The sequence below is a fragment of the Desulfofundulus thermobenzoicus genome, from assembly GCF_009428905.1.
Lineage (GTDB): Bacteria > Bacillota > Desulfotomaculia > Desulfotomaculales > Desulfovirgulaceae > Desulfofundulus_A > Desulfofundulus_A thermobenzoicus.
The window spans coordinates 57672-115342 of sequence record NZ_WHYR01000001.1 but is presented as its reverse complement, the minus strand read 5'-3'; the positions used below and the strand labels follow the sequence as shown (position 1 = coordinate 115342).

Genomic DNA, 57671 nt, shown 5'->3' with positions numbered 1-57671 from the left:
GCCACCAGCGACCCACCACCAAATGCCGTTCAATTCGCTCAAGGCAAACTATCCGCGTAAGATGTCATCTCATCAGAATTTCAACCCGCTCAGCGCATCCCTGTGCGCACTAGTAAGCCGGATTTTTGATCGGCCGCCTTACGACCGGTATTTCCCTCCCCTGCAGGCCGGCCAGAACCTTTTCCGGCGTGGCCGGGAGCTGGGTGATGCGCACGCCGCAGGCGTTGTAAATGGCATTGCAGATGGCGGCATGCGGCGAAGTCAGCGGCAGTTCGCCCACGCCGGCGGCACCGAAGGGGCCGTGCTTGCGCTTGTTGTTCACGTAGATGATCTCCAGGTCGTCCGGGATATCCTTGATGTAAGGAATACCGCAGGCGGCCATGCTGGTGTGTTTCTTCAGGTCCTCGAAATCCTCGGAAAGCGCCAGCCCGATGCCCTGGGCCAGGCCCCCGTAGATCTGCCCGTCGAGGACTGTCCTGTTGACCACTTCGCCGACGTCGGCGGCCAGCGTCATCTTTACCACCCGGACCTTGCCGGTCGTGGTATCCACTTCCACTTCCGCCAGGAAAACACCGTACATGTATACGGCAAAGGGGCTGCCCTGGCCTTTCTCGTCACAGGCGGTGCAGTTGGCCACCGCAGTGCTCCACTTGCCGGTATACTTGAGCGGGATACCTTTGGCCAAAGCCTCGTCATAAGTCATGTAGGTCCCGTCGGCCTTTCTCAGGGCGTTCAGCAATTGCTCGCATGCGTTCACCACGGCGTTGCCGACGACCACCTGGGAGCGGCTCCCGCCGGCCGGCCCGCCCGCCGGGGCCAGGTTCATATCGTTCATGACCAGCTTGATCTGCTCCGGCCTGATGCCCATTTTCCGCAAGACCTCATGGGAGGTGGCCAGCAGGCCCATATCCGCGCCCTGGCCGTGATCCTGCCAGTTGGTGCTCACCTGCACCCTGCCGTCGGGCAGCAGTTCCGCCCATACTTCGGCGCCGTCCACACCGTCAAGCCCGCAGCCGTAAATTCCAATGGAAACGCCGACACCGCGCTTTTTCTCAGGTGTGGAGAGTTTCCTGGCCTTTTCCAGGGCGGCCCTGTACCTGGGGCGGATGGCGTCGATCAGCTGGGGCAGCGAGTACACCTCGGGTTCCTGGCCGGTGGGGGTGGTATCGCCGGGGCGATAGACGTTGATGTAACGCAGCTCCAGCGGGTCGATGCCCAATTTCTCGGCCAGGACGTCCATCAGCGTCTCACTGGCAAAGAAGCTCTGGGGCGAACCGTAAGCCCGGAAGGCGGAACCCCAGGCGTGGTTGGTGCAAACCGTATAGCCGGCGCCGCGGATGTTCGGAATGCCGTAGCCCGCGCCGATGAACTGGGCTCCCCGCAGGGTGAGGAGGTCGCCGAACTCGGAGTAGGGGCCGTGGTCCACAGCCCAGTTGGATTCCATGGCGATGATCTTGCCGTCCTTCCTGGCCCCGAACTTCAGGTCGATAAAGAACGGAGACCGCTTGCCGGTGTAGATGATCTGCTGGTAGTAGTCGAATTTCAGGAAAACGGGCCTGCCGGTGGCCATGCAGGCGGCGCCCACCAGGGCCTCAATGGTGGGGCTGAACTTGTAGCCGAAGGTGCCGCCCACCCCCGGGAACTGGGACAGGAAAAGGTTTTTGCCGGCCTCGAGGCCGAGGCCTTCGGCGATCATGAGGGCGTGCAGATCCAGACCGATACTCTTGGACAAAATCTGCAGGTTGCCGTTTTCGTCATAATAAGCCGCGGCAACGTCCGGTTCCACGGGCAGGTGGGGCTGACGGCCGACGTACAGGTCCTCCATGGATACCACAACGTCCGCCTTTTCCATCAACGGCCCGGTATCCTCGCCTTTTTCCAACAACTGCCTGTAGTACACATTGGGGGTGCCGGGGTGGATTTCCATGGCGTCGGGCTCCATGGCGGCGGGAGCGCTCATGTACGCCGGAAGCACTTCCAGTTCGACCTTCACTTTTTCCACCGCAGCCTGGGCGTGTGCCTCCGTGTCGGCACAGACGATGGCAATGGCGTCGCCGAACTGGAAGACCTTTTCGTCACACAGGATCGGCCGGTCGTAGCTGTCCCCCTTGTTGCTCGGGAAATTCAGGCCGTTGATGCGGTTTCTGCCTTTGATATCCTTATGGGTCACGACTTTGTAGACACCGGGCATTTTCTCCGCCTCGGATGTGTCGATGGAAAGGATCCTGGCGTGGGAAACCTGCGCCTGGACCAGCTTGAGCTGCAAGGTGCCGGGCGGCATCTTGAGGCCCAGGTCGGCGCCGTAGTCAATGGTGCCGGTGACTTTGCCTATAGCCGAAGGACGCGGGTAGTCGGTGCCCAGTATTTTCCCGTCACCCGGCATCTCGAAGCCCAGGTCCCGCACGGATATTTCGCCGCGCATCAGGCGGGCGGCGTCCATCACGGCATCCACGATGGGTTTGTATCCCGTACAGCGGCAAACATTTTTGTGCTTTTGGAACCAGTCGCGAACCTCTTCCCTGGTGGGGTTGGGATTCTCATCCAGGAGGACCCTGGCGGAAACGATAAAACCAGGCGCGCAAAAACCGCACTGGGCGGCACCGTGTTTGACCCAGGCCAGTTGCAGGGCGTGCAGGTTGTTGGGTGTGCCAATCCCTTCAATGGTGGTAATGAGTGCCTCATCGGGAACTCTCTTCATTTTGGTGGCACAGGAAAAGATAACCTTGCCGTTCATGATCACCGAGCAGGCGCCGCACTGGGCCTTGCCGCAACCAATCTTGGTTCCGGTTAGATGCAGCTGCCCGCGAATGACCTCTGCCAGAGTGGCTTCCGGATCGACAAGCAAAGTCATACTGGCCCCGTTAATGTTGACCTTTTTCTTGATCAAGCCGTTTCACCCCTTAATTATTCAATATGTTCCGCAAGTTTTTGCTCTTCAACCTGGTCCAATCAACTGGAAAAACTATGAGCCGGTCTTTTTCATCTTTTTTTGATAATTCCGGTTAATGACCCGTTTTTGTTTAATCCTTTTGTCGATCCCTCCTTTTCGAATAACTTCCCGCGGGCGAACGCCCTGCCGCATAAATACTTTGAACACAGCATGCAGGGGCAAATATTAACGCAGCATTTAAAAGAGCGGGCTATTTTCAACCGATAGACCGAAGTGCCGACATCCTTTTCCTGTTGCAACACAATAACCAATCAGGAAATGACACCAGCCGGCTTTGTCGTCAAATCAAATAACACGCAAATTTTATGCCACTAACAAAGACAAGTCAAAATCTCTCTCTAATTGCCGGGTTTTTAACAAACCATACAAGGAACAGGACGTATTTCTGTTTTGGCACAAAACAGTGAAGCACCAATATAGTGCAGGATTGTTCCAATAATGAACAGACACACCCCCCCTCCCGGTACCGGGAGTAAACGATAAACGGGATTGCTCCAATAATGAACAGGGACACCCTGGTTTAAAAACATTCCTTCTAAAGGCATAAAAAGCGAACAAGTTGTTTAGCCTTTTAAGTTAAAACATACAGGCCCGGTTCTGAAATCAGTCTAAACCTTCTACCTTGATGTTATATTTCTTTATTTTACGAGCGAGAGTATTCCGGCCAATCCCTAAAGACCGTGCGGCTTTGATGATAACACCCTGATGATAATCAAGCGCTTCGGTAATTGCGTGGATTTCGGCTTCTTCCAGGGATAACAGCGGAGCAAGGTCTGAACCTCTGGCCCTCATTACATGCAGGATTTTTTTCTCCTGCCGCCGCACGTGTATCAGAAGATCTGCCAGTTTTTCGCAGCTCATTCCCTCCAGAGCGATCTGATTGGGAAAATCAAGAAATGCATGAAAAACCTTTCCTGGAGGTGCGGTACCGGGACAGCCATCCCCCGTGCCGCCTGTACAACCGGTATCTTCCGCGGTTTTCCCGCTGCACGATCTGCCCCAGGTTTTCCTGCCAGCAGGATCTCCGCTCACAATCCTGGCACCTAAATGCTCGGGCAGGATAATGTTACCTTCGCAAAGGGCCACAGCATTCTGGATGATGTTTGACAGCTCACGAATATTTCCGGGCCAGGAGTAATTACATAAAAGCCTCATGGCTTCCGGGGAAATCAGCAAGGCGGGGTTGATCTTGCGGGCGAAAAACTCCGCCAGGACAGGGATGTCCTCTACCCTTTCACGCAAAGGAGGTATTTCCAGGCGGACCCCTTCCAGGCGGTAAAAGAGGTCCTCCCGAAAGGTCCCGTTGCGCAAAGCCAGTCTCAGGTCCACGTTGGTGGCGGCGATTACCCGTACATCGATTTTAACGGGCTTTTCACCGCCCACACGTAAAAATTCACCGGTTTCCAGAACACGTAAAAGCTTGACCTGAATCGCCGGGCTGGCTTCCCCTATTTCATCCAAAAAGATGGTTCCGCGATGGGCCATTTCGAACAGGCCCCGGCGCATCTTCACAGCACCGGTAAACGCACCTCTTTCATGGCCGAACAGTTCGGTTTCCATGACGCCTTTGGGCAGAGCACCGCAGTTTAGCGGAACAAAAACCTGCCGGGAGCGATGGGAAGCCGCGTGGATAAACCTTGCCAGGATTTCCTTGCCGGTGCCCGTTTCGCCCTGGATCAGCACATTGATATTTTTTTTGGCGATTTTGTAGGCCGTTTCCACCAGGCGGCGCATCGCCGGGGACTTCCCCACTTGAAAGCCCATTTTCTTTGCAAGGGGCTCCCACCCGGCACCTGCCGGTGGCTCCAGTAACGCTTTTTTGCCCGAAGTGGCAGTTTTCTGGGGACGCCCATCAATTTCCTCGATGACCCCAATCGGCTTTTCCATTACATGCGGCAAAGCTTATCACCACCGCTGGACAAGTGAACAGGTAACTTTATCCCTGAATGGCACCGGTGACACCCTGACAGGCAACACCGCATTCAAAAAGTATTGCAGTAGAAGCTTTAGCGGCATGACCGGGGTTTATTGAAAGTGAAAAAAATTTTCCCCGTACAGCCGGCCGAAAACAGTACCAAAAAAAGGCCAGGCATGCACGGAAAGGCACGCCCGGCCACTGAGATCACATCATGGCAACCATCTCCTTTCCGCACCGGGAGGCGCACGGGTTTCCCCGTACACCCTGTCGGCCCTGGCCCCATGGCTTTTTCGCTTTAGGTAACCGGGCTCGGAGACTGCACCTATTCGATTCGTTGTACAGTTCGACTTCAGGCCGGTTAATTCCTCCTTGTTCAACCAGTTTTTTAGAATTATGCAAACTGTTAAAAGCCCGCAATTATTATTTCCCGGCCGCCGGTGATGCTGTTGTTGTTCCAGGGCATTTTGCCTTTGTTCTCCGGTCACGGAGAAAGGTTAACATTCTCCTTGAGCCGAATAAACAGGCGAACAAGGCGGATTTGTCCTTCCCGTCTTCCCGGCGGGAAGGCCCGTCCACAATCATCCTGTGGTCAAATCGTGCGGTATGTTTTCCGCGATGATCAGCAACCCGGCCAGGGTCGCCCATTTTTTTCAGGATACGTTGCAGGAAAAACCGTCCGGACAGAGAACTGTAACTGACATAAGATTATAAGTTAAATACATCTCCGAGCCCGGTTCCCTAAAGCGAAAAAGCCATGGGGCCAGGGCCGACAGGGTGTACGGGGAAACCCGTGCGCCTCCCGGTGCGGAAAGGAGATGGTTACAATGACGTGACCTCAGTCAGGGGCCAGGTGTGCCTTTCCGTGCGCATGCCTGGCTTTTTTGGTCCGGCAGCGCGGACGGAGCGGGTAGGGGGCCGCCGGACATGGAAGAGGGAAAGTTTCCACGGCTTTCCCCCTATTTTAAGCAGGCCTTATTCATGCCAAAAGGGGAAAAGATGGTCTGCTCCCGCCGGGGTATAGCCGAATGTGAAAAGGGTGACTGGTAAATGCCAGCAAACAACCATCTGGAAAGGAGCCGGTAACGATGAAAAAGTGGTTGCTGGGAGTGCTGTTCATATTCATGGTGGGGGTGGTTGCCGGCGGCTGCGGCAAGCAGGTTGAGCAGGCCGGCCAGAATACCGGGTCGCAAAAGGAAATTACCGTTTCGGCAGCCATCAGTTTGAAGGACGCCCTGGCAAAAATCAAGGAGGACTATGCGAAAGAACACCCGGAGGTAAAGATTACATACAACCTGGGGGCCTCCGGTTCGCTGCAGAAGCAGATCGAACAGGGAGCCCCGGTGGACCTGTTCATTTCCGCCGGGGTCGGCCAGATGGATCAGCTGGAAGAAAAAGGCCTGCTCGAACCGGACAGCCGGACCAATCTCTTGAGCAATGAACTGGTTGTGGTGGTGCCCAAGAACGCCGCCCCCTTGAAGGATTTCAACGACCTGGCCGGATCCGGGGTAAAAAGAATCGCCCTGGGGATGCCGGACACCGTGCCGGCCGGGCAGTACACCCGGGAAAGCCTGACCAACCTGAAGCTGTGGGATAAGCTGCAGCCCAGGCTGGTCATGGCCAACGACGTGCGCCAGGTGCTCACCTACGTGGAAACGGGCAATGCCGACGCCGGCTTTGTTTACCGATCCGATGCCCTGATGGGCAAGAATGTGCGGGTGGACCTGACGGTGCCCGATAACCTGCACAAGCCCATTGTCTATCCGGCGGCGGTGTTGAAAAACGCCCCGCAAAAGGAGGCCGCCCGGGAATTTTTGCGCTACCTGGCTTCCCCCGCCGGGATGAAGGTGTTTGCGGAGTTCGGCCTGAAACCCGGACAGAAACAGGGGGTGTAGGCAATGCCAAATATGATTGTCTTTAGCCGGGGGGAAAGGCACGTTTTTGCGATCGTCCTGACCTTGATCATCACCATGGCCCTGGCCGGCTGCGCCGGCAAAAACCAGGAGCAAACACAGGGGCAGGCGGGACAGCAATCGCCCGCCCGGGAAGGTACGCAGCAGGAGACCCTGCTGGTTTACAGCGGCGCCGGCCTGCGCAAGGCCATGGATGAAATCGGCCGCGTTTTCCAGGAGCAGACGGGTATTCACGTTTCCTTCTCTTACGCCGGATCGGCCCAGAACAACAACCAGATTCTCCTTTCCCGGAAGGGAGATGTTTGCATTCCCGGTGACGTTACGGAACTGGAACCCCTGCGCAAAGAAAAGCTGGTCACCTGGGAAAAGAAGGTGGTCTATCATATTCCGGCCCTGGCCGTGCCCAAGGGCAACCCGGCGGGCATAAAACAGCTGGCCGACCTGGCCAAACCCGGCGTCAAAGTGGTCCTGGGGGATCCAAAGGCCAACCCCATGGGCAAAGTATCCGACGCCGTACTGCAAAAGGCCGGTCTTCTGGAAAAGGTGAACAAAAATGTTGTGGCCCGCACCCCTACGATTAACGAACTACTGGTCTATGTGAGCATGAAGCAGGCCGATGCGGCCATCATCGGAGTGGAAAACTACCCCGAATTCAAGGACAGGGTGGACATCGTCCCGCTGCCGGAACTGCAGGAAGTAAACATGGTGGTGCCGGTGTCCGTGCTGGCCTGTTCGGCACAGCCCGACAGGGCCAGGCTGTTTGCCAAATTTGTGGCTTCGGATCAGGCGCGGGCCATCTGGGAGAAAAACGGGTTCAAACCCTACCGGGAGTAAGTCGTCTTGTGAAAGGGCCATGGATGGACACTTTTCGAAAAACCATTTTTTAAGACCCTCCAGCCCGTCACCACCGGTTGAGTTGGCGGGTGTTTGAAAATTATTATTCCGGGAACTGGTGTATTTTTATGAAGGAATTGACTGGCAAGCCGATGGCCAATTCACTGTTTCAAGGTTTCAACATAGTGATCACCGTGCTCATCCTGGTTTTCCTGGGCCTGACGCTGGTCCTGGTTCCAATACGGGGGGTGCCTCACCTCTGGTCGGCCCTGGATACGGCGGAAATTCGCTTCGCCCTGGCCCTGAGCCTGAAAACGTCCCTGATTTCCACTGTTCTGTGCACTCTGGTGGCTGTACCGGTGGCCTACTGTCTCTCCCGCTATCCACTGCCCGGCCGACCCATACTCAATGTGCTGGTTAATATACCCCTGGCCCTGCCGCCCATTGTATCGGGTGTCTGCCTTCTCATGGTTTTCGGGACCACACCCGTGGGTCACTTCCTGACCGGACTGGGCCTGGAGCTGATCTTTACCGTGCAGGGAATCATCGCCGCCCAGTTTTTTGTCAACCTTCCCTATATGATTACGGTGATGAAAGCAACCATGGAAGGGGTGGACCGACGGCTGGAGTTTGTGGCCCGCACCCTGGGCTGCAACCAGTGGCAGGCTTTCTTCCGGGTGACCCTGCCCATGATCCGCAACGGCCTTGTGGCAGCCCTGGTTATCACCTGGGCCAGGGCCCTGGGGGAATTCGGCGCCGTGTTGATGCTGGCCGGTGCCACCAGGATGCGCACGGAAACTCTGCCCATTTCCCTTTATCTTAATTTGACCATTGGTGATCTGGATGCGGTCATGGCCGTGGCCACCGTTCTCATGATCATTACGACGGTGTCGCTTCTGGTTTTTGAAAGGCTGGGGGGTAGAAGGGTTGGACGCTATACCGGTTTATGATGTGTTGCGGGAAAAAATGGCCGGCCTGGCCCGCCAGCATGGGCTGCAGGAGGAAGAGGTGCTGGTATATACGGAGGTGCTGACACCGGAGCAGGCCATTGGCCGACCGGAACGCAGGGATTTTCCCCTGCTCAAAGGCAAGGAGAAGATGGTAGAAGCCCGCCTGCGGAAGGCCAGGGGGCAGGCCTATACTGGCTGTCCCGGTTTTTTCCGGGGCAGCCTGGCCAGGGTGCTGGAGCTGGACTTGCAGGATGACTTTGAGCGGGCGGTATTTATCGCCACCCTCAATGCCCTGGCCCGCCATGCCGGCCTGGTGCATAATACACTGCACTGTCGCGACCTTGGACCCGGGGACTGCGGGAGGCAGGTGGCGGGTTTTCTGTCCAGCCACTACGGCCGGCCCCGCCTGGGAATCGTGGGGCTCCAGCCGGCGCTGGTGGCGGCCTGTGCTCCGGTTTTCCCTTTGCGGGTGATTGACCTGGACCCTGATAACATCGGCCGGGAACGGGAGGGGGTGCTTATTGAAGATGGTGAGCAGGCGGCGGCGGATCTGGTGGAGTGGGCCCAGGTGCTCCTGGTTACCGGCAGCACGCTGATCAACGGTACCATCCAGTTCTGGCTGGCAGCACAAAAACCGGTGATTTTCTACGGCAATTCCATAGCAGGTGCCGCGGTCCTGCTCGGCCTGCAAAGATACTGTCCCTGCTCCACCTGACCGCAGAACTGCGACGCCCGGGCCGGCGGCGGATTACCCGATACGCCCCCGGCGGAAAGTAGGGAGTGGAAACGTTGTTGAAACTGGTGGGGGTAAACAAAAGGCTGGGGGAGTTTCATCTGCGGGACATCGATCTGGCAGTCCTTCCGGGGGAATATTTTGTCATTCTTGGTCCTACAGGGAGCGGCAAAACCGTTTTGCTGGAAACCATCGCCGGCATGTACCCCCCGGACGCAGGCCGCATATTCTTCGCCGGAAAGGAGATTACCTGCCTGCCGCCGGAGGAAAGGCGTATTGGTTTTGTTTACCAGGACTATGCCCTCTTCCCCCATTTGGATGTACGGCAAAACATCCTGTTCGGTCTTAAGAGCAGGAAAATCCCGGCAGCAGCCAGGGAGGGAAAACTGGGGGAGGTAGTTCAACTTCTGGGAATCGGTCATCTGCTGGCCCGTAACCCCTCCACACTGAGCGGAGGTGAACAACAGCGGGTGGCCCTGGCCCGGGCACTGGTCACGGAACCGCAGATTTTCCTCCTGGACGAACCTTTAAGCGCCCTGGACCCGCGTACCAGGGAAGGGTTTCAGCGGGAACTGCAGCGCATTCACCGGGCCACCGGCACCCTGACCGTTCATGTAACCCACGACTTTGCAGAGGCGGCCTTTTTGGCCGACCGCATTGCCGTCATGCAACGGGGGCGACTGGTACAGGTAGGTTCTCCGGAAGAGATTTTCTACCGGCCCTCTTCCCTGTTTACCGCCCGTTTTGTGGGGTTGCGGAATGTATTTGCCGGGGAAGTGCTGGAGGCGAAAGGGCACCGGCTTTTCCGGGCGGGGCGCCTGGAGTTGGCGGTGGAAACGGGCTTTACCGGCCCGGTGGGCTGCGTTCTCCACCCGGAACACCTGCAACTTTCCCCCACCCCCACTGGTGGGACCACCTGCCTGCCGGGCCGGGTGACAGCCGTATACCGCCGGCGCTTTTACCTGGAGGTGATGGTGGATGCGGGGGAAGAGCTGGTGCTCTGGATCCCCCCGGCTGGCCATGAACACGGCTTTCACCGGCCACCGCAGGTGGGCGAGAAGGTCTGGTGTGTCATTCCCCCCGCCGCCGTTCATCTTTTCCCGCGGTCGGAGGATTAAGGGAATAATCCCCGGAGGGATGACTGTGAGGTTGGAACTGAAAAATTTCGCTTTCGGCTACGATCCCTTCCCGACCGGGAGCTGGAAGAATTGCTGGCTTATTCCAGGAACAGGTAACTTTCCTGGCGGGCGAATGGAAGGATTGGTTCAGGCCATAATCAAAGAGGGGGAACTTTATGTGGCAGATTTATAACCGGCTGATTGAATTCATCCCATCCCGCCTGAAGGTGGAAGATTGCCTGGTGGGATTGCACTGGTGTTTAGTCCGCTCCCAGGGTACAGGCGTGGCCATGACACCGCGGGAGGGCAGGCGGCATGTGGAACTGGCCGGGAAGATCCGGGGGATGCCCGTGCGGGAGCTGGCGGAATACATCAAAAGCTGGAACAATTTCGAGGCAGCCCTGGGCCTGGCGGCGATCAATTCGGTGTTCAACGCTCCGGAACGGGTAGAAAAATTAGATGCAGAGTCCCTTTGCGGACCGCCCGTAAACGCCTTTGAAGCCCTGCTGGAAAAGGTGCGGGGTAAAAAAGTGGCCGTTGTCGGTCACTTCCCCGGCCTGGAAACCCTGGCCGCCAACTGCCGTCTGTCCGTACTGGAACGCCAGCCCCAGCCGGGTGATTTTCCCGACCCGGCTTGCGAATATCTTTTACCGGTGCAGGATTTCGTATTTATAACGGCCACCGCCCTGATCAACAAGACCCTTCCCCGCCTCCTGGAGTTGAGCCGGCAGGCGGTGGTGATCCTGGTCGGTCCCAGCACCCCCCTCACACCCGTGTTGTTTGGATTGGGGGTGGATGTACTGGCCGGTATGGTAGTGCTGGAACCTGGGACGGTTTGGCGGCTGGTGCAGGAGGGAGGTGCCCGGGTAATCTTCCAGAAGGGTACCCGCATGGTACAGATATACCGGGAAAGGGCGGGGCAAACGGATGAGACGTGCCTCTCACCCGAGCCGTAGGGTTTCTGCTATCTCATGCCTGTTGGGGTGGAGAAATATCGTCATTGCCGTAGGAAAGTCTCCGGCTTGAAAAATACTCAACCGTACAACGGGTGCCATAACTGGCTTGACCGGGCGGCACGGGAGGGGCGGGTTTCAAATAAGTATTTATCCCACGAAACGGGCTTTGTCTCCGACAAAACAGGTTGATAAGAGATGGGGATAGTTATGTGTATGCACTTTGCGAATCTACAGGAAGTGGTTATCCGGCGGGGTGAGCGGCATTGCTCGATCCGGAAGTGATGATACCGGTGCTGCTATCCCTGCGCGTGGCCGGGCTGGCCGTAATGTTCGTTTTTCTCACCGGCGTGCCGGTGGCCCGACTCATGGCCGGACGGGACTTCCCGGGCAAGGATGCGGTGGAGGCACTCCTCACCCTGCCCCTGGTCCTGCCACCCACGGTGGTTGGCTTCGGCCTCCTGTTACTTTTCGGAAAGCACGGGCCACTGGGCCGGCTGCTGGAAAACGTGTGGGGCATTTCGGTAATCTTCAACTGGTGGGGGGCGGTCATCGCTTCCACGGTAGTGGCCTTCCCCCTGCTCTACCAGACGGTGCGGGCCTCCTTTCAGGCGGTGGACAGAAACATCGAGAATGCCGCCCGCACCCTGGGGGCCGGCGAATGGCGGGTTTTCCGGACGATCAGCCTGCCCCTGGCCTGGCCCGGCCTGGTGGCCGGCATCGTCATGTCCTTCGCCCGGGCCCTGGGAGAATTCGGCGCCACCCTGATGGTGGCCGGCAACATTCCCGGCCGCACCCAAACGGCACCCCTGGCCATCTACGCCGCCACCGAATCCGGGAACAACAGGGCCGCCCTGGTGCTGGTTGCCCTGATGACCCTGTTGAGCTTTATGGTAATCTTCTGGGTAAACCGCTGGAGCAAGCACCGGCTGAAAAGGTGGGCAGTGGACGATGAGATGTTCAATCGGTGGTGACATCCACTTACAATGAAATCATGATGAACATTTGCGGTATTCACCGGATGAGAAGTGCGAAAGGAATGCGCCATGCCATTTGCACATTCACAAGGACACAGGCAAGTCAGGAGCCACCAGCCGGCCCCGGATATTGGCGATCGGTGCTCAAATAACCAAAAAGAGAAAGGCGGGGATCGACCAGATGAACTGTTCCGACCATAATAAAGACAAATCAACGCCGGACAACGGTCTGTTAACCGTGAACATTATAAAGGAACTGCCGGCCTTTTCCCTGCAAATTGAAATTTCCGTAAAAAACGAGGTGCTGGTAGTGCTGGGACCTTCCGGAGCCGGGAAAACCACCCTGTTGCAGTGCCTGTCCGGCCTGCAAAAACCCCGCAGGGGTGAGATTGTTTTAAACGGGCGGGTGCTTTTTTCCAGCACCGCCCGGGTGAACCTGCCTCCCCGGTACAGGAGGGTGGGTTATGTGTTCCAGGACTATGCCCTCTTTCCCCATATGACCGTGGAGCAAAATGCCGCTTACGGCATGAAGGGAAACCGGCAGGAGGGCCTTAAGCTCCAGGAAGTGCTGGAAATGCTGCAGATAGCCCACCTGGCCCGTCGTTATCCGGGGCAAATTTCCGGTGGCGAGCGACAACGCACCGCCCTGGCCCGGGCGCTGCTGGCAGACCCGGAACTGTTGCTTTTGGATGAACCCCTTTCCGCCCTGGATTACGAAACCCGGCATAAAGTGCGGGGAGAGCTGAAGTCCCTGCAACGGCACTGGAGGATCCCCTTTATTCTGGTCACCCACGACCTGGAAGAGGCGGCCTTTCTGGGGGACCGGGTGGTACGCCTGGAAAAGGGGCGGGTGGCCGGGTGGGGCGTACCGGAAAAGCGTGAAGTATCCGCAGGATAGAAGTCCGGAAGATAAGACCGGGACTTTGAACGGTCAAAAATTCAACACGACAATTATAATGGACTCTCAAGCCTATAGAGTTTTTCCGCTTTATTTAAAAAATCTTCAAAAAGGGCGGGGGCCCTGTTGACAAGACCGGGCTCCAGCATGATCAACCCGGCAGCTTCAGCGCTGTAAATTGTCTTTAACTTCTCCCACCTGTGCTTTATGGCGGCCACCCTCAGGGTAATGAAGGATAAGCATTCCAGCAGGCGCCCTTTCCTTCTCTCGTAGGCCGCGGCTACATCCACCACATCCCTCGTCTTTAGTGTTTCAGCCCGGTAAAAAAGTTTTTTCAGTATAATCTCCTCGGGGCTTTCCACCCTTACCTCCCGGCCCGCCACCCGCTTCAATTCATAGTATTTTTCCGTCAGATGGGGAGCGATAATAAAATCCACTTCCCCTTCTGCAAATTTTAGTTTTAAAAAATGGGACCCCTCCACGTAATCACCGGTCAGGTTACCTACCGCGTTGTTCAGTCGGGGAGTAAGATAAGTCAGGTATTGGGCATCCCGCAAAAATATATCCACATCTTTGCTTTCCCGGTGTTGAAAATAAACGGTTAGGGCCGTGCCGCCGCCAAAGGTCCATTCGTCACCCGGCACCCTGGAGGCATCAAGGGCTTTCAGTGCTTTGATAAAAAGATCCTGCCACATCGACCAGCATCTCCTCAAGCTCGCGATGAGCATAAAATTCCCTGACGTACGTTTCGTAGTATGCCTTCAACGTAACCTCCGGTATCTCGTATTGCACTATAAACCTGGCCAGATCCTGCAGGGGTACGTCCGTAAAAAAGTTAAAGATCTGAAGGGTGTAGCGGGTATCAAACTGCATATCTTTTAACATCCGGGCCAGTTTTTTTTCATCGAGGTAACTGGCGGCCTGGGCATTTATGGTGGTTTCAATCATTTATCCACCCCCCTCAGAAATTTTACCGGGAAATTGATGCGACGCTCTTACTTTTTTATTATAAATAATGGAGTTCGGGCAGTACAGGGCCTTGCCCAGAAAAATTTAACGGATAACCATAATAAGGAAAACACCTTCATGCATACCGGATATCCGTTTTTCCGGCCGGCAGAGGAAATGGGGCATAATCTTTTCTATGCGAAGTTTGCCTACCCATGGGAGGATTTTTGTATTATCCCTCGAATAAAACCATAAGCCAAAACAAACTAAAATGTTCTCCGAGCCCGATTACCTGTGGTCGGTTGCTATGGTTTTCGGGCCGATAGGGTATACCGGGAAACCGGTATGCCTCCCGGTGCGGAAAGGAGAACACTGCCATACTTGTAGTGGCCTGTGTTCTGTTGTCCGCAGAACACAGTTTTTTTTGCCAGTAAAGTAACTAACTTTGCCGGCAATGGCTGTGTTTTGTCTTCCGTCAGGACAGGGCCTTTTTGCTGGCGGTGATTTCTTTAAAAGCAGGCAGAGGAGGTGGTAATGAACCGACGTCAAAAGGGCCATCATGCAGCCTGATAAAGCAACCGTCCCGTCACAGGCCGCCGCCCGTTTTACCGTACTTAACCGGCCGGCAGGAAAGTAACCCCTTACTGATTGTCTGTGTGTTTTCAAAAGAAAGACGTGTGATAAAAAATGCTCAAGAGGTGAAAACAATGTTTAAGCGCATTCTTGTTCCCATCATCTCCCTTCTTTTTGTGCTTGCCCTTCTGGCAGGCTGCGGTTCTCCAAAAGGGCAGGATCAGGCCCAACAAACACCGCCGGCAGGGGAGCAGCCGAAAAATAAGGACGTAATCCTGGCCACCACCACCAGCACCCAGGACAGCGGCCTCCTGGATGTACTTATTCCCGCATTTGAAAAGAAAACCGGCTATAAGGTAAAACCCATCGCCGTAGGTACGGGACAGGCCCTGGCTATGGGTGAAAAGGGTGAAGCAGATGTGCTGCTGGTCCACGCCCCCGAATCGGAAAAGAAACTGGTGGACAGCGGCGTGGGCATCAACTACCAGCTGGTAATGCACAACGACTTTATTGTGGTCGGCCCGGAAAATGACCCGGCCGGAATCAAGTCGGCCAAAAACACTGTGGAAGCCTTTAAGAAAATCGCCCAAACCCAGAGCACCTTTGTTTCCAGGGGTGATGATTCCGGCACCCACAAGAAAGAAAAAGACATCTGGAAGGAGGCCGGCATTACCCCCGGCGGTAAGTGGTATCAGGAGGCAGGCACGGGCATGGGCAATACTTTAAACATTGCCAATGAAAAGGCCGGCTACACCTTGAGCGACAGGGCCACCTACCTGGCCAACCAGAAAAACCTGAAGTTGAAGATCCTTTATGAAGGGGACAGAACCCTGCTCAATATCTACCACGTCATGCAGGTGAACCCGCAAAAATTCAGCAAGGTTAATGCCGACGGGGCCAAAGCCTTTGTGGACTTCATGGTCTCCCCGGAAACCCAGCAGATCATCGGCAAGTTCGGTGTGGACAAGTACGGCCAGCCGTTGTTCTTTCCGGATGCCGGCAAGAAAATGGAGGACCTGGGCAAAAAGTAAATTAAGCAAACCGACCCGTCCTGTTATAAAACTTTTGCTACAGGACGGGTCAATCATCATAATATGGGTGATAGCATAATGCACAACATTATTCTGGAAGTAAGCAATTTGCAATTCATGCGTGGAAAACAACAAGTCCTGGACATCAAAAATTTCGGTCTGCACGAACGGGAAATCATTGCCTTAATAGGCCCTAACGGGGCGGGCAAAAGTACCCTCCTGCAGATAATGGCCCTGCTTTTAAAGCCCACCAGGGGAATTTTAACGTATAGAGGAATAGCAGTTGATTCCCGCAATGCCCTGGCCATTCGCCGGCGCATGGCCGTGGTGTTCCAGGAACCGCTTCTTTTAAATGCCACGGTCTATGAGAATGTAGCCACAGGACTGAAGCTGCGGGGGGTTCCCCGGGAGGAAATGAAAAAGAGGGTGGACCGCTGGCTTGAAATGCTGGGCATCGCCCACCTGGCCGGACGCCGTTCCCACCAGCTCTCGGGGGGAGAAGCCCAGAGGGTCAGCCTGGCCAGAGCCTTTGTCCTGGAACCGGATGTTTTGTTCCTGGACGAACCCTTTTCCGCCCTGGACTTCCCCACCCGCCTGTCGTTGCTGAAAGAGCTGGACAAGCTTTTAAAAGACACGGGGATTGCTGCTATTTTTGTAACCCATGATTTTTCGGAGGTACCCTATCTCACCGACCGGGTGGCCGTACTCAAAAACGGCCGCGTGATCAAAACAGGCTCCTTCGAGGAAATATTTAAAGTCAAGCCCCGGCGGGAAAACTACCTTACCTCCCTTTACCGGGTTTTTGAAAGCGACGCAGCGGGGTAAAGCAAAACACAAGCCGGCCCGGACCATTCACCGGCAACTTTGGCCCCCGGGCGGCGGCCAAACACATTAAACAGTTGTTAAACAGACATACGTCTAAGAAATTCTCTTAACTGCCCGAAGGTATCACTGGACAAAGAGAAGTATCCTGCCAGGGCCGCTTCACCCAAACGTTTCCCAACCTCGGGACGGGAAGCTAAAAAAACCTGCAGCATTGCTTTCGAAATCTGCCGTGGCAAAGAAAGGCTCATATTCTGCAGACATTCAAAATATTGTTTTACGCAAAGCAAAGCAGGCTCATCTTGAACGGCAGCCAGGCATACATCTTCCAGCATCCCGGGCCTGTTATCTCCAGGCAAAACGACGGCTGTAACAGAAGGATTACTTCCGGCGGAAACCAGGGGGGCAGGGGGAACGGGCAGACCCGCGGACCCTAAAGCACTGCAAATACTTTGAAAAGCCGCCCGGGCGTCTTCATCCGCATCCCTGACAATCCCCAGGGAAATTACTTTCGTAAAACCGGGAGAGTTCACAAGCGCCTTTAAATTCCCGGGCAGCCGGGATTTTCCCCCGATAGGCAAAATCTGAATATCAGGCAGGTTTAATTCGTTTTTGCAGTTATCAATGAGCGCGGCAAAGAAAAGCTCTTCATCCTTACCCTCCACCACCAGCACATGGGATTTCTCTATCCTGACGCTCACTATCGCACCTCCAGGTCCGTCTCCATGGCCGCTTCCAGCGTTTCCTGGTCGTAGGCAATTACCCGGGTACTTTTTCCCAGGGTTTCCAGCCGGTACAGACAAAAATCATAGTGCCCGCTATCCCTAAACGCCCTGTGGGCAGCCCTAATACACTCAAGACTATGGGTGGTGGCAAAAATTTGGGTATTAAACGTCCGTATTGCTTCCCCAATGACCCGCCATACTTTATATAAAACGGAGTGGTGAAGCCCGTTCTCGATTTCATCTACAAGCACCACACCTTTTCCAGTATTGGCAATCGCCAGCACCAGACTGGCCAAACGTACCATTCCTTCCCCCATAATTGGTAGGGGGATGAGACGGCCATGGCCGAGATCACCGTAGATCATTGGTACCCCTCCGGCAACTACCACGCTCAGGCGGCGCAGCCGTGGTTCAACAGTTTTTAAGACTTTTAAGAGTACATCTTGTTTGCCAGCGATCTCCAGCCTTCCAAAACGCTCGGCATCTTCAGCAGGTGAAATCAGGCCGCGTGCAGCCAGGAAGACAGCCGGAACAGGCGGCGGAGGGGGGGGAGGAAAAGGTTGGATCTGAATTCCTTTCGGCCCCACAATTAGATAATGCTTCCCTTTTCGCTTTGGCTCATCGTATTCCAGCTCAAGCACAAGATCAGTCCCGGTGGACAACAATGGTTCACCGGGTCTCTCCTGATTAGAGTGTATAAATAAGCTAACTCCCGAACTATCCCAGGGTTCACGGAGTATCCTTATCCTGAGAGTGCGGTAACCCATAGCTTTGATTTTTCCTGTCAGTTCTATCTCCTTTGACGGGTCAAAGCTGGTAAAAAGGGAATCCCACGGCGTTTCTGCGGTTCTTCCTGATTCGATCTTAAAGAACGGCTCGATACCTCGAAACGTACTGATGCGCAGGACCAGCTCGGGATTATATGCTCCGCTGTGCAGGAATAAAGCCTCCAGAAGGGCTGTTTTGCCGACGTTATTCATCCCTGCGATCAGGTTGACGGGAGCAAAATTTTCTATAACCAGCTCATGGAAACACCGAAAGTTAAAGACTTTAAATGAAAGATACATCATAAGATCCTCCCATAGTCTTGTTTTCCTTTACTGTTGCCGTCCTGCGCCCCCGCATTCCTGGTAGTTCTGTTTGTAACAGATATGTTTCTTTTCAGAAAAGATGCTCAATCGTAAAAAAAAACCTGCTGAATGTACGATATTTTCATCATTCCGGCCCCGCAATCAGGCGGGTGATGGCGCTGGCCAGGGCGGCGGCACCAAAACCGTTATCGATATTGACCACGCCAATACCGGAAGCGCAGCTGTTCAGCATGGTGAGAAGGGCGGCCAGGCCGTGAAAACTGGCCCCGTAACCGACGCTGGTGGGCACGGCGATCACCGGCTGCTCCGCCAGCCCCGCCACCACGCTGGCCAGGGCCCCCTCCATTCCCGCGACTACAATAATCACATGCGCCCACTGAATCAGGTCCAGCTTGTCCAGTAAACGATGGATGCCGGCCACTCCCACATCGTAACACCGGCGCACGTGGCTGCCCATCACTTCGGCGGTTACGGCTGCTTCCTCGGCCACCGGGAGATCGGCGGTCCCCGCCGACATCACCAGCACATTGCCTTTTGGCTGGGGGCGCTCCCCGCGGTACACCACAATAGTGCGCACAGGTCATCTTTGGTCATCATGCCTTCCCCCCTGAAGCATATCCTCGCACAAATAAGGTACCGGCTGGTTTTCTATCTGTTGCATATGATGGTATTTGTGACCCGGCCATTTATTCCTGTTCCCACATAACCTTGCCGCAGTCCCGCAGGTCGTATCCGCCCAGGGCATGCACTTCTTTTTGAAACTCCGGACTGTTCATCACCGTCATCAGCCGCTGGATGTAGGGGGTATCCCAGTGTTCCCGGGGGATGCACAGGTCGTAACGCTCCTCGGCCAGGGGGATGAAGTCGAGCCCCAGGGCCACCGCGGCGGCACGGATGCCCAGCCCCGCGTCCACCCCCCCGGCCACGGCGGCGGCCACGGCCATGTGGGTGTACTCTTCCCGCTCGTAGCCGCTTATCCGGGATGGTTCAATACCCAGCCTTTTCAAATAATAATCCAGGAGCACCCGGGTGCCCGCCCCCCGCTGCCGGTTCACAAAGGTGACATCGGGCCGGGCCAGATCCTCCAGACCCCTGATCCCTTTGGGATTGCCTCTGGCCACAATCAGCCCCTGCTCCCGGTAGACCAGGTTGACCAGCACTACGCCCCTGTCCGGCAGCAGCCGCTGGATGTAGGAAACGTTGTACTCTCCCGTTTCCTCATCTAAAAGATGCGTGCCGGCACAGTGGGCCTCTCCCCTTTTCAGGGCGTTCAAACCGGCCAGGCTGCCCACATGGGCGCTGGACAGGCTGGCCTGGGGGTAAAGGCGGCGCAGGTAATTGGCCAGGACGTCCAGGGCAATGTCGTGGCTGCCGATGATCACGGTGGTTTCCCTGATCTCCTCCAGGGGACGCAGGAGCTCCACCGGCACCGCCCGGCCCGCACCGTAACCCTCGGAAAGCCGGGGCACCCGCACAATCCCGTCGGCCCGGATCAGGGACATAATAATGCCCGCTCCCCGGGATATGGGTGTGGCAATGATCTTGTCCCCCACCTGTCCCAGTTTGACCCGGACAAACTCCTCTACTCCCAGGGAGGAGACCAGCTTGCGGGAAACGGTGGCTTCAATTTTCCGGCGGGCCGGCGGGACGGAACCAAGTTTTCTGTATATGATCGGTTTCACAAACAGATCAGCGCACAGGTAGGCCGATACGGGGTAACCGGGCACCCCGATCACCGGCCGACCGTCCACTTCCCCCAGGATCACCGGTTTCCCCGGCCTGGTGGCCACACCGTGCACCAGCACCCGGCCCAGGCTCCTGATTACTTCCGCCGTATAATCCTCGCTGCCGGCCGATGAACCGGCATTGATCAGGACCATATCGGATTCCTGCAGGGCTTCCAGCAGGGACTGGCGCAGGGACTCAAAATCATCGGCGGTGATTTTTTTGCGGACCGGATCGCCCCCCCACTCGCTCACCAGGCCGGAGAGCATCCGGCTGTTATAGTCGATAATATCCCCGGGCCTCAGCTCCCGGCCCGGCTCCACCAGCTCAGTACCGGTAGGCAAAATGGCCACCCGCGGCCGGGGGTGGACGGAAATTTCCGTTATCCCGCCGGCCAGGAGCCCCCCGATGTCCATGGGGCGCACCCGGTGATTGGCGGGAACGATCATTTCTGTAGCGACGATATCTTCCCCTATGGGCCGCACGTGCTGCCAGGGATAAACCGGCTGGGTGATCTCCAGGACTCCGGAGGACACAAAATGCACGTCCTCCACCATGATCACCGCATCGCACCCTTCGGGAAGGGGATCACCCGTATCGACCATGATGGCCTCGCTGCCCACAGCCAGCCGTTTGGGAGCAGTTTCGGAAGCACCAAAGGTAAGGGCAGCCTTGACCGCATAGCCGTCCATGGCCGCCGCGTGGTAGTGGGGCGAAGACACCCGTGCATAAACGGGGGCCGCCGTCACCCGGCCCCGGGCTTCCTCCACCGCCACCACCTCGGGCGGGCCGGGATTGAGTGCCCCCTTTTGCTCAAGGTAAGCCATGTATTCTTCCAGGGCTTCTTCCCAGGGCCGGTCGTCCAGATAAACGTCCCGTTTGCCCGTAACTTTAGACAACGCCATCACTCCTCAAAAAAGTTTAACCTCCACCCATTCGCCCGTTTCTACCCCTTCTTTGCCCGCCGGAATGCGGGCCAGCCCGTCGGCAAGAACCATAGCAGTAATCAGGCCCGATTTGCCCAGCACGGGCTCCGCGTGCAGCTCCCCGTCCTGCAAACGCAGTTTCACCGGCACGAAATCCTCCCGCCCGGCGGCGGAACGCAAATTGCGGGTTATCCGCGCCCTCAAGGGGAATTCCCGGAAGCTTTCCCGGGGGTAACCGTAAGATCTAATCAAAGGGGCCACCAGCAGCTCAAAGACCACCAGGGCCGAAACGGGATGCCCGGGCAGCCCGAAGACCGGTTTGCCGTTCACCACCGCCCCCACGGAGGGCTTGCCGGGTTTCAGGGAAACTCCGTGAAATAAAACCCCCGGCCGCCCCAGGGAATCAATCACCCGGGCCGCCACGTCCCGGGTGCCCACCGAGCTACCCCCGGAGAGCAGCACCATATCGTTTTCCGAAAGGGCCCGGGCCAGCCGTTCCTGCAGCCGGTGAAAGTCGTCCCGGACAACGCCGAACAGGCGGGGCTCGCCGCCCCGGGCGGCCACCGCGCCGTAAAGGGTATAGGAGTTGATGTCCCGCACCTGGCCCGGGGCCGGCTTTTCTTCCGGGGAGACCACTTCATCGCCGGTGGAGATGATACCCACCCTTAAGGGGCGTCTTACTTCCACCGCCACAACCCCGGCCGCGGCCAGCATCCCCAGGTCCTGCGGCCGCAGACGGTGCCCCGCCGGCAACACCACGCTCCCGGCCCGGACATCCTCACCCCGGCGGACGACGTTTTCCCCGGGCGCCACCGGCCTGGTAACGCCAATGGTCTTTTCATCCAGCTCCTCGGTATGCTCCACCATCACCACCGCGTCGGCGCCCGCGGGCAGCATGCCGCCGGTGGCAATGCGCCAGGCCTGGCCCGGCTTTAACTCCCCTTCCGGCGCCGCCCCCATCAGGACTTCCCCAGCCACCTCCAGGTAGGCGGGCAGGCCCTCGGAGGCGCCAAAAGTATCCTTTGCCCGCACGGCAAAACCGTCCATGGTGGAACGGTCAAAGCCGGGCACATCGTCAACGGCCACCACCTCGTGCAAAAGACAACGGTCGAGGGCGGACAACAATGAAACTTTCTCCCCATCCAGGGGAAAGGATACATGCTTTAAAACTATTTCCCGCGCCTCTTTAATGGTAACTGCCTGAAATAATTCCTGCATCCACTTTTCTCTCCTTATAATACCGACAAATATTTCAGTGGGCATGGCTGCCGCGCTGCTGGGCCACGGTTAAAAAGGCGGTAATGCCGTAGGCCAGCACCAGCAGGATGATGCTCAATGCAGTAGCCAGTTCGTACTTCCCCTGCCCCACCGCCAGCACCGTGGCCGTGGTCAACACCCGGGTACTGCCGGCAATATTACCGCCCACCATCATGGACGCACCCACCTCGGAAATTACCCCGCCAAAGCCGGCCATTACCGCCGCCAGCAGGCCCAGCCGGGCCTCCCGCACCAGGAGCCGGAGCAACTGCCACCGGGAGGCCCCCAGGGCCAGGATCTGGAGGGGAATCTTCGGGTTTAAAGACTGCATGGCGGCCACGGTAAAGCCGGCCACAATGGGTGAAGCAATAACGGCCTGGGCCACCACCATGGCCACCGGTGTATAAAGCATATCCAGAAAGCCCAGAGGGCCGTACCGGGTAAAGGTAAGCCAGACGGCCAGCCCCACCACCACCGGCGGCAGACCCATACCGAAGTTGACCACACTGACCAGAAAGCGCCGCCCGGGAAAACGGGCCAGTGCTAACAGGGTACCCAGTGGAACACCAATTAAAACGCTGATCAAAGTGGCCAGACCGGAGATTTTCAAGGTACGCAAAGTGATGTCCAGAACCTGGGGGTCCCCCGTTTTAATCAGCCGGAGAGCCTCCACCAGTCCCTGCCAGAAGATTTCCATATTATACCTCCCAATTTTTACATCAAGCCCCGAATCATACGACCGGTGAACCATTGGATCGGTCCCCGGTGATCCATACAACTGAGTCAAAAGTCGAAACTTGCCTTAGAAATATTTCTCTACCAGCCGCCCGATTACCTTCTCTGAACAAACAAAAAACACCTGAAATGGTGTTTTTCATAACTAAAGTAAAGAGGATATGGTAAGAATGGTCAAGCTATTAAATACTATTTCTGATGCGGGGATTGACCTATTTCTTTTTACTGTAAAACCCCAGCATCACCCTGTGAATGGATGGTATCCCCGGCGGGACCAGAGCCACCCGGTCGCCGTCCTGCAACGGGTGGTTCAGTGGTACCACCCGCCCGTTGACAAAAACCACCTCCACCTGTTCCGCCGGTATGTCCAGCCGCTGCACCAGGCCGGCGGGCGTGTCGCCGGGAACAATTGCCACCAAATAGGGTAACGGCCATCCCCGTTGTGCAAAAAGCATCATCAGGGGTCCGAAGGCCCGCAGTTCTACTCCGGCCATCCTCCACCTCCCGCAACCACAGCTCTGGCAGGCCATTCCCGGCAGTACCGGGAAAGCTGTTCACCTACGTCCCGTAATTGTGTACCCGGTAACGGCCACAGGCCGGGCAATCGGGGTTCTGCTGAACGGATACTTCATAAAAAGTCATGGAAAGGGCATCAAAGGTGAGCAAACGACCGGTCAGCAGTTCCCCCAGTCCCAGCAGATATTTGATGGCCTCTGTGGCCTGGAGAGTACCGATGATCCCCGGCACGGCTCCCAGGACGCCCAGTTCGGCACAACCGGGAACCCCCTGCTCCGGCTCTACGGGGAAGATACAACGCAGGCACGGACCTGCACCGGGAATTATCGTCATTAGATTTCCGGCAAAGGCCAGCACACCGCCGTAGATAAAGGGTTTCCCCAGGGCAAGGCAGGTTTCGTTGAGCAGGAAGCGGGTGGCAAAATTATCGGTGCAGTCAACAACAAGGTCATACCTCTCGATCAAGGACACGGCACTGGCGGCACTCAAACGCTCAGGAAAAACCTCCACCTGCACGTCCGGGTTTAGAGCCACCAGCTTATCCCTGGCCGATTCCACCTTGGGCCGGCCGATATCGCCGGTGCGGTGCAGGATTTGCCGCTGCAGGTTGGACAAATCCACCACGTCGGCATCCACCAGACCCAAACGCCCCACTCCGGCCGCGGCCAGGTAAAAGGCGGCCGGTGAACCCAGCCCGCCGGCCCCCACCAGCAATACCCCGGACTGCAGCAATTTAACCTGACCTTCCACCCCCACACCCGGGAGCAGGATATTTCTCTGATAGCGCTTCTCCTGCTCTTGAGTTAAGCCTTTCATAACACCCATACCTCCAGCCCTTTTATCCCCCGCCCACTGCCGGAAACAGGGATACCCGGTCTCCGGGATGCAGCACGGCATCCATCCCTGCATGGCGGCCGTTGACCAGTATGGTAAAAACCAGGCTCCCGGGAATGCCCAGGGTATCCACCAGCTGACCGGCCGTACTTCCCCCGGGGCACTCCACCGGTATGCTCTGACCGAAGCGTGCCCCCGGGATGAATTTTTCCAGCCCGCCAAAAACCCGCACTTCCACCTGCAAGCCGGCATACCCCCTGTTCAGAAAAGGCGGCAAGACACCCTTTGCGGGATGTCCCACCTGGGAATGATAGCGTTACTGTTGGAGCAGGGACAGGGAGTTACCATTCTCCGCCTGTCCACGATTAAAAGTTAAAAACCTGGTCCAGTTCTTCTCCCTTTACATCAAAGACGGTGTTATGGGGCGGCAGTTCTTCCAGGCTGAAGAACTCGGGCAGCCGGTCGTCGGCACCGGTGAATCCGGCCCGGCGGTTGAATTCCCTTTCCACCTGCAGTACCTGCCTGCCCAGGTTGAGCGCGTCGCCATTTGTTAAATTCAGGTTATAGTATCAACCCACATTTGTCAAGGTCCGAACTGGAAACTTTCCTTCCGGCAAGTGGATGATTATCCAGTATAGGGTAATTATTCCACCGCTACCACAGTCTTTTTTCAAGCTAGTTTGAAAGCCCCAGCTTTTTTAAAGTGGATTCCGTCGGCACACCGGTTTCCGGATCCCAGCCGCGGATCTGGTAATACTCGTCAAGCATGGTGTCAAGCTCCTCACGACTGACGTACATCCCTGCGCTGGGACCTCCGGGGATCCCTTCCTTCAGGAAGCGTTCGGGCAGGGTGTCGTCCTTGCGGCGGACTCCTTCCCGCACGTTAAACATCCTTTCCAGAGTGTATATCCGCTCGGCCGCCAGGGTCAGCTCCTCAAGGCCGAATTCCATCCCGGTGGCCAGACTGGCCAGCTCAACATATCTTTCATTGAGGAACGCCCCGTGGAAACCCTCGGAGTGGCGGCGGCACACGATCAGGCAGTCGCCGATGGTGGTCATGTCCTGGTTTTTCTTGACCAGGGCGGCCTTGCCCTCGATGGTGGCCCGGTCAAACTTGCCGGACCTTTCGGGCCCCGGCCGGAAATCCTGGTGACTGCCCCCCCTGGAAGAAGTGGCGTACCCCAGCCCCATGCCCTTCAGGCCCCGGGCGGTGTGGCCGGGCAACTCCAGACCCTTCACGTGAATGGCAAAGTACTCGGAGCCCTTGCCTATGCGCCGGCTTATTTCACGCACGCCTTCTGCCAGCAGGTCACCGGCTCCCTCCCTGGCGGCTATTTTGGGCAGCAGGTCAAGCATAGCCCGGTAGTTGCCAAATCTCACATCCATGCCGTCCAGTTCCTGCGCACTCAAAATTCCCTTTTCCACGCACTCCATCACAAAGGCTATGACCGCACCGGTGCTAATGGTGTCCAGCCCCAATTCGTCGCTCAGCCTGTCGGCCAGGATAATCGACTCCACATTGCCGTTGCCGATCAAGGAGCCGTATGAATACAGGGTTTCATACTCGGGTCCGCGGCTTGTAGCTCCCTTGAAGGGGCCCTCGCAGGCCCGCCAGATTATGGCGGAACGGGCGATGCAGCTGGCGCAGGCCTTGTGCCCCACCCTCAGCCCCCGGTTGACCATGTCATTGCCGCTGATCTTTTCGGCGTCGGCGAATACCTCCTGCTGCCAGTTGTAAGATCCCAGTATACCCAGGGCGTTGTTCCCGGCCACCGACACAGTACTGCCAAATGTTGGTATATTCTTGGCAAAGGCTGGCTGGCGCAACATTTCGTCGTAGGTGCGCCGGGCGTACTCCAGTATTTTTTCTGTATAGGGGTGGGGAACCCCCCCGGTTCCCCGCACGGCAATTGCCTTTACCTTTTTGGATCCCAGAACCGCCCCCAGGCCGCCCCGGCCGAAGGCCCTGGTGGAATGGATAATAGTGGCGAATTTAACCAGGTTCTCCCCGGCAGGGCCGATGGCCGCCACCTGCACGCGCGGGTCGCCAAGCTCTTCCTTGATAGCCCTTTCGGTTTCCGAGGTCTTCTTCCCCCACAGGTGGGCCGCCGGGCGTATTTCCACCCGGCCGTCGTCCACGAACAAGTAGATCGGTTCTGCCGCCGCCCCCTGGAGGACCAGCGCCTCGCAGCCCGCCTCCTTCAGTTCCGTACCCCACTGCCCCCCCATATAACTGTCAATGAAAATTCCCGTCAAGGGGGACTTGGTGGCGGCGGCGGTCATAGCGGCGCCCGGAATAACCGTCCCGGTGGCCGGACCTACTGCGAAAACTACGGCGTTTTCCGGCCCCAGGGGATCCACCCCCGCCCGCAAAAGGTCATATAATATCTTAACGGCGAAGCCGTTGCCCCCGATGAATTTCCGGCGCATTTCGGGGCTGACGTCTTCCTGCCTGGTTTTCCCGGTACCCAGGTCAACGAACAGGATCATCTGCTGCGAGTTGTCTCTGGCCATTCCCTGTCCCTCCTATTCAATCCCTACGTTGCTTTCATGGACCAGGCGAAGGGCCCCGGCAACGCAGTACTTCACGCAGAGGGGATCGCCCTCGCAGAGGTCGCACTTGCTTGGAAAATCAAGGTCGGGGTGAAGTATCACGGCCCCGAAGGGGCAGGCTTCAGCGCAGTTGCCACAGCCTATGCAGCTATTCCTGCTGATCCGCACAATCCCGTCCCCGCCCCGGGAAATACTCTCCGTGGGGCAGTTTTCGGCGCAAAGGGGCCGCCTGCACTGCCTGCACAAAACCGGCCTGATATCCTCCTCCAGCTCGCCCCTGAAGAGCACCCTGATGGCCGCCATTTTACGGTTAAAGCCTTTATTATCCAAAATCCGGGTGGAACAAACGGCCTCGCATACGCGGCATCCCGTGCACTTATCGGCGTCAACCAGTATCCTATACATAAAACTTGCACCCCCAAGAAGATTAGCCCCCCAGGGCGGGGGGTAAAAATAGCACCTCGTCCCCTGTCTTTAAGATTAGTGAAAACTTTTCAACGCTGTTGAGAATTTTACCGTTTACGGCCAGGGCCATCAGGCTCCACACCTTCCCCGTGCCGGGATCAATCAACTGGTCCCGTAGATCGCCGCCATAGCGGTCGGCCAAATAGGCAATAAGGTCATTGACACTGGATCCCTGGGGAAGTTGTATTTCCACCCTGCCCTGCCCGGTAAGCAGGCGGTAATTGCCCTGGAACACCACCGATATGGTTACCATACTGTCTTTTCCTTCATTAAGCCCCATCATCCCGAGCCACCCCCCGCGCGGCATTTTACAGACCCAGCTCCTTGAGTTTCTCATCCGTGGGGGCGCCGGTCCGCGGGTCCCAGCCACGGGCTGTGTAGTACTCGTCCAGCATCTGGTCCAGGTCTTCCCTGAGTACGACCCGCCCCGCCGCGGCCCCCCCCGGAATGGGTTCCTCCAAGAAGCGTTCCGGTAGCCGGTCGTCCTTGCGGCTTAACCCTTCGCGGACGTTGAAGAGCCTCTCCAGGGTGTAAACCCTTTCCCCTACCTTTCTTAAATCCTCCAGCGAGTAGCCGGCACCGGTGACCAGGTTGGCCATTCTGACGTGATCCTCGCCCAGGAAGAAGCCGTAAATCCCCTCGGTGTAGCGGCAAATAATCAGTGAATCGCATACAGCGGTCATGTCCTGGTTGTCCTTGTTCATCTTCCCCTTGCCCTGCACCGCCTGGGGGTCGAACTGTCCCGAACGCTCCACGGTGGGCCGGGTGTCCTGGTGAGTGCCGCCCCGGGTGGAAACGGCATACCCCAGGGCCATCCCTTTTAGTCCCCGGGCCGAGTGGCCGGGCAGTTCCATGCCCTTGACATGCATGGCGTACTTTTCGCTGCCGCGCCCGATTATTTCCGCAGCCCGCTTCACACCTTCGGCCAGAGTGTCCCCCAGCCCCCTGCGGTAGGCTATATCCAGCAGGAGATTAATGGCGGCCCGGTGGTTGCCGAAATACAGGTCAATCCCCCCGGTGTCCCCGGGGGACAAAATTTCCCTTTCAAAGGCCTCCATGGCAAAGGCGATGGTCACCCCCGCGGAAATGGTGTCGATTCCCAATTCATCGCACATCCGGTCCGCGTATATGATTGAATCCAGGTCGCTGTTGCCCAGCATCGACCCAAAGGAATACAGGGTCTCGTATTCCGGCCCTTCTGTAATTACCGGTCCCCCGTCAACCCCGCAGGTGCTGGCAACCTTGCCGCAGCCGATGGGACATCCGGGACACGCCTTGCTGCGGATAAAGTATCCTTGATCCCTCAATCTTTCACCACTGATGTCCTCTGCGCCGACAAAAACCTCTTCCTGCCAGTTTCTGGCGGGGAGCATGCCAAGCCTGTTAAAGGCATTTACTCCCGCCCCCGTCCCTACCTCGGGCAATAACTTCCCGGTCCCGGGATGCTCCCGCAGCCGTCGTAAGCTGTCGCGGAAAAACCGCCACATGCCCTCCTGATCGGGCACAAAAACTGGTTTTTGCCCCCGTACGGCTATGGCCTTTAATTTTTTGGCCCCCATCACTGCCCCCATGCCGCCCCTGCCGGCGGCCCGGGTGCCGGCGATAATGGAGGCGTACCGGACCAGGTTTTCTCCCGCCGGGCCGATGGCGGCCACCGACAAACCGGGTATTTTACACTCGCCGGCAATGCGCCTCTGGGCACCGAAGACCATGCGCCCCCACAGGTGACCGGCGTCCCTGAACTCCACGCGGTCCCCGTCTATCAGCAGGTAAACCGGTGTCGGCGAGACCCCGGTCACAACCAGAGCGTCATAGCCGGCGCATTTTAACTCCTCCCCCCAGCTTCCGCCCGCGTAGCTGTCCACAAAAAGGCCCGTCAGAGGCGACTTTGACCCCACCACAAATCGTGAACTGCAGGGAATCAGAGTCCCCGCCGCCGGGCCCACGGCGAAGACCAGCGCGTTTTCCGGGTCCAGAGGATCCGCACCCGGTCTTATCAAGTCATAGGCCAGCTTCACGGCAAAACCGTTCCCGCCCAGGAACTTCCTTTTCAGATCCTCCGGCGTGTTCTCCCGCCTCACCGTGCGGGAGGGCAGATCAACGAAGAGAATGCTGCCGGCATAAGCGTCCTTGCCTGACAACGGAAAATATCCCTCCCCCCGGCCAAAAATTCAACGGCCGCTTTGATATCAACCTCAGATCATTCGGGATAGCACTTTTTGTCAAATATCCTGGGATCGTGGCCGGGCAGCACGAAATCGGCCAGGCGTCGAATCTTTTCGAATGAGCGGTAGACCTGGCGCAGGTCCACGTATATCTGGCCAGGCACCGGCGGGTCGGCCTCCCAGTTTTCCCACAACCCAACGGCGTCACTGGCTATAAAGCAGGTGCCGGAAACTGTTTCCACGGCCACGCCCTGCATGCCCGGGGTGTGTCCCGGGATATGAACGGCCCAGACTCCGGGGATGATCTCCACATCACCCTCAATTTCCTTTATATTATCCGGGGCTTTCAAATAAAGCGGCGCACCCAGATCGGTTTCGTAGTAGCGCCTATCCCTGGGCAACGGGTCGGCGGCATATGCCAGTTCCTTCCTCTGGACGTAAATCACGGCGTTCTCGAAGAGGTGGTTGTTGAAGCAGTGATCCCAGTGCAAATGGGTGTTAATAATAATTCTGATCTCCCCCGGACTGATTCCCAATAACTCCAGGGCCCTGTCAATCCTCTGTTCCTCGGTACGCACCATGGGATTGTGATATTTCCTGCTCCAATCCGGATCCCCGGCCCCGGTATCCACCAGGACTCTTTCTTTTCCACCCTCGATAAGCCAGGCCACCACCGGGATGTCAATCTTTATCCCGGCGTCCCTGACCGAAGTAAGCCCCGACTTGTCCACGGTCATCGACCCCAGATGCAGCGGTATAACCTTCAAGACAATACCTCCTTTTCGTTAAACTACATCCCCAAAGCACGCGGCAAAAACAGGGTAATCTCGGGAATATAAGTGACCAGTAATAGTATGGCAATTTCCACCAGAACAAAGGGCCAGATGGCCCGGCTTATCTTCTCCAGGGAAATTCCGGCCACGGGCGCCGCCACAAACAGGTTGATACCCACCGGAGGGGTTGCCAGCCCAACGCAGAGGTTGATTACCATAAGCACGGCAAAGTGGAGCGGGTCAACGCCCGCCTTGATAGCAATGGGTGCCAGGATGGGAGCCAGCAGCAATATAATGGCGTTGGTTTCCATCAGCATGCCCATGATCAGCAATAATACGTTGATTAAGAACAGAATTACGTATTTGTTTTGCGTTATGCCCAGCATTAACCCGGCCACCTGCTGGGGCACCTGGTTTAAGGACAACAGCCAGCCAAAAGGGCTGGCCGCCGCCACAATGAGCATAATCACGGCCGCCATCACGCCGCTGCTCAACAGCGACTCTATCAAATCCTTCGGCCGCAGTGAACGATAAACGAAAATACCGATCAGCAGCGCATATACCACAGCAACAGCACCGCCTTCGGTGGGGGTGAAAATGCCCCCCCTGATTCCGAAAAGAATAATGAACGGCATTAACAGCGCCAGGGAAGCATCCTTCAGCCCGGAGAAAAATTGAGCCCAGGAAAACGGCTCCTCACTTCTGGGATATTTATTTTTTTTGCTTATAAAGTAGGCGGTAACCATCAGTGCCAGGCCGATGACGAGACCGGGAACAATTCCGGCCATAAACATGGCGCCGATGGAAACATTCATCATAGCTCCATATACAATCATTACAATGCTGGGCGGGATAATGGGCCCCAATACCCCGGTGGCCGCGGCCAGGGCGGCGCTGTAACTGACGTCGTACCCTTCCCGTTTCATACCGGGAACCAGAACCTTGGCCAGGGCCGCCGTATCGGCCGCCCCGGATCCGCTGAGCCCGGCAAAAATGGTTCCCGAGAGAATCATTACCTGGGACAGGCCGCCGGTAACGCGACCCACAATAATTTTTATAAAGTTGATCAGTCTGGTGGTAATTCCGGTCCTATCCATCAGATCACCGGCCAGGAGGAATAGGGGGATGGCCATCAGAGGAAAGGAAGCCGACGCCTGGTACATCTGTTGCGCAAGCACATCGATGCTCACCTTATTGGTCGCCAGCAGAAAGAGCACCGTCCCCAGAGACAGACTAAATGCTATGGGCACGCCGCCGATTAAGGCAATCATAAAGGGAATTACCAGCCAGGCAATCATGCTGTTTCCTCCTTTGTTAAAATCGCCCTCAGATCCCTCATTAACAGGAAAAGAGCCTGCACAAACATCATCAATCCGCCCATCACCAGGCTAAACCGTGGCCAGAACATGGAAATTCCCAGGGCTGAAGAAGAAACGTTTAGGTTCATCTTGGCTACATTAAAGCTGTAATTTATCAGAAGGATAACGAAAAACAATATGACTATTTTGGTAAATATGCTTACAAGGCGGGATAAAAACCTGGGCAGCAGGTTGACAAATAGCTCAACGCCTATGTGGGCAGTATTCCGCAGGGCGATGCTGGATCCGATGAAGGTGATCCAAGCCATTAAGAAAACATTGAGTTCTTCCGGCCAGATAAGGGCCGCATTCAAAATATAGCGAAAAAATATCTGGGCCGCCGTGGTCAGGGTCATGGTGGCCAGAAAGGCAATGACCATGAATTTAGCCAGGGCGTTTACCGCCAGGCTGATTTTTTCCATGGCTGAATAGCAACGGTTAAACCAAACCAAAGCATCCCCCTCCCCATTAATGCTGTGGAGGAGGACCCCGAAAGGGTCCCCTCCAGCAAAGCCGACAATAAACCTGGGATACACAATGCCTGGCTATTTCTGAGCGGCAATCACCCGGTCGATAAAATCCTTGGGAACCTTGTCGTAAAACTGGGGCCAGATGGCTACACCCGCGTCCTTCCACTGTTTCGCTTCCTCGGAGGTGGGCTTGTACAGCTTGAGACCCGCCTCCTGCAGCTTCTTCAGGGCCTCCTGGCCCTTCTCGGCGTCTACCTTGGCGCAAAATTCCTGCGTTTCCTTGCCGGCATCCATGATTATCTTCTGCTCATCGGGGGTCAGGCTGTCCCAGGCCTTTTTGCTCATCAGGGCTACGTGCACGTTGGACATGGCGTCAACCACGGTCATGTACTTAAGGGCCTCATAGTGCTTGGCCTGGTAAATCCACACCGGGTGCAGGTGTTCGCCTTCAACCACTTTCTGCTCGAGGGCGGTGTAAACCTCGGGCCAGGGTATGGGAGTGGGGTTTGCCCCCCAGGCCTTCAGCAGCGCCACCTCAATGGGGGAGGCGGTGGCCCGGAGCTTCAGCCCCTTCAGGTCGGCCGGGGTTTTAACTTCCTTTTTATTGTTGGTGATTACCCTGAAGCCGCCGCCGGTATCCAGATAAAACAGCACCTTGGCGTTGATGTCTTTCTCCACTTTTTGTTTCAGCTCTTCGCCTATCGGTCCCCACCATACTTTATGGGAGCTCTCAATGCTGTCGAATATATATGGGAGGTCGGCAAACAAAAAGGCGTTGGTGAAGGGGGCCATATTGTTGCTGGCTGACGATCCGATGTCGATGGTACCCATCTTTACCCCTTCCACCGCCGTCTGGTCGCCGGCCAGGCTGCCGCCACCGTGGACTTCAATGATCAGCTTGCCGTTGGACTTGGCTTTGACCAATTCGGCAAATTTATCGTAGGCCATGGCCAGTGAGTTGTCCGGTGTGGCGGAGTGGGCAAGCACCAGTTTTTTAACAGCGCCATTCTGGTCGGCCTGCTTGGCGGTATCCTTGCCGCCGCAGCCCACCGCCGAAAAGACAACCAATGCCAGAACCAATCCGAGGCCGGTTAATTTTTTCCAATTCATGGTTTGCCCTCCCTTTGATTTTTTAAATGGCCTCATTAAACAACGCAACCAAGTCCTCATAAGTCGTACGCCTGGGGTTGGGTCCCGTGTTGGCGAGGGATAATTGAGCCAGGGTGGGGATAGCGTCACTGGTTACGCCAACGGCGGACAGGTTTTTCGGAATGCCGAGATCGGCCACCAGTTTTTCCACCGCATCCACCGCCCTGGCGGCGGCCACCAGCACCGGTTGCCCCTCAACCTTTTCACCCAGGGCCCCGGCCACTTTGGCCATTTTTTCCGGGCTGCTGATCAGGTTAAAGCGCATCACCGGCGCGAACATAATGGCACAGGCCACACCGTGGGGAACGTCAAACTGCCCGCCTACCGGCCTGGCCATACCATGCACGTTGCCGGTGCCGGTGTTGGTAATCACCATGCCGGCCAGGGCGCTGGCCAGGAGCATATTGGCGGCCGCTTCCTCGTTTTCCGGATTGGCCACGAACTTCCGTATGTTGCTTCCGATCATGCGGATGGCTTCCAAGGCCAGTACATCGCTCATCGGCGATGCCTTTTTGGACAGGTAACCTTCCACCGCGTGGATCAAAGCGTCCATACCGGTGGCCGCCGCGATGGAAGCTGGAAGCGAGGCCAACAGGGTATGATCCAGAATGGCCACCCTGGGGAAATTCAGGGGGCTGCGGCAGGACATCTTGTCCTTCTTGGTGAGGTCGGTGAAGGCTATGTTCCCGGTGACCTCGCTACCGGTACCGGCAGTGGTGGGAACGGCGATGACCGGAGCCGGTCGGTTCTGCACCTTGTTTTGCCCCGCGTATTGAGCCATGGATCCACCGTTGGTGGCCAGGACGGCAATCCCCTTGGCCGTGTCCATAGAGCTTCCTCCGCCGAAACCCACAATCACGTCAGCCCCGACCCGGCGGTAAAACTCATGGCCGCGGTCGATGGTTTCCACCCGCGGGTTCGCTTCCACCCGGTCATAAACCTCGAAGGCGAGGCCTTCTTTTTTCAGAGCCGCAGTCACCCTTTCCAGCAGGCCTGCCTTCACTATGCCCTGGTCGGTCACCACCAGCACCTTCTTGCCGCCCAGGGCCAGGGCTTCCTTCCCCAGCCCGTCCACCAGATTGGCTCCGCATTTCACCCGGGTGGTTACCTGGAACTCGAATGCTTTAAACACTGTATGTACCCTCCCTTGCTTCCCTTTTTCCTGATGTCAAATCCCCGCGGCACTTATTCCACCGCGTACCTTTTGACCACATCTTCGTTGATTTCGATGCCCAGACCCGGCTTGTCTTCGATTTCAATGTAGCCGTCCTTGAAGGACTTGATGGGCAGCCGAACCAGGTCCCAGCGCAGGGGGTTTTTCTGATCCTTGTTCCAGTCGCTTTGCATGTATTCGTAAATGAGGAAATTGGGCAGCGCAGCAGCAAGGTGCAGGGTGGCGGCCATGCAAACTGCCGACGAACTCCCGGTGTGGGGAGCGTACGGGATGTGGAAGGTGCCGCTCAACGCGGCTATCTTGCGGCACTCGGTAAACCCGCCGGTGCGGCAGACGTTGGGCTGAATGATGTCAATGGCCTGGCGGGTGAAAAACTGGCGGTAGCCAAACCTGGTGAAGTCAGCCTCACCCAGGGCGATGCGCATATCCAGAGCTTTGCATATCTGCTCGTAACCCTCGATGTTGTCCGGCGAAATGGGCTCTTCAAACCAGAAGATGTCCAGCTCTTCCAGAGCCCGGCCTACCTGGATGGCCGTCTTGACGTCATAGGCGCAGTTGGCGTCGACCATCAGAGTGATCTTGTCGCCTACGGCCCTGCGGACCTCCCGCACCACCTCGATATCCTTTTTGTAATTCCGGGGATCCTGCCCGATTTTTATCTTCATGGCGTTAAATCCCATGTCGATAAACCTCTGGGCGTCGGCAAGGATGGTTTCCATGTCCCTGAAGCGCAGGGATGAGGCGTAGGACCACATTTTCTTGTTGGTGTGACCCCCGAAAAGCTTGTAAACCGGCATGTTAAGCGCCTTGCCCATAATGTCCCACAGGGCTACGTCAATCCCGCTGATAGCCTCGATATAAAAGCCCTTGTAATGGCCCCGGTTCATCATGGCACCGTAAAGCTTGTCCCAGATCAGTTCAATGTCGAAGGGATCCGCCCCGATCAGAATGGGCTTCACATACTCTACAATTTTCTTGGTGGCCACGGGAGCAAGCCTGACCATGCACTCCCCAACGCCGGTTATGCCTTCGTCGGTGTATACCCTGACCAGTGTGGTCCTGTACTCACTGAAGACGACTTTGGCCAAATCGTCTGCATACGGGAGGCTGATGGGTGCTTTAATGGCTTTTTCCATGGGTACAACCAGCGAAACGGCTTCAACATTGGTTATTTTCAAGTTTCAGACCCCCATCTTCATCTGCTATTTTTTGGTAATACCTGAAAATTGGATCCGATTCGTTTAGTTCCCTGGCATGAAGCCTCATCAGTAAACGCCTTCCGGCCATGGTCACATGATGCCGGACCAGTTGCTCGGCCCTGGGGCTATCACCATCCACCAGGCATTTGATAATCTCGTCATGTTCCTGGAGAGATACATGAACACTGGCCTGGTTGCGCATAGAAGACAGGCGGCAGATAAAAGCCCTGTTCCTTATGGGCTCCAGCAAGGATACCAGGCTATCGCACCCACTGGCCGCAATCAGAAGATCATGAAACTCGGTGTTTTTTCTCGCCACCATGCCGGCGTCCTGATTTTGAGCGTATTGCTTGGCCTCCTCGCTTATTTGGGCCATTTTTTCGGTAAAGGACGACCGGTCCGGGCGAAGCGCCGCAAGCCCTGCGGCCAGTCCCTCCAGGCACGACCTGATCGCGTAAACTTCCGCAATATCCCTGGCATTAGGGGAAAACACGGTTACGCTGCGGTTAGGGGCACCCACCAGGAGGCCTTCTTTGACCAACTGCCTGACCGCCTCCCTTACCGGAGTGCGGCTAATGCCCAGCAATTCAGCCAATCCCTGGTCGGTAAGCTTTTCACCGGCTTGCAGCCTGCCGCTCATGATATCTTCCTTCAGGGCCACGTAAGCCTGTTCATATAAGGGAGACTTGTTCAACCTTTTTTGAACTACCATTCTTAACCCTCCCTTCCTTAAAATCAGTCCCCCAAAATCCCAGGCCAAATGTGGGAGCGAATCAGAAGACCTTATAGCATGCTACATGTTGCATATTGTCTGACTACTTAAATCTATTCTATGAATAAAGAAAATATCCTGCTAAATAATAACCCTCACAAAAAAAAATTTTTGCCCGAATGTCTTTCGGGCAAATCTGATTCGTGTTTGCCATAAGAATTGGCCATCCTCATAGCAGTAAGGACGATGTCCGCCATGAATGGGGGGAGTAAGTCATGCTCCCGGGAATGCCCAGGGTATCCACCAGCTGACCGGCCGTACTTCCCCCGGGGCACTCCACCGGTATGCTCTGACCGAAGCGGGCCCCCGGGATGAATTTTTCCAGCCCGCCAAAAACCCGCACTTCCACCTGCAAGCCGGCATACCCCCTGTTCAGAAAAGGCGGCAAGACACCCCTTTGCGGGGTGTCCCACCTGGGAATGATAGCGTTACTGTTGGAGCAGGGACAGGGAGTTACCATTCTCCGCCTGTCCACGATTAAAAGTTAAAAACCTGGTCCAGTTCTTCTCCCTCTACATCAAAGACGGTGTTATGGGGCGGCAGTTCTTCCAGGCTGAAGAACTCGGGCAGCCGGTCGTCGGCACCGGTGAATCCGGCCCGGCGGTTGAATTCCCTTTCCACCTGCAGTACCTGCCTGCCCAGGTTCAAGGCATCATCTGTAGTTAAGTTCAAGCCATACTGGGCATTGAGCATTTCCACAATGGTGGGCAATCCTTCCGGGTTGTCTAAAACGGCAAAGGCCACAAAGAGACACAGGCCGGTGCTGTCCACGGCTGCGGTGGCAATCTGCAGGTTCCGGGAAAGCTCCACCTGGCCTTCCGGTTTCAGCGGATCCACATATCCGCCCACCTTGAGAATATTGGCGGTAACGGCATACCCGGCGGTATGGTCGGCACCCATGGGTGTGGTGGCGTAGGTAACGCCGTTGCCCTTGCAGGCCCGGGGATCGTAGGCGGGAATGCCCTGCCCCTTCACCGCCGGTACCCGGGTGACACCGTAGACCCGGCCGGCGCTGGCGGAACCGCTGCCGATAACCCTGCCGAGGGGCGTACCCAGGGCCACCTCTTCCAGGGCTTTGATGGCAGCCTCGCCGTCGCCAAAGGGTATGACCCCGGCCTCCATGAGGACACCCAGGGTGCATCCTGCTTCTATGGTGTCCAGGCCGACGTCGTTGCAGATGTAGTTCAGTCTGGCAATTACATCCAGGTCGCCGATTTCCAGGTTGGGGCCGAAACACCAGGCCGTTTCATACTCGATGGGCGCACAGACCCGGCCGTCCGGCATGGGATAGACATTGGAGCAGCGCATCACACAACCGGGATGGCAGGCGTGGGTGGCCTTTCCCCCCCGGGCCACGGCCACTTCGGCCAGTTTTTCCCCGCTGACCTCGCTGGCCTTATCGAACCGGCCGGAACGGAAGTTTCTGGTGGGCAGGGTACCCGCTTCGTTGATCACGTTCATCAGTACATTGGTGCCGTAGTTGGGCAGTCCCTGTCCGGTTACGGGGTGGTTTTTTAAGATGTCGGCAAATTTTTTAGCCGCCGCCTTGAAGCGCTGGGGATCTTTGACCGGCGCATCAAAGGTGGTGGGACTGTCCACCACTATGGCCTTAATCTTCCTGGAGCCCATTACCGCCCCCAGTCCGCCCCGGCCGGCATAACGGCTGCTGTTGCCGTCACTGTCATTGTTGGTCACCCCTGCGGCCGGCATGAGCATTTCGCCGGCCGGACCAATGGTAATCACGGCAACCTTATTACCGTACCTCTCCCGGCAGATGGCCGTGACCTCGTAGGTACCCTTGCCGGCCAGATCGTTGGCGGGCAGCAACTCCGTACCATTAGGAGTTACCTTGAGCAGGTACCAATCGCCACCTGCGGGTTTACCCTCAAGAATGATGGCCTTGATGCCCAGGTTGGCCAGCTTTTGCGAGGCAATACCGCCGGCATTGGCTTCCTTAATACCGCCGGTAAGAGGGCTCTTTCCTCCTATCGACAGCCGCCCTGACGACGGTGCATTGGTGCCGGAAAGCAGCCCCGGCGCAATGACCAGCTTATTAAAGGGGCCGAGGGGATCACAGGTGGGCGGCACCTCATCAAAAACAAGCTGGGATGTCAGCGCCCTGCCCCCAAGCGCCAGGTATTTTTCCGGCACTTCTTCCAATTTAACTTCCCTGGTGGTCATGTTCACCCGCAGGAACCTGGACACTGCTTTTAACCTCCTTCAGTCTCTTTACTTTACACCTTCCGGGTCCTGCTTATTACTCGCACGTTTCATGCCACTGTTGCGAACAATAGTAATTGTGGCCTTTTACCGGGTCACATAACAGGCCTGCTCCTTTTTGGTACACATCTAACGTTCCATTCTGGAGCACCTGATTCAAAAAGAAACGTTTCCTGCCTTAATCAAATGATAGGAGAGGTTGCCTCTCCTATCATGGCCAGCACGGCATTAAGTTGCACCCTTATACTACATGGCCTGACGGTAAATGTCAATGACATCCTCCAGGGTGGCCAGCCGCGGGTTGGTGAAACTGCAGGCGTCCTTCTTGGCATTTTCCGCCATAATGGCCAGGTCTTCTTCTTTCACACCCAGGCCACGCAGGCCGGAAGGAATGGCCACATCCTGCGACAGTTTCTGAATGGCCTGGATAGCTTTTTCCGCAGCCTCCCGCACGGAAAGCCCCTCAATATTTTCGCCCAGAGCCACAGCAATGTCCGCAAACCTCTGCGGGCAGGCAATCAGATTGAAACGGCAGACATGGGGGAGCAGAATGGCATTGCAAACTCCGTGGGGAAGATTGTAAAAACCGCCCAGCTGGTGGGCCATGGCGTGCACATATCCCAGGCTGGCATTATTAAAGGCCATACCGGCCAGGAACTCGGCATAGGCCATTTTGTCCCTGGCTTCCATGTTCTGACCATTGGCCACCGCCTGGCGCAGGTTCCCCGCAATTAACTTCATGGCCATCAAAGCCGCCGAATCGGTAACAGGGGTGGCTATGGTAGAAACATACGCCTCCACGGCGTGGGTTAAAGCATCCATCCCGGTGGCAGCCGTCAGTGCCGGCGGCATGCCCACCATGAGAAGAGGATCATTGATGGCCACATTGGGAGTAACCCGCCAGTCCACGATGGCCATTTTCACCTTGCGGTCGGTATCGGTAATGATGCAGAAACGGGTCATTTCACTGGCCGTTCCGGCGGTGGTGTTCACGGCAATAAAGGGAGGCATGGGTTTGCTGGACTTGTCCACCCCTTCGTAATCCCGAATGTTGCCGCCGTTGGTGGCCACAATGCCGATACCCTTGGCACAGTCGTGGGAGCTGCCGCCGCCGAGGGAGATAATCATGTCGCAACCGCTCTCCTGGAACACTTTTAAGCCATCATGGACATTTTTATCGGTAGGGTTTGGTTCAGCCCCGGCGAAAACAAAAACTTTGGCGCCCACTCCTTCCACTTGCTCTTTAATTTGATCCGCCATGCCGCTCTTGCCCAGATAAGCATCGGTGACAATGAGCACTCTTTTGCCGCCAAGAATCTTCACCTGTTCCCCCACATGCTTTGAAGCGCCTATGCCCATCAGGCTTACCGTGGGGATGTAGTAACCAAAAACCTGCTCACCCAATGCCATACAAGCATACCTCCCATAAAATTTTTCTTCTCCATAAGAGCAAAATATAGACCAGTGCAAAAAGTCATTTATTTCTGCCAATAAGCAAAAAGCAAAATTTTCTGGTGTCCCACGATGGTACAAACAGCTGATTATTTTGGAACAAATGGTTCATTATATGGCAGGACTCGAAAAATTTGACCGCCTTTTCATGATAAAAGGCGGTCAAATCCGTAGTTTATTCCTTTTTCTTTCAACTTGCGGTAAAGGGTGTTGCGACCGATCCCCAGCGTCCGGGCGGCCAGGGCTATATTACCCCGGGAGTAAATTAGAGCATGGTTTATGGCTTCCCTTTCCAATTCCTCCAGAGGTACAGGGGGAGGACAGGAAAGGCCGCGGCCTGACAGTACCTCCAGCACCTTCTTCTCCAGCAGTTTCAAAAGGTGGAAAACACGAGGCAGTTCCTCGTCGGCCAGGCCGGGCAGAATATCCTTTGATTGAACCAGGTTATAAAGATAGGCCGAAACTGAAGAATCGCCAAATTTCAGATCAGCTATCCCCGGTTTATAATTAAATGGACCGGTGATTCGATTCGAGAGGTGCCCCGGCATAATCACCGAACCGTCACACAGGGCAGCCGCCTGGTGGATGGCATTGACCAGCTCCCGCACATTGCCGGGCCACGGATAGTCCACCATATTTTTCATTGCTTCGGGTGAAATGCGAATATTCCGGCGGTTCCCCTGGTCGCCAAGCTGGTCCAAGAAATGATTGACCAGAAACGGGATATCTTCCCTGCGGTTCCGCAAAGGGGGAACCACCAGCCTGACCACATCCAGGCGGTAAAACAGGTCCTCCCGGAAAAGCTTATCCCTCACCGCCTGTTCCAGATCCACATTGGTGGCCGCAATCACCCGCACATTGGTTTTGATGGGCTTTTCGCCCCCCACCCGCATAAACTCCCCGGTCTCCAGGACCCGCAATAGCTTTACTTGAATGGACAGGCTGGCTTCTCCTATTTCATCCAGAAACAGCGTACCCTGGTTGGCCAGTTCAAAAATGCCCCTGCGCTGACCTGTCGCACCGGTAAAGGCTCCCTTTTCGTGACCAAACAGCTCGCTTTCCAGGAGATTCTCCGGCAGTGCCCCGCAGTTAACGGGAATAAAGGGCTGTTCCTTCCGGTTGCTGGCCGCGTGAATGAAACGGGCCAGCACCTCCTTGCCCGTACCTGTCTCCCCATGAATAAGAACATTCACGTCCTTGGGGGCAATTTTATAGGCCACGGAAAGTAGATTGCGCATTACCTGACTTTTGCCCATCACCAAACCGAGACGGGAAGCGATCTCACTCCATTCGGCGGAGGAAATACTGCTTTTTCTTTCCGCCGCACCACTGGCAAAATCAAAAGCCCTGTCAATGAGGTTTTCCACCTGGGAAATATCCTCAAAGGGTTTTTCAATATAATCATAGGCTCCCAGTTGAATGGCCCTCACGGCCGTTCTGGTGGTACTGTAACCGGTCATGATGATCACTTCGCAGTCCGGCTGCACCCTTTTTATATCCTGCAGCAGAGAAAGACCGTCATAATCCGGGAGTTTCAAATCCACCACCGAAACGTGAAATTTATCATGATGGACGGCCTTCTGTGCATCCCGGACACTGTTGGCCACAGTAACCCTGTATCCTTTTCTTTCCAGCAGGCAGCGGAAAAAGGTGCCCACTTCCACTTCATCATCCACAACCAGAACGTGTGCCTGTCCAATCAAAAGCAACCCCTCCCAGCGCCATTCGTGCTGCCGGTCCGTTTGTCCCGGCTACGCTGCATTTTGTATCCGGCACCGGCAAAATGTCGTTCCTTCAGAGACGACTGCCGGCGTGCCATCACTGGCTCGCTCCAGTCCCTGTAAAGAACTTATGGCTGCTCCCTATTTAACGGCAGGACCAGCGTAAAGGTGCTCCCCCGGCCCCACTGGCTCTGTACTTCAATGGTCCCCCCGTGGGCCCGGGCAATGCCCAGGCTGACGCTCAGGCCCAGCCCGGTACCCCGGGAGGCCTCCTTGGTGGTGAAAAAGGGTTCAAATAGCCGGCCGATGTTTTCCGGCTGGATGCCCCGGCCATTATCCTCCACAGCAACCGTCACAAATCGTCGTCCATCTTCATCTTCGCGCACCGCCGTATTGATGCGAATATTCTTCTCCCCGTCCACGTCCTCCAGGGCGTCCCGGGCATTCAACAACAGGTTAATCAGCACCTGATCCAGTTGCTGTTCACAGGCGGCCACCACGGGCAGATCCGGGGTAAGGTCCGTATGAACAGTAATCCCCTTACGGTCGATCTGATACTTAATCAGGCTAAGCACCCTTTCCACCGCGGCATTCAGGTCGGTGGGCACAAAGGCCACTTGCTCCTGACGGGCAAAGGTAAGTAAATCCTGTATAATTTTTTTGCAGCGCAGCCCGCAGGTTACAATGTCTTTTAGCAATTGAGCAGATATGGGGGAAGACTCCAGTTCTCGCTGTAACATCTGGGCGTTTCCTATGATCACCGTCAGGGGACTGTTCAGTTCATGAGCCACTCCGGCCGCCATTTCCCCTATGGCGGCCATCTTGGCAGATTGGATCAGCTGAGCCTGCATTTGTACCCGAGCCGTAACATCCTTAATGTGCTGAATCATACTGGAGAGCCTGCCCTGCTCGTTAAACACGGGATAATAAAAGACATCCAGCACTTTCCCCGAAGTGGAGTGCACTCGACGATAAGACGGCTTGCCGGTCTTACGCACCTCATCCAGAAGACATGAGTCGCATTTCTTCTTTTGACCCCAGAAATAGGCAAAACATTTTTTGCTTTCCAGGTTGCTCTCCGGGCCAGCCAGCTCTGAATACCGGCCGTTATCCAGCAAGATATTAAAATCCAGATCGGTCAGGGTAAGGGGATCCCCCAGTGCCCGAAATGTTTCCTCCCACTCCCGCTTTGCCTGCGCCATTTCCTCATAAAGCCGACGGTTTTGAATGCAAATACCCAGCTGATCCGCCAGATGGTAGGCAAAATGCAGTTCGTTTTTGCTATAGTTACCGGCTTCCCGGCTGCCGATAATCAACACGCCGATAACGTTGTTTTTCACCCGCAGGGGGTTGATGATCAGGCAGCGCAGCCCCAGTTCCCGCACGGGCAGGTAGTCAAACAGTTCTCCTTCACCCGTAACGCATAAATAAATCTGCTCCTGCATGTTTTCTATATTTTCCTGCATGAGGCAGGTATGGGGTATAACCCTGTTTTCAGAGTTTAGAGGTGGTTGCGTGGTCACCAGGCGCAATTCGTTTCCTTCCACCAGCAAAAGACCCAGAAAATCACAGGAAATAACCACCGGCAGGTTCTCAAAAACCCTTTCCACAATCATTTCCAGGGACATATCAATGTTAATATCACGTACCAACTGATGAATAATTTCCAGGCGGCGGTTCTGGATAACAATTTCCCGGTTGCGTTTTTTTAACTCCACGTAATAGTTTAATTTGGAGGACCGGACTCCCGTCAAATTCTCGATCACGCTGGTTTTATCATTGATCATTTTGGATTCCTCGCTTTAAAACCCGGGAAAAAAGGTCATATAAATCTTTTTCGGTAACATCCCGCGGGTTGGTAATGACACAGGCATCTTTCAGGGCGTTCCGGGACAGCCGGTTCAGGTCTTCCCCGGACAGATCGGTCACGGAAATGCTTTCCGGAATGCCCAGATCCCTGACCAGCCTGCGTACGGCCCTGATGGCCCTGTCAGCGGCCTCCCAGGAGCTCAAACCGGTTATGTTTTCTCCCAGGGCGCCGGCTATGCGGGCAAACTTTTCCACACAGGCGATCTGGTTAAATTCCATGACATAGGGCAGAAGGACGGCGTTGGTTTCTCCGTGATGCTGATCCAGCAACGCATCCAGCTGGTGAGCCATGGCGTGGGTGGCTCCCAAAATGGCGTTGGAGAAGGCCAGGCCGGCCTGCAAGGCGGCCATGGCCATGGCCCCTTTGGCCTCCAGATCGGTCTGACAGGCTACCGATGGTCGCAAAAATCTGGCAATAAGCCGGATGGCATTGAGCGCATGCACATCGGTCAAGGGGGTGGCAGCCAGCGAAACAAAGGACTCAATGGCATGGCTCAAAGCGTCCAACCCGGTGGCAGCCGTCAGCCGGGCATCCTTTGTCTGCAGTACTGCAGGGTCAATGATAGCAATGTCGGGCACCAGGGATTTGGAAATAATGCTCATCTTCACTTTACGCCGGGTATCCACTATAATGGCAAACTGGGTCACTTCAGACCCCGAACCGGCCGTGGTGGGCACCACCAGCAACGGGGGCAGGGGACGGGTGATCTTATTTACCCCTTCATAGTCCTGGATTACTCCCCCGTTGGTGGCCAGGATGGCCACGGCCTTGGCCACGTCAATGGGACTGCCCCCTCCCACGGCCAGAATGGCATCACAGCCCATATCCAGGTAACATTTGACGGCCTCATGCACCTCATAATCCTTCGGGTTACTTGAGACGTCAAACCAGACTTCAAAAGCCAGTCCTACCTGCCGCAGCCGGTCCAGGGCCTGCTCCACCCACTTGTGGGCCACCACTCCCGGATCGCTGACCACAAATATTTTACTGGCCCCCAGGCGCAGGGCGCTTTCCCCCACCTGGCTCAAGGCACCCAGGCCATAGATGATTTCCGGCGTTACGAATTTACTGATCCTCATGGCTTCCCCCCGAACAGTATACTCCAGCCCCCATTTCCAGCAGATTCAGCTCCGCCAGCTTTTCCGCACCGGGCACACCCGTGTCCTTGTCCCAGCCCCGGGCCAGGTAATATTCCCGCCGAACTTCCCGCACCCTTGCCCGGTCCAGCCGGCGCCCGGCGGCCGGCCCGGCAGCCACGGGCTGATCGTAAAAGCGGGCAGGATAGTCGGAATCGGCCGGCCCTTCCCCGTGACGCAGGTTAAAAAGCTTCTGGACATTCCAGATGCGCTCGCCAGCCCGGATGATCTCTTCCGGGGTGACGTCGATTCCGGTTAGAGAGGAATAAAGGCGGGCAAAAAGGGTGGGGCCCACCGTATGCAGCACGGGCGGCCGGATACACATGCCCAGGGCGTTGTAAACGCTAATCAAATCTTCCGCCCATTTAGACATTCTGGGAATGTTTACATCTTTTGTCGCCGGGTCAAAAATCTCCCTTTTTAACTGTTCCGGCATATCCAGGCGGTCGTACATTTCATCGGGAAAACCAAACTTTTCGGTAAAATAAGGTGCCGGGTTATCGTTGTAACGGAGGTTTTCCACCGGATTGCGCGTGCGCAGGTGATCCCCACCCCGCACATTAGTAATATAACCCAGCGTCCAGGTGGACCAGCGGGCCCGGGGATCCAGCAGGAAGCACTCCAGCCCCTTGACCTCCGCCGTATATTGCCGGGCTCCGGGGAAGTGCCCGGCCGCCCTTTTTACCCCTTCGGCCAGGATGTCCCCCACCCCCCGGCGGCGGGCAATCATTTCCAGCAAAGAAATGATCGCTCCTTCATCGCCCCATGGCAGGGGAAAGCCCATATCCCTTTCCGCAAGAAGCCCGTTTTCATACAGTTCCATGGCAAAGGCCACCACGGCCGCCGCCGAAACCATATCCATACCCAGCCGCTGGCAGGTCTCGGTAAGCAGGGCGATGGCCGGCAGGTTGTTCACATCGCACCCGGCGCCAAAACCAATCACCGGGGTGACTTCCATGTCCTTCAATTTCAGCCCGGCGTAGGGGCCATCCTGCACATCAACCCAGTGGGCGCAGGCAATGGGGCAGGCAATGCAGGCCACCCCCCGGCTGGTATATTTATGCATGACCTTGCGGCTGCGGGTCTGTTCCCAGCCTTCAATGGCCCCGTACCGGTAATTACGCCCGGGCAGGGCGCCGAACTCCTGGTAGGGCAGGGTGGCCAGCATGGTGCCGAAACGGGAAAAGGAACCATAAAAGGGAGAAGAAAGGATGGCCTGCCGGGTGTCTTCCACTGCCGCCAGGAATTCCTTCTTCCGGGCCACCCGCACGGGACCCCGGCCGCGCACCGCCACGGCCTTTAAATTTTTGCTGCCCATGACCGCCCCCAACCCCGTCCGGGCCCAGGCATCAAAGGGGCCGTTTTCTATGCTGGCAAAGCGGACCAGGTTTTCACCGGCGGGGCCGACGGCCGCCACCTGAATCCCCCGGTCCCCCAGTTCCCGGCGGATCTGGCGGATGGTCTCCCAGGCATCCCGGCCCCACAGGTGGCTGGCCGGCAAAATGCTGACCTTTTCATCGCAAATCCAGACATACACCGGCGCCGGAGCCTTTCCCCGGACGACCAGGCCGTCAAAGCCGGCAAATTTGAGCTCGCTTCCCCAGAAGTTGCCGGAATTGGCGGTGCCGAATAAGCCGGTGGCCGGCGAAAGGGCGGAAGCTTCCGTCCGGGAGGCGGTGGGCACATTTGTCCCCACCAGCACCCCCACACCGAACGTCAGGACGTTCTCCGGACCCAGGGGGTCGGCGCCCGGGCCGATTTCCTGGAAAAGAAAACGGGCGTTGAATCCCAGACCGCTTAAATACTCCCCGGCCCACTGCCGCTCCACGGGCCATTCCTTCGTCCGGCCGGTGGTCAGGTCGATCTCCAGTATTTTACCACTGTAACCGTACACGGGCTTACCCCCCCTCCTTTTCCCCTTCGGGTATTTCCACCGCCCGCAGTGCCCCCGACGGGCAGGCCAGGGCGCATTGCTTGCAGTTCCGGCAGGTGGATGAAAAAGTAATATCAAAGGTGCCCTCAAACTCATGCCTGGTGATCCGAATACAGGCCCTGGTGAGGTCAAACTCCCCCAAATATGTAACGGCACAGGTCAGCGCGCAGGTACAGCAGCCGGTACACCTGTCCGGACGGATTACCATTTCTCTGGCCATGGTCATGCCCCCTGCAGTCGTAACGGTTAAGAAACAAATTCTCCAATTGACCCCTTATAACCTTCAATAATATAAAAAAACACCATTATGGTGTTTGGTGAATTAATCATTTGCGGTCGGATATGATTATGTTAACCAGACCAAAAATTTTTCTCGCAAAAAAATAATTGGACGGCGGAATTGCTTAATCACAGACCGCCGCCCACCCTTTCGTGCTGCCAATGCCCTACAAATCGTCCTGTTTGCCGCCAGCCATATCACCGGCACCCTGCCGGTGCCGGCCGCAAAGTCTTACCCACCGGCCACCAGGGGAAAAATGGTCACCACGTCACCCTGTTGCAGCCGGTCGGCCTTTTTCCCTTTCTGACCGTTAATTAAAAGCAGGCCGGTGTACTGCTCAGCTAAACTGATTTGTTTGAGTACATCCTTCACGGTAGTCCCGCTCTTTATCACCAAACCGAACCGGCCGTCCCGGGCGCCCGGCGGAGCATAACGGGCCAGATAACCTTTTAATTCCACTGTTATTTCCATACCGGGCACCCCCAGGGTACATATTCACTGCCGGCATCTGTTTCAGGCAGAGTGACCGTATCAGCCAGGGCCGTGTAGTCACGTTCATCATCCGGTCATAGAGAAGAAATTTCTCTTTCGGTTCAGGATATCCTGCCATCTCAGGCGAATTCACCAGAAAAGGATTTTTCGAAAAACGTCACTACCTTACGCATAGCGCACCTCCCGCACCTGCTCCGGCATCCCAGCAGGCATCTGCTGGGTGATACAGTGGACATTTCCCCCACCCCTGGCAATGGGGAGACCGTTGATTTCGACAATCTTTCTCTTCGGAAAAACACTCCGCAATATCCGGGCAGCATGGTCATCGGCGGCGGCGCAGGCACCACCAAAACGGGGCATAACAATACCACCATTTACGAAATAAAAATTGATATAGCTTAAGGGTAAGCGAACACCCCGGTAATAGGTGGCAGGAGGCTGTTCCACCGGGATAACCCTCAGCTTTCGCCCTTTGGCGTCCGTAGCCCCTCTCAGAATGGCCATGTTTTCCTGTAATATCTCGCAATTGGGATCACCGGAGTCAGAACAGGACTGCACCAGCACAATACCCGGCCTAGCGAAACAGGCCACATTATCCACATGACCGTCCGTCTCGTCCCCTTCCAGCCCCCGCCGCAGCCAGATGACCTTATCCACACCCAGGTACTGCTTCAGTATTTTCTCGATTTCTGTCTTATTTAAATGAGGGTTCCTGTTCTGGTTGAGAAGGCATTCTTCGGTGGTCAGCAGGGTGCCCTCCCCGTCCGTGTGGATGGAACCACCCTCCAGGACCAGGGGAGCGTTAAAACAGGGTACTTTTAAATAATCCAGCAGCCTTGGAGCCACCAGGTTATCCTGCTCCCAGCGCTCATGCTTTCCTCCCCAGGCATTGAACCTCCAGTTGATGCCCGCCACCTCACCACCGGCATTCACAACGAAGGTTGGCCCGTTGTCACGCATCCAGGAATCATCGTGTTCCATCTCATGTATGTGCACCGCTGGACCGCAAAGTCTGGCCGCAGCAGCAGATAGTTCCGGCCTCACTATCATGATCACCGGCTCGAACCTGGCGATCGCCCTGGCCACCTCCGAGTATGCCTGGCGTGCCTCATCCAGACCTCCCGGCCAAAGGTCTTCGGTTGTGGGCCATTCCATGAATGTACAGGCATGTCTTGTCCATTCCGGCGGCATTTTGTAACCAAGGTCCTTCGGTGTCATCGCCACACTCACACTCCGTCAGTTAGCTTTTTACCTCCGTCCAGATGCGCTCAATCTCCGGTGTGGCCTCACCCACATCTTTTAAAAATTCGCCTTTTTTCAGTTCGGCCTCCGGGGCATAACTAGCCGGGTTGTCCCGCGTTTCTGCAGGAAGCATCTTTATGGTTTCTGCATTGGGTGAAGCATAGGGATAGGCCTCGGCTATTTCTTTACCGATATCACCCCGCAGGATAAAATTCATGAACTTCATGGCGTTTTCCGGATGTTTGGCCCCCTTTGGTATGGCCATGTTATCCTGCCAGCGAATGGCCCCTTCTTTAGGATAGATATACTTGATGGCAGGGTTTTCCTTCTGAGCCAGAGCAGTTTCACCGTTCCACATCAATCCGATTACCGCCTCGCCGTTAAGCAAAAGAGTCTTGGGGCTGTCACTATCAAAGGCTTTTACTTTGGGAATCAGTTCCTGCAATTTGTTTTTGGCTTTTGCCAATGCTTCCGGACTGGTTTCATTGCAAGAATAACCAAGGGATTTCAGGGTGGCACCAATACAATAGCGGGCATCGTTAAGCATCACAATTTTACCGGCAAAAGCGGGGTCCCACAGATCCTGCCAACTGGTCACTGGACGCTTTACCCTGTCGGTATTTATTGCTATACCCACCGTACCCCACATATAAGGAACGGTGTACTTGTTCTCCGGATCATAAGGCGGGTTCCGGTATAACGGATCCACGTTGTTAAAATTGGGGATCTTGTCCAGTTTAAGGGGTTCAAGTAACCCCTGCTTGGTCATGACCTCCACCATGTAGTCGGAAGCCACACAGAGGTCATAAGACCCCGGGGCGGCCTGCAGCTTGGCCAGCATCTCTTCCTGGGAAGAGTAAGTGGAGTAGTTAACCTTGATACCCGTTTCAGCGGTAAATTTATCGATTACGGATTGGGGCATGTACTCGGACCAGTTAAAAACATTCAATACCTTTTCTTCCTCTGCCGGCTTTTCAGTGCCAGCGATCTGCTGACCACCGCACCCGGCCAGGAGTGCCGCCACCAGGACCAGCGCCAGGACCTGAAAGATCATTGTTCTCGTTCTTCTTTTCATTTGACAATCTCCTTTCGATTAATCAATTATCAACCGGCCTTCTTCAGCCGGAGCCTCTCGGCAATCAGCACCAGGAGCAGGGTCAGCACCATCATGATGGTGCACAGGGCATTGATTTCCGGCGTAACAGCAAACTTGACCATGGAGTAAATTTTTAAGGGCAAGGTCATACTTCCCGGACCGGATACAAAAAAGCTGATAATCACATCATCCAAAGAGAGAGTAAAAGAAAGGAGCACCCCGGCCAGAATGCCCGGCATAATCACTGGCATGGTTACATACCGCAGGGTCTGCAGGTTACTGGCTCCCAGGTCCATGGCTGCCTCCTCCAAATGACGGTCAAATCCCTCCATCCGCGCTCGTACCGTCAAAACGACAAAGGGGATGCAAAAAGTAACGTGGGCCAGGATCAAAGACAGAAGGCCCAGGGGTATCTTCACCAGGCTGAAAAATACCAGCAGGGAGATACCCATGACAATCTCCGGAATGATGATCGGTATATAAAGCATTCCATTCAAGGCCGTTTTGCCGCGGAAGTGGTAACGGTGCATGCCCACCGCCGCCAAGGTGCCGATCATGGTGGCAATAAAGGTGGAAAGAACGGCAACCACCAGGCTGTTCCAGGCAGCCTGGATTATGGCAGTGTCCCGGACCAGAACGGCGTACCAGTCCACGGTAAACCCGGTCCAAACAGCATTGAGCTTGGACCGGTTGAAAGAGTAAACCACCAGAATCATGATCGGCAGGTAGAGAAAAGCGTAGACCAGGAACCCGTAACCACCGGCCATCCATCTCGCCCAGCGGGCCTGCATTTAGATCACCTCCAGTCGTTCCGTATTTTTCACCAGCCGCAGGTAAAAGGCGATCAGGATCAGGGTTAGAATCATCAGGATCACTGAAGCTGCCGAACCAAAAGGCCAGTCCCTTGCCGCCAGAAACTGGTTCTGGATTAAGTTGCTGATCAGCATGGTCCGCGACCCACCCATCAGGTCCGGGATAAAAAAGAGACCCAGACTGGGGATAAACACCAGAAGGGATCCGGCGATCACCCCCGGCATGGTTAACGGCAGGGTAACCCGGCAAAAGGTCTGCCATGGCCCGGCCCCCAGGTCTGCAGAGGCCTCCAGCAAACGCCGGTCAAGCTTTTCGATGGAGGCATACAGGGGCAGGACCATGAACGGAAACAGGGTATAAGTGAGACCAAGCACCACCGCCCCCGTGTTATATAGCAGTTTTAAAGGATGGTCGATCAACCCCATACCCAGTAGCACCTGGTTGATTACACCCTCCGTACGCAGCAGTACAATCCAGGCATAGGTGCGGATTAGTGAATTGCTCCAGAAAGGAATAATAATTAACAGGAGAAGAAGATTCCGCCACCGCAAGGATGATCTGGCCACAACGTAGGCAAAAGGGTAACCCAAAACCAGGCAGGCCAGGGTGGTTAGAAAGGCCACCTCCAGCGAGTTCCAGAGTACTTTTACATAGAGGGGATCAATAAAACGCAGGTAGTTTTGCACATTAACCCGGTAAATGAGCCCACCATAAACGCCCCGGGAAAAAAGACTAACGATAAGCACCAGCATCAGCGGTACGGCAACCAGCGCCAACATCCATGCACTGACCGGCCCCAGCATACCCAGCATTGGAAGATGGCGATGGGACATCGCTTGATTGCGCATCACTTAAAATTACCTCCTTTCCAGGATGCCACCCGACGGCGACTGCATCGCCAATCTCACAGCAGGCCGGAAAACCACTTTCGCTTACCGTCACCTGCTTGCCGCTATTTAAAGCAACTACTGATTTAACCGACGAACCGGCAAATATGCGTTCCAATAGCCGGCCGGGCAGGCAGGGGCCATTACCTTCGCAACCGGAAGCCGTCAGGAACATATGCTCAGGCCGAACGGATAGGTATACCTTTTGCCCCGGCACCATACCATTAAGGGAGGAAAGGAAAACCGGGCAATCTTCCACCACGATGCCGGTTCCGGACACCGTCCGGCCGGTTATGGTGCCTTCCAGAATATTGGAATCACCGATGAAGGTGGCCACAAAAACCGAAACCGGTCGTTCGTAAATCTCCCGGGGTGTTCCTATTTGTTCAATGACCCCCGCGTTCATCACCGCAATTCTATCGGACATGGTGAGCGCCTCTTCCTGATCGTGGGTTACGTAAACGAAAGTGATCCCCAGCTGCCGCTGCAGGTGCTTCAACTCCAGCTGCATCTGCTTACGCAGCTTGAGATCCAGGGCACTCAGCGGCTCATCCAGCAACAGAACCCTTGGCTCCATCACTAACGCGCGGGCTAGGGCCACCCTCTGCTGTTGCCCCCCCGACAGTTCCTGCGGGTAGGCTCGTTCCTTGCCCGACAGGTCCACCAGTTCGATCGCCTTGTTTACCCTGGGCACAATTGTTTCCTTCTTTTGGCCTTTCATCTTCAAACCGAAAGCTATATTTTCGAAAACAGTCATGTGGGGGAAAAGAGCGTAGCTCTGAAATACGGTATTGACGTTTCTGGCATAGGGCGGCTTGCCCAGCACAGATTCGCCATCAAGCAGAATATCACCTCCGGTGGGCTGTTCAAATCCGGCGATCATGCGCAGGGTGGTGGTCTTGCCGCAGCCGCTGGGCCCCAACAGGGTTAAAAATTCTCCCGGCCGGATATCCAGCGATACATTGTCCACGGCCAGGCCCTCACCAAAGCTTTTGGTCACATTCACAAGCTGCACCATGTACTCTGACATATTATATCCCTCCCATCTTGATATATTTACATGTTAACGCCTGCCAGCAGGAGATAATCATAAATAGTATCGCTTTTCCTTAAAATATCGATAAACTTCCAACCATTAACTACCACTGTACTAATGATTTCAGGTTAAACCGGGTACTCCAGGGTCCGTAACGGTGGGTCCCTTTACAAGCACAAACACGCATCTTTAATTGATACATGTAACAGGTTAATCTTAATTACAATTATAGCCATATATCTAGCACATCCCTCCTCCATCATTTTTTTACAAACATATCAAGAAAAACATAAGCCCCTGTTTACAGGAACCTCTTCGTTCCTCAAACAGGGGCAACATTGCCTCTTTGACACCACAACCCTGCGGTTTCTTCTTCCATTCATGATTTTATTGGGCAAAAGGATAGGAATACAAAGTCCCCGTTTATTATTACGGGGACTTCATCATCCTGCTCCGGCTTCTTTGCCGAAAATATTAATTTGCCTGATCTAATTATATATAATTTTAATCTTTCATGTCAAGCAACAACTATCTCGTATTCAACAAATAAAAATTTTTTCTTTTAAGTTTTCCGTCGTCCGTCGTCACCGCCAGCCGGGGCCGTGTAGTTACGTCCATCTGCCGGTTATATAAGGAAATTTTCTCTTTCGGTGTAAGACACCCTGGCATCTCCCGGGGGAAAATGGTTACCGTATCTCCCGGATGCAACGGGTCGGAGGTTCGGCCTGTTCTTCCATTGATTAAAATCAATCCGGCGTACCTGGCCGGTACACGGATTTTTACCAGAACGTCTTTTACGGTGGATGCGGGCATAACTTCCAGGTTGAACCGCCCGTCCTTCGCGGCCGGCGGGGCGTAACGGGACAGGGAACCCTTTAACTCCATTTTTATTTTTATCGCCGGTTGACGCCTGAACAGTTCAAACAACCCCCGATTCCTGATTAACGACCCGCCGGCATCGTCCTGATACCGGCGGCCACAGGTCCTAATCCTCCGGTTCTCCAAACACCGTATAATGCCACGGCCGTTTCACCTGGCCGGTCAGATCGGCCATGACATGCTTTACTGAGGTATACTCCTCCAGGGCGTACAGGGACAGATCCTTGCCAAAGCCGCTCTGTTTATACCCGCCGTGGGGCATTTCCGAAGACAGGGGCAGGTGGTCGTTGATCCACACGGCGCCAAAACGCAGCTTCCGGGAAACATTCATGGCTTTATAGACATCCCCGGTCCATACGGAGGAAGCCAGGCCGTACTTCACGTTGTTGGCCCGGGCCACCACTTCTTCTTCGGTGCGGAAGGGCAGGACCACCACCACCGGCCCGAAAATCTCTTCCTGCACCACTTCACTGTCATCGGTTGCATCGGTGATCACCGTGGGCAGGTAATAGGCCCCAGCCGCCAGTTCCGGCCGGTCGGGACGGCCGCCGCCGGTGAGCACCCGGGCGCCGGCGGCCCGGGCCCTGTCCACAAAACCGGCCACCCGTTCCACCTGGGCCGGGGAAATGAGCGGCCCCATATCGGTGTCGGGTCGGAAGGGATCCCCCACCCGGATGGCCTGCACCCGCTCCAGGAATAGCTCCATGAACCGCTCAAAGACTTCCTCCTGAACGTAAATCCGGGTGGCTGCCGTGCAGTCCTGGCCCGTATTGACATAGCCACCTACCACAGCGCCCTGGGCGGCCGCTGCCAGGTCTGCATCGGCAAAGACGATAAAGGGCGCCTTTCCGCCCAGTTCCAGATGTAGGCGTTTTAAGGAGGCGGAGGCCAGGGACATGATGGCCCGGCCGGTGCGGGTATCTCCGGTTAAGGAGACCATGGCCACGTCCGGATGGGTGACCAGAGCTTCCCCCACCACCTGGCCGGGGCCGGTGACCACATTGAGCACACCGTCTGGAAGGCCTGCTTCCCGGGCCAGCCGCGCCATTTCAATGGTGGTCAGGGGTGTTAAACTGGCCGGCTTGATCACCACCGTGTTGCCGGCGGCCAGAGCCGGCCCCAGTTTCCAGGCGGCCATTAAAAAGGGGTAGTTCCAGGGGGAGATGGAGGCCACCACCCCCACCGGTTCCCGGCGGATGATGCTGGTGTGCACCCCCGTGTATTCCGTGGCCGCCCGACCTTCCAGCGTTCTGGCCGCACCGGCGAAAAAGCGCAGGTTGTCAATGGCAAAGGGAATGTCCGAATCCCGGGCCAGCTTTACCGGCTTACCCGTATTGCGGCATTCCAGTTCCACCAGTTTTTCACTGTTGGCCTCCAGCAGATCCGCCCATTTCCATAAAACGGCCGCCCGTTCGCCGGGGGAAAGGCCGCTCCAGCGGCCATCGTCAAAGGCTTCCTTTGCTGCCTGAACGGTCACCTGCACATCCTCTACCCCGCCTTCCGGCACCCGAGCGATCACTTCGCCCGTGGCTGGATTGGACACGTCCATATAACGGCCGCCAGCGGCTTCCACCCACCGGCCGTTGATCAACATTTTTAACTCTAAGGTCACGATATTACGCACCTCCCGGTAAAATTGCCGTGTTAAAGAATATGGCCGGCAGTCCCCTACATGCCGGCGGCCCGGGCCATTTGATCCACTTCCGCCAGCACTTTATCCAGCCGCTCCACCACCTGGTCCATCTGTTCCCTGCTGATGGTCAGGGGCGGCTCAATGCGGATGGACTTGGCGTTGATCAACGTGCCGGCCACCAGCACGCCATATTTGAACAACCCTTTGGCCACCTCGTATCCCAGCTCGTTGGTCTGGAATTCAATGCCGATCATCAGCCCCCGGCCCCGCAGTTCCTGGACCACAGCCGGGTAGCGGCTGACGACCTTCCGCAGTTCCCCCATTAAATATTTCCCGGATTCGGCCGCCCTTTCCGGCAGCTTTTCTTCCAGCAGTACGTTGATGGTGGCAATGGCCGCCGCGCAGCACACCGGATTGCCGCCGAAGGTGGTGGTGTGCAGGAAGGGGTTGTCGATCAGCTTGTCCCAGATCTTTTCCCTGGCCACAATGGCGCCAATGGGCATCACGCCGCCGCCCAGGGCCTTGGCCAGGCACAGGATGTCGGGCACCACATTCACATGCTCGCAGGCAAACATTTTGCCCGTCCGCCCCATACCCGTCTGCACTTCGTCCAGGATTAAAAGGGCGCCATAATGGTCGCACAGCTCACGCACCTGGGGCAGGTAGTCGTCCGGGGGCACAATAACCCCACCTTCACCCTGGATGGGTTCCAGCAGCACGGCGGCCACCGGTTCACCGGTAAGGGCACAGCTTTCCAGCATCATTTCGATGGCCCCCGCATCCCCGTAAGGCACGTGGTGGAACCCCGGCACCAGGGGCAGGAAGGGCTGACGGAACACGCCCTTGGCTGTGCCGGTCAATGAACCCAGGGACTTTCCGTGAAAGGCCCGGGTGGTGGCAATGAAGCTCTTCCGGCCGGTGGCCATGCGGGCGAACTTCAGCGCCCCCTCCACCGATTCAGTACCGCTGTTGGTGAAGAAGACGTATTTTAAATCACCGGGCGTCAGGGCGGCCAGCAGTTTGGCCAGCAGTGCGCGCAGGGGATCCAGCAACTCCTGGCTGTGCAGTGCCTGGCGCTTTAACTGGTTGATTACCGCTTCCAGAACCTTCGGGTGCCGGTGCCCCACGTTATAGATGCCGTAGCCCCCCAGGCAGTCGATAAACTCCTTCCCGTAAACATCCACAAAGGTGGCCCCGCCATCCTTCCACTCCACGGAAGTATAATCGGTGGAAACCGACTTGCGGTATTCCAGGAAACCCGGGTTAACGTGATCCCGGAAACCTTCCACCGTTTCTTTCACCAGGGCGTCCTTTTCGGCCCCGGTCAGTTCCTCCCTGGCGATCATGTCCAGGTAACGTTGCGATAAGGTAATGATTTCACTGTAATCCCGTGACACCATAAAACCTCCCCGAATAGTCGTTAGTCGTGGTTCGATGGATGAATGATTAAAAAGTCATATTGCAAGTTATATACCGGTCTACAGACGGCTTTTTTTTCCCTTTTTACAAAGTGATTGTTTCACGAAAGTAACATGTGTTTTTATTTAAATACATCCAGTGGTTTCCTGAAACCGGAATCCGGATTGCTTATGCCCCCTGTCAGGGGACGGTTCTCTGGCTCACATATCTATTTATTGCCAGCGCCAATATCTCCGGACCGCCCGAACGGGTCGTCCGGGTTTTGCGTGCTCCAGCAACCTTCCGTTTTCTACCACAACCTCCCCGTTTACAAGAACATAATTGATTCCTTCAGGAGGTGCGTCTGGCCGCCCTATGCCCGGGTAATCCGCCCGATCGGTAATCCGGTCAAGATTAAAGATGACAATATCCGCATCTGCACCGATTTTCAGCCGTCCCTTATTTAAAAGGCCCAACCTTTCCGCAGGCAGCAGTGTACACCGACGAACGGCCTCAACTAAGGATAGGGAACCCTGCTCGCGCACCATCTTTTGGAAAAACCGGGGGTAGGTGCCGGAATCCTGGGGATGTCCGGTACCAGGTTGGGGCGACCCCACTGCCCCGTCCGTTGAAACCATTACGTATCCGGGCAGCAGGGCCTGATAAACCTCAGCCTCCCTGCAGGCAAAGGCAACCACAACGTCGTTTTTATAATTGGCTCTTAGTTCCTGGTATATTTCCCTGGTACAACGCTGTCCTGCATATTTGCCGGTGGCCACAAACAGGTCTCCGTAATCGCAGCCCCACTTTTCCAAACAGCCCTCATCGTATACCGGCGACCCGATGAACGTGGCAAAGGCGTGGTACATACCGCTGTCAGCAGCCACATCCAGGCCATCCCGCACGGCCCGGTCCAGGATTTCCAGCGCCTGGATCATCATGCCCATCCCAACCTGATACACCAGATGGGATACCTGCACCGGCGCACCGGTAAACTCAGTGATCCGCACGGCTTCCTTTAAAGCGCCCAGCCCAGGCCAGGAGTCAGTACGTGTATGCACGGCGATAAGTTTGCCATACC

54 protein-coding genes, 1 pseudogene and 3 riboswitches (1 of these 58 only partly in view) are annotated in these 57671 nt (G+C 56.0%); of the genes and pseudogenes, 12 read left to right on the top strand and 43 right to left on the bottom strand.

Going from position 1 to position 57671, the window contains the following annotated elements; genetic code table 11:
* Positions 1-109: 109 nt before the first annotated feature.
* Together GFC01_RS00515 and GFC01_RS00510 are read right to left on the bottom strand one after the other, a co-directional pair.
* Positions 110-2887, bottom strand: a complete 2778-nt coding sequence (locus tag GFC01_RS00515) for a molybdopterin-dependent aldehyde oxidoreductase (RefSeq protein ID WP_152944691.1) — start codon at positions 2885-2887, stop codon at positions 110-112.
* Positions 2888-3553: 666 nt separating this feature from the next.
* Positions 3554-4849, bottom strand: coding sequence for a sigma-54 interaction domain-containing protein (locus GFC01_RS00510; protein WP_243137103.1), 1296 nt, complete (start codon positions 4847-4849; stop codon positions 3554-3556).
* 225 nt (positions 4850-5074) lie between these two features.
* A riboswitch (molybdenum cofactor riboswitch) is annotated at positions 5075-5195 on the bottom strand.
* A 383-nt stretch (positions 5196-5578) separates the two neighbouring features.
* Positions 5579-5699: riboswitch (molybdenum cofactor riboswitch) on the top strand.
* A 93-nt stretch (positions 5700-5792) separates the two neighbouring features.
* Between GFC01_RS00510 and GFC01_RS19635 the strand changes: the two genes are divergently transcribed.
* From GFC01_RS19635 to GFC01_RS00465, 10 genes are all read left to right on the top strand, one after another.
* On the top strand, positions 5793-5915 hold the full coding sequence (locus GFC01_RS19635; protein ID WP_279233407.1) for a hypothetical protein: 123 nt from the start codon (positions 5793-5795) through the stop codon (positions 5913-5915).
* Positions 5916-5953: 38 nt separating this feature from the next.
* A complete protein-coding gene (modA, locus tag GFC01_RS00505; protein ID WP_152944690.1) occupies positions 5954-6760 on the top strand; it encodes a molybdate ABC transporter substrate-binding protein in 807 nt (268 codons plus the stop codon).
* Positions 6761-6763: 3 nt separating this feature from the next.
* Complete coding sequence (gene modA, locus GFC01_RS00500; RefSeq protein WP_152944689.1) at positions 6764-7612, top strand: molybdate ABC transporter substrate-binding protein; 849 nt, start codon at positions 6764-6766, stop codon at positions 7610-7612.
* Between the two features lie 128 nt (positions 7613-7740).
* The gene (locus GFC01_RS00495; RefSeq protein ID WP_207707559.1) at positions 7741-8562 is read left to right on the top strand and encodes an ABC transporter permease; all 822 of its coding nucleotides are present in this window, start codon (positions 7741-7743) and stop codon (positions 8560-8562) included.
* Positions 8540-9277, top strand: a complete 738-nt coding sequence (locus GFC01_RS00490; RefSeq protein ID WP_152944688.1) for a Rossmann-like domain-containing protein — start codon at positions 8540-8542, stop codon at positions 9275-9277. Before GFC01_RS00495 ends, GFC01_RS00490 begins: the two co-directional genes overlap by 23 nt.
* A 74-nt stretch (positions 9278-9351) precedes the next feature.
* The gene (locus GFC01_RS00485) at positions 9352-10413 is read left to right on the top strand and encodes an ABC transporter ATP-binding protein (protein WP_152944687.1); all 1062 of its coding nucleotides are present in this window, start codon (positions 9352-9354) and stop codon (positions 10411-10413) included.
* Between the two features lie 31 nt (positions 10414-10444).
* Positions 10445-10606, top strand: coding sequence for a hypothetical protein (locus GFC01_RS00480; protein ID WP_152944686.1), 162 nt, complete (start codon positions 10445-10447; stop codon positions 10604-10606).
* Complete coding sequence (locus GFC01_RS00475; protein ID WP_152944685.1) at positions 10590-11369, top strand: DUF364 domain-containing protein; 780 nt, start codon at positions 10590-10592, stop codon at positions 11367-11369. Before GFC01_RS00480 ends, GFC01_RS00475 begins: the two co-directional genes overlap by 17 nt.
* Positions 11370-11650: 281 nt before the next feature.
* Positions 11651-12340 carry a molybdate ABC transporter permease subunit gene (gene modB / locus GFC01_RS00470; RefSeq protein WP_152944748.1) on the top strand — a complete coding sequence of 230 codons (690 nt, stop codon included), beginning with the start codon at positions 11651-11653 and terminating at the stop codon, positions 12338-12340.
* Positions 12341-12572: 232 nt separating this feature from the next.
* Positions 12573-13241, top strand: coding sequence for an ATP-binding cassette domain-containing protein (locus GFC01_RS00465; RefSeq protein ID WP_152944747.1), 669 nt, complete (start codon positions 12573-12575; stop codon positions 13239-13241).
* 53 nt (positions 13242-13294) lie between these two features.
* On the opposite strand, the gene GFC01_RS00460 is transcribed toward GFC01_RS00465, so the two are convergent.
* Complete coding sequence (locus GFC01_RS00460) at positions 13295-13936, bottom strand: nucleotidyl transferase AbiEii/AbiGii toxin family protein (RefSeq protein WP_194174727.1); 642 nt, start codon at positions 13934-13936, stop codon at positions 13295-13297.
* Entirely contained in the window at positions 13896-14189 is a 294-nt protein-coding gene (locus tag GFC01_RS00455; RefSeq protein WP_152944683.1) for a cupin domain-containing protein, read from the bottom strand. The genes GFC01_RS00460 and GFC01_RS00455 overlap by 41 nt, the downstream gene beginning before the upstream one ends.
* Positions 14190-14453: 264 nt before the next feature.
* Positions 14454-14573, top strand: a riboswitch (molybdenum cofactor riboswitch).
* Between the two features lie 323 nt (positions 14574-14896).
* On the opposite strand from GFC01_RS00455, the gene GFC01_RS00450 reads away from it, so the two are divergent.
* Together GFC01_RS00450 and GFC01_RS00445 are read left to right on the top strand one after the other, a co-directional pair.
* Positions 14897-15793 (top strand): ABC transporter substrate-binding protein, encoded by an 897-nt coding sequence (locus GFC01_RS00450; RefSeq protein ID WP_152944682.1) that lies wholly within the window; start codon positions 14897-14899, stop codon positions 15791-15793.
* Positions 15794-15871: 78 nt separating this feature from the next.
* Entirely contained in the window at positions 15872-16618 is a 747-nt protein-coding gene (locus GFC01_RS00445) for an energy-coupling factor ABC transporter ATP-binding protein (RefSeq protein WP_152944681.1), read from the top strand.
* Positions 16619-16695: 77 nt separating this feature from the next.
* On the opposite strand, the gene GFC01_RS00440 is transcribed toward GFC01_RS00445, so the two are convergent.
* From GFC01_RS00440 to GFC01_RS00250, 39 genes and pseudogenes are all read right to left on the bottom strand, one after another.
* A complete protein-coding gene (locus tag GFC01_RS00440; protein WP_152944680.1) occupies positions 16696-17316 on the bottom strand; it encodes a DUF3226 domain-containing protein in 621 nt (206 codons plus the stop codon).
* Complete coding sequence (locus GFC01_RS00435; RefSeq protein ID WP_194174726.1) at positions 17316-18407, bottom strand: AAA family ATPase; 1092 nt, start codon at positions 18405-18407, stop codon at positions 17316-17318. The genes GFC01_RS00440 and GFC01_RS00435 overlap by 1 nt, the downstream gene beginning before the upstream one ends.
* Before the next feature lie 148 nt (positions 18408-18555).
* Positions 18556-19005, bottom strand: a pseudogene (gene larB, locus GFC01_RS00430) (nickel pincer cofactor biosynthesis protein LarB); the annotation flags it as partial.
* A gap of 112 nt (positions 19006-19117) precedes the next feature.
* The gene (locus tag GFC01_RS00425; RefSeq protein WP_152944678.1) at positions 19118-21061 is read right to left on the bottom strand and encodes a molybdopterin biosynthesis protein; all 1944 of its coding nucleotides are present in this window, start codon (positions 21059-21061) and stop codon (positions 19118-19120) included.
* 6 nt (positions 21062-21067) lie between these two features.
* On the bottom strand, positions 21068-22300 hold the full coding sequence (locus tag GFC01_RS00420) for a molybdopterin molybdotransferase MoeA (RefSeq protein ID WP_152944677.1): 1233 nt from the start codon (positions 22298-22300) through the stop codon (positions 21068-21070).
* 34 nt (positions 22301-22334) lie between these two features.
* On the bottom strand, positions 22335-23036 hold the full coding sequence (locus tag GFC01_RS00415) for an ABC transporter permease (protein ID WP_152944676.1): 702 nt from the start codon (positions 23034-23036) through the stop codon (positions 22335-22337).
* Positions 23037-23286: 250 nt separating this feature from the next.
* Positions 23287-23568, bottom strand: a complete 282-nt coding sequence (locus GFC01_RS00410) for a MoaD/ThiS family protein (protein WP_243137102.1) — start codon at positions 23566-23568, stop codon at positions 23287-23289.
* Positions 23569-23632: 64 nt separating this feature from the next.
* The gene (locus GFC01_RS00405; RefSeq protein WP_152944674.1) at positions 23633-24406 is read right to left on the bottom strand and encodes a HesA/MoeB/ThiF family protein; all 774 of its coding nucleotides are present in this window, start codon (positions 24404-24406) and stop codon (positions 23633-23635) included.
* Between the two features lie 22 nt (positions 24407-24428).
* Positions 24429-24662 (bottom strand): MoaD/ThiS family protein, encoded by a 234-nt coding sequence (locus GFC01_RS00400; protein WP_341473675.1) that lies wholly within the window; start codon positions 24660-24662, stop codon positions 24429-24431.
* A 127-nt stretch (positions 24663-24789) separates the two neighbouring features.
* Complete coding sequence (locus GFC01_RS00395; protein WP_341473662.1) at positions 24790-24933, bottom strand: hypothetical protein; 144 nt, start codon at positions 24931-24933, stop codon at positions 24790-24792.
* A gap of 166 nt (positions 24934-25099) precedes the next feature.
* The gene (locus GFC01_RS00390; protein WP_152944672.1) at positions 25100-26938 is read right to left on the bottom strand and encodes an aldehyde ferredoxin oxidoreductase family protein; all 1839 of its coding nucleotides are present in this window, start codon (positions 26936-26938) and stop codon (positions 25100-25102) included.
* Positions 26939-26950: 12 nt separating this feature from the next.
* Positions 26951-27382, bottom strand: coding sequence for a 4Fe-4S dicluster domain-containing protein (locus GFC01_RS00385; protein WP_152944746.1), 432 nt, complete (start codon positions 27380-27382; stop codon positions 26951-26953).
* A gap of 22 nt (positions 27383-27404) precedes the next feature.
* Positions 27405-27725 (bottom strand): MoaD/ThiS family protein, encoded by a 321-nt coding sequence (locus GFC01_RS00380; RefSeq protein WP_194174725.1) that lies wholly within the window; start codon positions 27723-27725, stop codon positions 27405-27407.
* Between the two features lie 25 nt (positions 27726-27750).
* On the bottom strand, positions 27751-29583 hold the full coding sequence (locus tag GFC01_RS00375; protein WP_152944670.1) for an aldehyde ferredoxin oxidoreductase family protein: 1833 nt from the start codon (positions 29581-29583) through the stop codon (positions 27751-27753).
* Positions 29584-29642: 59 nt separating this feature from the next.
* A complete protein-coding gene (locus GFC01_RS00370; protein ID WP_152944669.1) occupies positions 29643-30374 on the bottom strand; it encodes an N-acyl homoserine lactonase family protein in 732 nt (243 codons plus the stop codon).
* 23 nt (positions 30375-30397) lie between these two features.
* Positions 30398-31678: a TRAP transporter large permease gene (locus tag GFC01_RS00365; protein WP_152944668.1), complete on the bottom strand. Its 1281-nt coding sequence runs from the start codon at positions 31676-31678 to the stop codon at positions 30398-30400.
* The gene (locus GFC01_RS00360) at positions 31675-32190 is read right to left on the bottom strand and encodes a TRAP transporter small permease (protein ID WP_152944667.1); all 516 of its coding nucleotides are present in this window, start codon (positions 32188-32190) and stop codon (positions 31675-31677) included. The genes GFC01_RS00365 and GFC01_RS00360 overlap by 4 nt, the downstream gene beginning before the upstream one ends.
* Positions 32191-32283: 93 nt before the next feature.
* Positions 32284-33318 carry a TRAP transporter substrate-binding protein gene (locus tag GFC01_RS00355; protein WP_194174724.1) on the bottom strand — a complete coding sequence of 345 codons (1035 nt, stop codon included), beginning with the start codon at positions 33316-33318 and terminating at the stop codon, positions 32284-32286.
* 22 nt (positions 33319-33340) lie between these two features.
* Positions 33341-34489, bottom strand: a complete 1149-nt coding sequence (locus tag GFC01_RS00350; RefSeq protein ID WP_152944665.1) for an iron-containing alcohol dehydrogenase — start codon at positions 34487-34489, stop codon at positions 33341-33343.
* A gap of 53 nt (positions 34490-34542) precedes the next feature.
* On the bottom strand, positions 34543-35709 hold the full coding sequence (locus GFC01_RS00345; protein ID WP_152944664.1) for a mandelate racemase/muconate lactonizing enzyme family protein: 1167 nt from the start codon (positions 35707-35709) through the stop codon (positions 34543-34545).
* Positions 35690-36442, bottom strand: coding sequence for a GntR family transcriptional regulator (locus GFC01_RS00340; RefSeq protein ID WP_152944663.1), 753 nt, complete (start codon positions 36440-36442; stop codon positions 35690-35692). Before GFC01_RS00340 ends, GFC01_RS00345 begins: the two co-directional genes overlap by 20 nt.
* Before the next feature lie 229 nt (positions 36443-36671).
* Positions 36672-36857 carry a ubiquitin family protein gene (locus GFC01_RS00335; RefSeq protein ID WP_152944662.1) on the bottom strand — a complete coding sequence of 62 codons (186 nt, stop codon included), beginning with the start codon at positions 36855-36857 and terminating at the stop codon, positions 36672-36674.
* Between the two features lie 122 nt (positions 36858-36979).
* Positions 36980-38707, bottom strand: a complete 1728-nt coding sequence (locus tag GFC01_RS00330) for an aldehyde ferredoxin oxidoreductase family protein (protein WP_341473661.1) — start codon at positions 38705-38707, stop codon at positions 36980-36982.
* Between the two features lie 261 nt (positions 38708-38968).
* Positions 38969-40132 carry an iron-containing alcohol dehydrogenase gene (locus GFC01_RS00325; protein ID WP_152944661.1) on the bottom strand — a complete coding sequence of 388 codons (1164 nt, stop codon included), beginning with the start codon at positions 40130-40132 and terminating at the stop codon, positions 38969-38971.
* A 188-nt stretch (positions 40133-40320) separates the two neighbouring features.
* Positions 40321-41877, bottom strand: a complete 1557-nt coding sequence (locus GFC01_RS00320; RefSeq protein WP_152944660.1) for a sigma-54-dependent transcriptional regulator — start codon at positions 41875-41877, stop codon at positions 40321-40323.
* Positions 41878-42023: 146 nt separating this feature from the next.
* A complete protein-coding gene (locus tag GFC01_RS00315; protein WP_152944659.1) occupies positions 42024-43682 on the bottom strand; it encodes a sensor histidine kinase in 1659 nt (552 codons plus the stop codon).
* Complete coding sequence (locus GFC01_RS00310) at positions 43672-44844, bottom strand: iron-containing alcohol dehydrogenase (RefSeq protein WP_152944658.1); 1173 nt, start codon at positions 44842-44844, stop codon at positions 43672-43674. The genes GFC01_RS00315 and GFC01_RS00310 overlap by 11 nt, the downstream gene beginning before the upstream one ends.
* The gene (locus GFC01_RS00305) at positions 44831-46795 is read right to left on the bottom strand and encodes an aldehyde ferredoxin oxidoreductase family protein (RefSeq protein ID WP_341473660.1); all 1965 of its coding nucleotides are present in this window, start codon (positions 46793-46795) and stop codon (positions 44831-44833) included. The genes GFC01_RS00310 and GFC01_RS00305 overlap by 14 nt, the downstream gene beginning before the upstream one ends.
* Positions 46796-46799: 4 nt before the next feature.
* A complete protein-coding gene (locus tag GFC01_RS00300; protein ID WP_194174723.1) occupies positions 46800-47054 on the bottom strand; it encodes a 4Fe-4S binding protein in 255 nt (84 codons plus the stop codon).
* 291 nt (positions 47055-47345) lie between these two features.
* Complete coding sequence (locus tag GFC01_RS00295) at positions 47346-47585, bottom strand: MoaD/ThiS family protein (RefSeq protein WP_152944655.1); 240 nt, start codon at positions 47583-47585, stop codon at positions 47346-47348.
* Positions 47586-47771: 186 nt separating this feature from the next.
* Entirely contained in the window at positions 47772-48797 is a 1026-nt protein-coding gene (locus tag GFC01_RS00290; protein WP_341473673.1) for an agmatine deiminase family protein, read from the bottom strand.
* A 49-nt stretch (positions 48798-48846) separates the two neighbouring features.
* On the bottom strand, positions 48847-49923 hold the full coding sequence (locus tag GFC01_RS19900) for a polyamine ABC transporter substrate-binding protein (protein WP_152944654.1): 1077 nt from the start codon (positions 49921-49923) through the stop codon (positions 48847-48849).
* A gap of 29 nt (positions 49924-49952) precedes the next feature.
* Complete coding sequence (gene potC / locus GFC01_RS19895) at positions 49953-50735, bottom strand: spermidine/putrescine ABC transporter permease PotC (protein ID WP_152944653.1); 783 nt, start codon at positions 50733-50735, stop codon at positions 49953-49955.
* Positions 50736-51536, bottom strand: coding sequence for an ABC transporter permease (locus tag GFC01_RS00275; RefSeq protein WP_341473659.1), 801 nt, complete (start codon positions 51534-51536; stop codon positions 50736-50738). It lies immediately after the preceding gene.
* On the bottom strand, positions 51490-52674 hold the full coding sequence (locus tag GFC01_RS00270; protein WP_152944652.1) for an ABC transporter ATP-binding protein: 1185 nt from the start codon (positions 52672-52674) through the stop codon (positions 51490-51492). Before GFC01_RS00270 ends, GFC01_RS00275 begins: the two co-directional genes overlap by 47 nt.
* A 534-nt stretch (positions 52675-53208) precedes the next feature.
* Entirely contained in the window at positions 53209-53607 is a 399-nt protein-coding gene (locus GFC01_RS00265; RefSeq protein ID WP_152944651.1) for a MoaD/ThiS family protein, read from the bottom strand.
* 58 nt (positions 53608-53665) lie between these two features.
* Complete coding sequence (locus GFC01_RS00260; protein ID WP_341473658.1) at positions 53666-55171, bottom strand: gamma-aminobutyraldehyde dehydrogenase; 1506 nt, start codon at positions 55169-55171, stop codon at positions 53666-53668.
* A gap of 56 nt (positions 55172-55227) precedes the next feature.
* Positions 55228-56592, bottom strand: a complete 1365-nt coding sequence (locus tag GFC01_RS00255) for a putrescine aminotransferase (protein WP_152944650.1) — start codon at positions 56590-56592, stop codon at positions 55228-55230.
* Between the two features lie 231 nt (positions 56593-56823).
* Positions 56824-57671, bottom strand: the 3' portion of a protein-coding gene (locus tag GFC01_RS00250; RefSeq protein ID WP_152944649.1) for an N-acyl-D-amino-acid deacylase family protein. It continues 541 nt past the right edge of the window; the window shows 848 of its 1389 coding nt (coding positions 542-1389); its start codon lies beyond the right edge, outside the window — the gene reads right to left on this strand; it ends in the stop codon at positions 56824-56826.

Bases quoted from the DNA above. Each gene is read 5' to 3' on its own strand.
- GFC01_RS19635 (WP_279233407.1), top strand. From the start codon at position 5,793: ATGGAAGAGGGAAAGTTTCCACGGCTTTCCCCCTATTTTAAGCAGGCC.
- modA (WP_152944690.1), top strand. From the start codon at position 5,954: ATGAAAAAGTGGTTGCTGGGAGTGCTGTTCATATTCATGGTGGGGGTG.
- modA (WP_152944689.1), top strand. From the start codon at position 6,764: ATGCCAAATATGATTGTCTTTAGCCGGGGGGAAAGGCACGTTTTTGCG.
- GFC01_RS00495 (WP_207707559.1), top strand. From the start codon at position 7,741: ATGAAGGAATTGACTGGCAAGCCGATGGCCAATTCACTGTTTCAAGGT.
- GFC01_RS00475 (WP_152944685.1), top strand. From the start codon at position 10,590: ATGTGGCAGATTTATAACCGGCTGATTGAATTCATCCCATCCCGCCTG.
- modB (WP_152944748.1), top strand. From the start codon at position 11,651: ATGATACCGGTGCTGCTATCCCTGCGCGTGGCCGGGCTGGCCGTAATG.
- GFC01_RS00460 (WP_194174727.1), bottom strand. From the start codon at position 13,936: ATGTGGCAGGATCTTTTTATCAAAGCACTGAAAGCCCTTGATGCCTCC.
- GFC01_RS00455 (WP_152944683.1), bottom strand. From the start codon at position 14,189: ATGATTGAAACCACCATAAATGCCCAGGCCGCCAGTTACCTCGATGAA.
- GFC01_RS00450 (WP_152944682.1), top strand. From the start codon at position 14,897: ATGTTTAAGCGCATTCTTGTTCCCATCATCTCCCTTCTTTTTGTGCTT.
- GFC01_RS00445 (WP_152944681.1), top strand. From the start codon at position 15,872: ATGCACAACATTATTCTGGAAGTAAGCAATTTGCAATTCATGCGTGGA.
- GFC01_RS00435 (WP_194174726.1), bottom strand. From the start codon at position 18,407: ATGTATCTTTCATTTAAAGTCTTTAACTTTCGGTGTTTCCATGAGCTG.
- GFC01_RS00425 (WP_152944678.1), bottom strand. From the start codon at position 21,061: ATGGCGTTGTCTAAAGTTACGGGCAAACGGGACGTTTATCTGGACGAC.
- GFC01_RS00420 (WP_152944677.1), bottom strand. From the start codon at position 22,300: ATGCAGGAATTATTTCAGGCAGTTACCATTAAAGAGGCGCGGGAAATA.
- GFC01_RS00415 (WP_152944676.1), bottom strand. From the start codon at position 23,036: ATGGAAATCTTCTGGCAGGGACTGGTGGAGGCTCTCCGGCTGATTAAA.
- GFC01_RS00410 (WP_243137102.1), bottom strand. From the start codon at position 23,568: ATGGCCGGAGTAGAACTGCGGGCCTTCGGACCCCTGATGATGCTTTTT.
- GFC01_RS00405 (WP_152944674.1), bottom strand. From the start codon at position 24,406: ATGAAAGGCTTAACTCAAGAGCAGGAGAAGCGCTATCAGAGAAATATC.
- GFC01_RS00390 (WP_152944672.1), bottom strand. From the start codon at position 26,938: ATGGCCAGAGACAACTCGCAGCAGATGATCCTGTTCGTTGACCTGGGT.
- GFC01_RS00385 (WP_152944746.1), bottom strand. From the start codon at position 27,382: ATGTATAGGATACTGGTTGACGCCGATAAGTGCACGGGATGCCGCGTA.
- GFC01_RS00380 (WP_194174725.1), bottom strand. From the start codon at position 27,725: ATGATGGGGCTTAATGAAGGAAAAGACAGTATGGTAACCATATCGGTG.
- GFC01_RS00365 (WP_152944668.1), bottom strand. From the start codon at position 31,678: ATGATTGCCTGGCTGGTAATTCCCTTTATGATTGCCTTAATCGGCGGC.
- GFC01_RS00355 (WP_194174724.1), bottom strand. From the start codon at position 33,318: ATGAATTGGAAAAAATTAACCGGCCTCGGATTGGTTCTGGCATTGGTT.
- GFC01_RS00340 (WP_152944663.1), bottom strand. From the start codon at position 36,442: ATGGTAGTTCAAAAAAGGTTGAACAAGTCTCCCTTATATGAACAGGCT.
- GFC01_RS00325 (WP_152944661.1), bottom strand. From the start codon at position 40,132: ATGGCATTGGGTGAGCAGGTTTTTGGTTACTACATCCCCACGGTAAGC.
- GFC01_RS00315 (WP_152944659.1), bottom strand. From the start codon at position 43,682: ATGATCAATGATAAAACCAGCGTGATCGAGAATTTGACGGGAGTCCGG.
- GFC01_RS00310 (WP_152944658.1), bottom strand. From the start codon at position 44,844: ATGAGGATCAGTAAATTCGTAACGCCGGAAATCATCTATGGCCTGGGT.
- GFC01_RS00300 (WP_194174723.1), bottom strand. From the start codon at position 47,054: ATGGCCAGAGAAATGGTAATCCGTCCGGACAGGTGTACCGGCTGCTGT.
- GFC01_RS00295 (WP_152944655.1), bottom strand. From the start codon at position 47,585: ATGGAAATAACAGTGGAATTAAAAGGTTATCTGGCCCGTTATGCTCCG.
- GFC01_RS00290 (WP_341473673.1), bottom strand. From the start codon at position 48,797: ATGCCGCCGGAATGGACAAGACATGCCTGTACATTCATGGAATGGCCC.
- GFC01_RS19900 (WP_152944654.1), bottom strand. From the start codon at position 49,923: ATGAAAAGAAGAACGAGAACAATGATCTTTCAGGTCCTGGCGCTGGTC.
- potC (WP_152944653.1), bottom strand. From the start codon at position 50,735: ATGCAGGCCCGCTGGGCGAGATGGATGGCCGGTGGTTACGGGTTCCTG.
- GFC01_RS00275 (WP_341473659.1), bottom strand. From the start codon at position 51,536: ATGTTGGCGCTGGTTGCCGTACCGCTGATGCTGGTGCTTATCGTTAGT.
- GFC01_RS00270 (WP_152944652.1), bottom strand. From the start codon at position 52,674: ATGTCAGAGTACATGGTGCAGCTTGTGAATGTGACCAAAAGCTTTGGT.
- GFC01_RS00255 (WP_152944650.1), bottom strand. From the start codon at position 56,592: ATGGTGTCACGGGATTACAGTGAAATCATTACCTTATCGCAACGTTAC.